Below are 56,130 nucleotides of genomic sequence, written 5' to 3'. Positions count from 1 at the left end.
CCGGGCGAAGGTGACCCTGGTCGAAGCCCACCAGATGGGCGGCGACTGCCTCAACACCGGCTGCGTTCCTTCCAAGGCGCTGATCCGCAGCGCGCGCGCCGCGCACGACGTGCGGCAGGCCGGCGACTATGGCATCACCGCCGCCGCGCCCGCGGTGGACTTTCCGGCGGTGATGAAGCGCGTGCGCGACGTCATCACCACCATCGAACCGGCCGACAGCGTCGAACGCTACACCGGCCTCGGGGTCGACGTCCGCCTCGGCCACGCGACCATCGTCGATCCCTGGACGGTGGAGATCGCGGGGCATGACGGCACGAAGGAACGGCTGACCTCCCGCGCGATCGTCATCGCCGCGGGCGGCGAACCGGTGGTTCCCGACCTCCCCGGCCTCAAGGAAGCCGGCGCCCTCACCAGCGACAGCCTGTGGGATGCAATGGCAAGGCGCGACACCGTGCCCGCGCGACTGGTGATCGTCGGCGGCGGGCCGATCGGCTGCGAACTGGCACAGGGCTTCGGCCGGCTGGGGGCAAAGGTCACCCTGGTCGAAGGCGGCGACCGTATCCTCCCCAAGGACGATTCCGAAGCTGCGCAACTGGTGCTGGGCGCGCTTCGCTCCGAAGGCGTCGACATGTTGCTCGGTCACAAGGCCCTGCGCTGCGAGGGAAAGGCCCTGATCGTCGCGGGCGAAGCGGGCGAGAAGTCGCTACCCTTCGACGAGATCATCGTCGCCGTCGGCCGCCGGGCGCGGCTCACCGGCTATGGGCTCGAAGCGCTCGGGATCGATACGGGCAAGCCGCTTGCCCTCAACGACAGGCTGCAGACCGTTTTCCCCAACATCTTCGCCTGCGGCGACGTCGCCGGTGGCTACCAGTTCACCCACTATGCCGCGCACCAGGCCTGGTATGCGGCGGTGAACGCGCTGTTCGGCACCTTCCGCAGTTTCCGGGTCGACAACCGGGTCATCCCCTGGACCACCTTCACCGATCCCGAAGTCGCGCATGTCGGGCTGAACGAGGCTTCGGCCACGGAAGCCGGGACAGCCTTCGAAGTCGTTCGCTACCCGCTCGGCCACCTCGACCGGGCGGTCACCGAAGGCGCGCGCCAGGGCTTCGTCAAACTGCTGGTCGCGCCGGGCAAGGACCGCATCCTCGGCGCCACCATCGTCGCTGAGGGCGCGGGCGAAATGCTCGCCGAATATGTGCTGGCGATGAAGCATGGCATCGGCCTCAACAAGATGCTCGGCACCATCCACGCCTATCCGACCATGACCGAAGCCAACAAATATGCCGCCGGCGAATGGAAGAAAGCGCACAAGCCCGAAGGCCTGCTGCGCCTGGTCGAACGCTTCCACGCGTGGCGGCGCTAGGCCGTCGTTCGGGGCTGTCCTACACGCCGGCAATCTGACAAGGGGGTGACGACATGCTCGGGCTTATTTCCTCGGCAATCATCGGTCCTCGGCGCTTCGGCCGCCGCTGCATGCGACCCCGCGCCAACACCGCCCGTCCGGCGAGGGCCGTACCGTGTCAACTTCGACAACTTCGCTCTCTCGGAGACTGCGCGTGAGCAGGATCGTCCTCCACGATTATTTCCGCTCCTCGGCCAGCTACCGGGTGCGGATCGCGCTCAACCTCAAGGGCCTCAGCTACGAGCAGCATCCCGTCAGCCTTGCCGCCAACGAACAGCAGTCGGCGGAATATAAGGCGCTCAATCCGCAGGGCTTCGTGCCGATGCTCGAATGGGACGGCGTCCGCGTCACGCAAAGCCTCGCCATCTTCGACTTCCTCGACGCCCATGTGAAGGAACCGCCGTTCGTCCCCTCCGATCCGGAAGGCCGCGCCCATGTGCTGGCCCTCGCGCTGACGGTCGCCTGTGACATCCACCCCCTCAATAATCTTCGCGTTCTCCGCTATTTGAAGGGGACGCTGGGTCACGAACAGGACGACGTGGACGCTTGGTACAGACATTGGGTCGCCGAAGGCCTCACCGCCCTCGAAGCGCTCGCCGCACCCCGGGCCGGCGCCTTCCTTTATGGCGACACAGTTTCGATGGCCGACATCTGCCTCGTTCCCCAGCTCTATAACGGGCGCCGCTTCGACGTGCCGATGGACGCCTATCCGACGCTGCTTCGGGCCGAAGCCTCGGCGCTCGCGCTGCCGGCCTTCGCCGCCGCCCATCCCGACCGACAGGAGAGTGCCCAGTGAACCGCGTCGACAATATCAGCGCCGGAATGGAAAAGGTTCGCGCACTCCAGGAAGTCGACATCCCGAGCCTGGAGGGCAAATGCTCGGACGAGGAGTGGAAGCTCCGCGTCGACCTCGCGGCCGCCTACCGGCTGATCGCCCATTATGGCTGGGACGACCTCATCTTCACCCACATGAGCGTGCGGGTGCCGGGGCCGGAACATCACTTCCTCCTCAATCCCTACAACCTCATGTTCGAGGAAGTGACCGCCTCGTCGCTGATTAAGGTCGATCTCAACGGCAATCCGGTCGACCCGACGCCGTTCATCACCAATCCGGCCGGCTTCACCATCCATTCGGCCGTGCACATGAGCCGCGAGGACGCCAATGCGGTGATCCATCTCCACACCCCGCACGGGCAGGCGGTGGCCGCCCATGGCGACGGCCTCCTGCCGCTGACCCAGACCGCCATGCTGGTGCGCGGCGACCTTGCCTTCCACGATTACGAAGGCGTCGCCACCGACCATGACGAGCGCGAACGGATCGTCGCCGACCTCGGCACCAGGAATGCGATGCTGCTGCGCAACCACGGCACGCTCGCGGTCGGGACCACCGTCGGCGAAGCGTTCATCCGCATCTACTTCCTTGAACGCGCCTGCCAGGCGCAGATCATGGCATTGAGCGCTGGCGACCGGATCAACAATCCGCCGCAGGGGACACCCGAAATCGCCGCCGAACAGGGCATGGCCGGGCTCAAGCTCGCCGCCCAGTTCCTCGCCTGGCCGGCGCTGCTTCGAAAGGCCTACCGGCTCGATCCCGGCTTCGCCTCCTAGGCGGCAAGCCGCGGCCGGGCCTCGGCTCTCGGGGCGGGGCTGCCGGGCAGGGTGAAGCGGGCGGATGCGGCGGACAGCTGCTCGGCCTGGCTCATCAGCTGGCCTGCCGCCGCGGCGCTTTCCTCGACCATCGCGGCGCTTTGCTGCGTGGCATTGCTCATCGCCTCGATCGCCTCGCGGATCTGGCCGATCACGCTGGCCTGGCGGTCGTTCGCCGAAGCGATCCCGGCGATCCGCCCGTTCACCGCCTCGACGTTGCCGGCAATCTGATCGAGCGCCTGGTCGACCGACCGCACTGCCTCCACCGCATCGCCGATGTCGGTCTGGGTGGCGGTCAGCTGCTCGCGGGCAAGCTTGGCCTCCTCCTCGGCCCGCATCGCGAGCGCGCTGACAAGGTCGGCGACCACCGCGAACCCGCGTCCCGCTTCCCCCGCCCGGCCCGCCTCGACCGCCGCGTTCATCGCCAGCACCCGCGTCTGGAAGGCGATCTTGTCGAGCCCCTCGATCACCGCGTCGATCCCCCGTGCGCTTTCGCTCACCCGGTTCATCGCCGACACCGCGCTGTCGGTCGTCGCGCGGCCGGCCGACAGCGCCGCCATCCCGCTGCTTGCCACGGCGACGGTCTCGGCTGCCGCGCCGGCGGTTTCCTTCACATGCTGGTCGATCTCGCCCAGCGCGGCCGTAGTCTCCTCGAGGCTCGCGGCATTGCGCTCAGTCCGCCGCGAGATCTCGCTGTTCGCCTCTGCAATCTCGGTAATCCCGCTGCGCAGCACCGCCGCCCCCGCGCCGACCTCGCCGACAATCGCGCCAAGGCTCTCCAGCGCCGAATTGAAGTCGGTCTTGAGCGTCGCGAACGGTGCCTGGAGGTCGGCTTCGACCGGCTTGTCGAGCGCACCGCGGGCAAGCGCCGCCAATCCCTGGCCGATGCTCCCGACGATCAGGGAGGATTGCGCGGCCCGGTCATCCTCCGCTGCCCTGAGGTCGTTGCGAAAGGCCTCGACGCCGCGGGCGAGCGTGCCCAGCTCATCGCTGCGCGCAGCCCCCGGCACTTCCTCGCCGCACTCGCCCGCCGCCATGCGCTTGATCGCGCCGGCAAGGGAAATGAGGGGACGGATCAGGCGGTCCTGCATCGCAGCGGCGACGCGGTGGGCGACCAGCAAGGCGCCCGCCATCGCCGCTAGGATCAGCAGCACCGCTCCCAAGCCAAGCCGGGCAGACCGCTCACTTCGGGCAAGGGTGTCGGCCTCGATCGCATCGCTGACCGCCGCCATCCCGCCCTCGAGCTGCTCGAAGCGGGCGAAGAAGGCGGGCAGGGCCCGGTCGGCGGCAATCGGATTGCGGACCGACAGATCGGAAATGGTGAGCGCCGCCGTTTCATAAGCGGCGAGCGGGGCGGCGACCGCGTCGAGCGCATCGGTCACCGCGACACTGTGCGGATAGCTGCGGCTTCGCGCCACGGAGGCCCGGAACTCGGATAGCCGCTCCTCGAGGTTGCGGCGAGCAAGCGACCCGTCGGCGCCCATCTGCGGGTCGCGGGAGAGGAGAATGGCGAGCACGTCGCCCCGCACCGCGTCGTGCATCATGTCGGCATTCATGTGACTGCGCAGCAGCGTGGCGGCCGATTCCTGTTCTTCGATCACGTCGCGAAGCAACCACGCCGACCCCGCGCCGATCCCGCCGCACAGGATCAAGAGGGCACTCATCAACAGGCGCACCCTGCGCGTCATATCCTGAAGGGACGTCGATGCGGTCATGCTTCCTCCACCGGGCCAGGGGGCCATTCCACTCCCTCATTATAGGGCGCGGCGCTCGAAGCGGTTGGCGCCCGTCTATGATTGCGAGGGAGATCGGAAAGCCGCTGGGTAACCTCCCGCCGGCATCGGTGGAGAAGCTGATGTCCCGCTATCTTGCCTTGATTGTCGTCGCCCTTTGCTCGCCCGCCGCGGCCGGCGAGGCGCTGCCGGTCGCGGTTCCTGCGGCGCCCGAGCCCAAGGCGCTCTCCCTCGGTGCGTCCTATGTCATCGACCTCAGCTTCGCCTCCAGCAGCAGGGGCGGAGCGCGGCGGCTCGACCGCTTCGATCTGACCGGGGAGGCCAATCTCGGACGCGTCGGCTGCGGCAGCTGCCGGGCTTTCGTGCGCCTGCTCGGCAACAGCGGCGGAAAACCCAACGACGGGGCAGGGACGCTCCAGGGCATCAACAATATCGAAGTGCCCAAGGACGGCCTGCGCCTGTTCGAAGCATGGGTGGAGCGTGACATCGGACGCGGGTCGGTGCGGGCGGGCGCCTATGACCTCAACAGCGAATTCTATGCGACGGAAGGATCGGCCCTACTGCTTGCACCGGCGTTCGGGATCGGGTCCGAACTGGCCGCGACCGGGCCGAACGGACCGTCAATCTTTCCCTATTCCGCGCTCGCCGTGCGGGGCGAGGCGAGGCTTGGCCGCACCGGCCTGATCCGCGCCGCGGTCGTCAATGCCGCTGCCGGGACACTGACCGACCGGGGTGGCGTGGATTTCAGTCTTCGCGACGGGGTCCTCGCGATCGTCGAGGGCGGGTCGGCCGGCAGCGGCGGCAAGCTGGTAGCGGGCCTCTGGTCCTATTCGCGGCGCCAGCCGGTGCGCGACGAAGCGACCGACGGTCGGCGCCGGGCGATGGGCGCCTACCTCCTCGGCGAAAGGAAGATCGGGGAATGGACCACGGCCTTCGTCAGGGCCGGGGTCTCGGACGGGCGGACGAGCAGCTTCAAGGGCGGCTGGCAGGCGGGCGTGCATCGCTCGCCGGCCTGGTTCGGAAGCAAGGACAGCGAAGTCGCCTTGGGCCTGAGCCAGGCCTTTCTGTCAGGCGGCGAGCGGCGCTCCATCGCCGCGGGCGGGGAACGGCCGGCAGTCTCGGAAGCCGGGGTGGAGCTGAGCTTCCGCGACCGCCTGTTCGGGCCCGTGACGGTGCAGCCGAGCCTGCAACTGGTCCGCCACCCCGGAGGGCTGGCCGACGCGCAACCCTTGCTGATCGGGACGGTGCGCTTCGGCTGGTCGCTCTGATCGGCTGCATGAGGCGCTTGAGCGCGGCATCACAGCCTGTTAGGGGCCGCATCGTTGCCGCTTTAGCTCAGTTGGTAGAGCACCTCATTCGTAATGAGGGGGTCACAGGTTCGAGTCCTGTAAGCGGCACCATCCTCACCTTGCGAGCGCTGTCGCTACCAGGTCGCGGACGTCGACCCGGGCCTTGAACCGCGCGCCGAGCAGCGCGGTGCCGCTGATCTTGCGCTGGACGAACAGAAGGTCGGCGGGAGGTAGGTGCCAGCTTGCCTTATCGGCCGCGATGCCGAGCCCTTCTTCGCGCAGGATGCCGAGGAAAGCGCGATCGCCGAAGTCGAACGGGCCTGGCTTGCGTAGCTCGCCAAGGACCACGTCGACCATCCGGTCCAACGCTGCCGCATGGCGATCGGCGACCGCCTGGCCAATGAATCCGGCCGCAATCGCCCCGCGCTTCACCGTCTCGCCATCTCCCGCGAGCGCTGCCGACAGGAGGGTGCGATAGCCGTTCCGGATGGCGCCGGGCACGTCCTGCGACGCGCCAAAGTCGAGCAGCGCGATGCGGCCGTCGTCCAGCAGCCGGTAATTGGCGTAATTGGGATCGGTCTGCATCACCCCGAATTCGAACAGTTCGCGCAGCACCAGCGTGACGATGCGGGTCATGGCTTCGTCGCGCTGCCACTGCGAGGCGGCATCCAGCGCTTCGATCGGCCGGCTGTCGATGAAGCTCATCGCCAGCGCGCGTGGAGTGGTGAAGTCGCTCTCCAGAGTGGGAATCACGAACTCCGGCGCGTCCGCCAGCAAAGCGCCATAGCGCTGGAGCTCACGGCCCTCGCGGACATAGTCGGCTTCGCGGGAAAGCTGAGCCTTGGCTTCGGCAAGCAGCGGGGCGATGTCTAGCTCGGGCGGGAGCAGCCCCGACACCTTCAGCAACGCGGCGACATTGTCGACATCGGCGTCTATGCTCTCGGCAACCCCGGGATATTGGACCTTGATCGCAAGCACGCGGCCATCATGCGTTTCGGCGCGGTGGACCTGGCCGATCGACGCGGCGGCGATCGGATGGGCCTGGAACCGCCTGAAGCGCCGCCGCCAATCCTTGCCCCATTCGGCTTCCAGCACCTTGGCCAGCTGCTGCGGCGGCATGTGGAAGGCATTGCTGCGCAGGCGGGCAAGGATTTCGCTCAGTTCAGGCGGAAGGAAGTCGCCGCTATCGAGACTGATCATCTGCCCCAGCTTCATCGCCGCGCCGCGAAGATGCGCCAGGCGGTCGGCGAGGCGGGTGAGGTTGGCGGGCGTCAGCAACAGGTCGCGGGCGCTGGGCCGTTCGCCGGCAGCAAGGCGGCGGGCGCCCTCTGCGAGCATGCCGCCGGCAACGCCCCCTGCCAGTCGGCCGAACTGACCGGCCCGCGCGATCCGTCCGCGCGGCACGGCGCGTCCTTCGTCACCACTCATCGGGCGAGGCGGCGCTGGAGGGCTGGCCGGACCTTGAGGAAAGCGATGTAGGCCCGCTCGAGCAGGGCGAGCAGCGGCGGAAAGCGTGCAGCTTCGCCCAGCGGGCGGAGCAGGGGGATGGCGCGCCACATCGCCGCAAAGGCGGCAGCGCCGCTAAGGAGGCGGCCGCCTTCACGCGCGTGGAAGCGCGCTAGCAAGGCCGAGCGATCAATCGGGCAGTCCGTTGTGTCACCGCCGGAAACATCGACGAATTCGATCCGCCCGCGCCGGTCGAGCCGCCGCATCAGCGCGATCTCGCGCCGGCAGAGCGGACAACCGCCATCGAACCAGACTGTCACCATCCAGCGCATATAGGGTCGGTGGAAGCGGCCAACACCCGGTCCTGAGGACGGGGTCGGCGCCGGCGTCGGTCAGGGCAGCAGTGTCGCAAGCACCCTTGCAAGCTGTTCGCGGCCATAGGGCTTGGCGATCACCGGGGCCTGGCCACTCCAGCCCACGCCCCCCTCGGCATAACCGGTAGCGAACACAAAGGGGATGCCCAGGCTTGCGAGCAGGTCGGCGACGGGAAAGCTCAATTGCTCGTTGAGGTTGACGTCGAGCACCGCCGCTTCGAACTGTTCGCGGCCGGCAAGCTCCAGCGCATCGGGCAAGCGGTAGGCGGGGCCAACCACTTCGTAGCCGAGCTCGATGACCATATCCTCGAGCGCGAAGGCGATCATCGGCTCGTCTTCCACCAACAGAACGCGGCGCGGTGCGTCAGTCATGGTGGGGGGTGGGGGCATCGACGCTGCAACGGACACCATCGCTGTCATAGTGGATGCGGACGTCCCCGCCGAGTTCGGCTGCCAGCCCGCGCTCGATCATCCGGGTGCCGAACCCGCGCCGGGTCGGGTTTGCGACGGGCGGCCCGCCACTTTCCTTCCATTCCAGCCTGAGGCGACCATCGTCGGTCCGCCAGCGAATGGCGACCTTGCCCGCATCATTGCTGAGGCTGCCATATTTGGTGGCATTGGTGGCAAGTTCGTGAATGGCCATGGCGATGCTGACTGCAACCTTGGGCGGCAGCAAAAGGTCCGGCCCGTCGAGGTCCACGCGCTCATCATCGGAGCAGACTGCGGTAAAGGTGTCGCAGATCAGCCGCCGCAGCGGCACCGCCTCCCAGCGTTCCTGGGTAAGAATGCCGTGCGCCGCCGAGAGCGCTCCGAGGCGGCCTTCGAACCGGGCGAGCTGTGCCGGCACCGGATCATCGCCGCGGAAGCTCTGCTGCGCGATGCTCTGGATGATCGCCAGCAGGTTCTTGGCGCGGTGGCTGAGCTCGTTGATGAGCAGCTGCTGATGCGCCTCGGCCTGCTTGCGGCCACTGATGTCCTGCAGCGCGACGACGGCGATATCGGCCTTGCCGTCGTCGCCGACAATCGGCGCGGACTGGCCGAGCAGGGTGATCAGCCTGCCGTCCTGGCGGCGGTAGAGCATCTCGTTGTCGGTGACGGTTTCGCCATAGGCCACCGAGCGGTACAGCGGATAAGCCTCGACCGCGAGCGGCTTGCCCTCTTCGTCGAGGCCGCCGTAGCGGTCGTATGTTTCCGCCGTGTCGGACAGGACCTGATGCCCGAGCATCTCCTCGAGGGCCTGGTTGTAGAGGAAGATTTGCCCCGAAGGCACGCGCGCGATGGCGACGCCGACCGGCATCTGGTCGATCACCGCGCGAAGCTGCTCCTCGCTGCGGCGCACCTGCTCGATCGCTTCGCGGCGTTCATCGACGTCGATCACCGATCCGACATATCCAAGGAAGCGGCCCGACCCGTCGAAGCGCGGTGCGGCGGCATCGATGCACCAGCGGTAGACGCCATCGGAGCGGCGCACCCGGAAGTCGGCTTCGTAGCGGCGCTGCTCTTCGTTGGCCTTGAGGAAGGCGCGTTCGGCTTCGGGCCGGTCATCGTCATGGACCGCCTTCAGCCAGCCAAAGCCTTCGCCCTCGCCCTTCCGCTGGCCGGTGAAGCTGTACCAGGTCTTGTTGAGATAGGTGCAGTAACCGCTCTCGTCGGTCACCCACAGCATGACGGGGGTTTCATCGGCGATATTGCGGAAGCGATCCTCGCTTTCACGCAAGGTGGCTTCGGAGCGGACCCGGACGATGTGCGCCCAGCTGCGCTCGGTCGCCTCAGTGACGAGACCCTTCTCCTCTGCGGTCCAGGTGCGGGGCTGGTCCTGATGCACTGCCATCATCGCCGCCAGCTTGCCCGCGCGCATGAATGGCATGCAGATGGTGGCCTGAATGCCGATCGCCAGGAAGGTGGCGCCTCCCTCCTTCCCCAGCTCCGCGATGACATCGTTGATCACCAGGACGCGCCCGCCACGGAGGGCCGAAGCCGCGGTGTCGCCGAACGCGTCGAGGCTGTAGCGACCGACGATGCTGTCCGATCCCTGCGCTGCCCAGTCGCCGCGGATGGTGAAGGCATCCTCATTCTCGTCAAGGTCGGCATAAGCGACGATCGAAGCAGACAGATGTTCGCCCAGCAGGCGCGCGGTGACGCCCATGATCGCGATCGGATCGGAGAGCGTGCGAATGCTCTCGGACAGGTGGTCGAAGAAGGCGAGCCGTTCCGTCCGCGCCTTGAGCGCGCGTTCGGCGGCGAGGCGGGAGGTCGTCTCGATCACCACCGCAAGCACCCCGGCCGGGCGGCCGTTGTCGCCCAGCACCGGCGAATAATCGAGGTTCATCGCGACCAGCTCGGGCTGGCCGTGACGGTGGAGAACCAGCTCCTGGTCCTCGAAGGACAGCGTGCCCCCTGCGAGACCGACCTTCATCACGTGATCGTTGAAGTCGGCCACTTCGGGCCAGCCTTCGCGCACCTTGCTGCCGAGCAGCTCGGGATGACGGCCGCCTGCGAATTCGGAATAGGGATCGTTGTAGAGCATGATCCCGTCGTCGCCCCATAGCATGACCATGGGCACGGGCGAACGCAGCAGTAGGCCGGTCGCGGCCTTCAGGCTTTGCGACCAGTTTTCAACCGGTCCAAGCGTCGCGGACCAATCACGCGATCGGATCAGGGCGCCACACTTGCCGCCGCCATCTAGAAACGCAGGCATCGCCAAGGGCGCTAGCGGAGCAAATGCCCCAGGAGAAGAGCGACTTTTGCGATTGCGGATTAATTCGCTAGCCTGCGCTGATGCCGCTGTACTGTCTTAAAAATGCCTGTCCGCAACTCGCGCCGGGAAGCTGGGTCAGCCCCAGTGCCGACCTGATCGGCGATGTCCGCCTTGGGCCGCGCGCAAGCGTATGGTTCGGAGCGGTGATCCGCGCCGACAACACGCCGATCATCGTCGGGGAGAACAGCAACATCCAGGATGGCGCCGTCTGCCATAGCGATCCGCATGCGCCGCTGACCATCGGCCGCGGGGTCACGGTCGGGCACCAGGCGATCCTGCACGGCTGCACCGTCGGCGACGGGGCGCTGATCGGAATGGGCGCCCGTGTGCTTAACGGAGCCGTGATCGGCGCGCGCTGCATCGTCGGCGCGGGCGCGCTGGTGCCTGAAGGCAAGGCGTTCGCAGAAGGGCAACTACTGGTCGGCGCGCCGGCCCGGGTGGTGCGAGCGCTTACCGAATCCGAATTGCAGATGCTGGAGGCGAGCGCGCTTCATTATGCGCAGAAAGCCGCCGAATATGCGACCGAATTGCGGTTACAGGCCTGACACTTGAGGGCGGCATTCAGTAACGCCACCTTGGCTGCATGATAGACATCCGCCCCTTCGCTTCGCTCGGCCACGCCGATCATGGCTGGCTCGATGCCCGCCACCACTTCTCGTTCGCCAACTATCATGATCCCGCCCGGATGGGCTGGGGCAAGATCAGGGTGTGGAACGACGATAAGATCGCCGGCAAGTCCGGCTTTCCGCCGCATCCCCACCGCGACATGGAGATCGTGACCTATGTCCGGACGGGCGCGATCACCCACCAGGACAGCCTCGGCAACATGGGCCGCACCGGTGCCGGCGACGTGCAGGTGATGAGCGCCGGGACCGGAGTGGTCCACGCCGAATATAATCTCGAGGACGAGGACACGACGCTGTTCCAGATCTGGATCGAGACCGACCGGCCCAATGCACCGCCGAGCTGGGGGGCCATGCCCTTTCCCAAGGATGCCCGCGACGGCGCTTTCCAGCTGCTCGCCAGTGGCAACAAGGAAGGCGGCGCGCTGACCATCAATGCCGATGCGCGGATCCTTGGCGCGACACTGCAGGGCGGGAGCCGGATCACGCTCGAGGCCGATCCGGCGCGCCACCTGTATCTGGTCTCTTCGGCCCCGGTCCGGGTTAACGGCGTCCAGGCGAAGGCCCGCGACGGGATCGCGATCACGGACGAGAAAAGCCTCGTGATCGAGGGGGATGCAGACGCCGAACTGGTGCTAGTCGACGCCCGCTGACCCCTTCGGCGCTTGCCGCGGCGCCGGGTCTGAGCCAAAGGGCGGGCAATCCCTCCTTCAGCTTTGACCCGGTAGCGGCCTGACCGTGACGCGAACCCATTTCCTTATCCTTGCCGCCGCGATGCTGGGCGTTCCCGGCGCCGCGCTGGCGCAGACCAGCACGGCGCCCGCCAACGTCGTCGCCCCAGCGCCGCCACCGCGCGAAGGGACGGTCGGTCCCGAGCAATTGCGCGATTTCTCGCTGCCGGGCACGCGCACGGCGCCGGCACCGGCGGCAGAAACCCCGCGTGCCTCGCCCGCACCACCGCCCGTGGCGAGGACGGTTCCGACGGTCACCGCGCCGACGCGGGCGACGACCCCGCGACCGGCCGAACCGCGCACCGATGCCACACCCCCGACCGAGCGCCGCGCAAGAACCGAGGCGCAACCTGCGCCAACGATTTCGACCAGCCCATTGCCGCTGCCCCCGCCGACCGCGTCGAGTGAGCGACAGCCGGCTGTCACTGAGCCGACTGCCCAGATTCAACTTCCGCCGGTGTCAGTGACCCAGGCGGGAAGCGAAGATTCGTCCTCGCTCCTCCCGGCCTGGTGGCCGTGGGCACTGGTGGCCGGGCTGGCCGGTGTCGGTCTTGCCCTGCTGCTTCGGCAGCGCCGCCGGGCCGAGACCGTCGGTGGGGTGGGCGAATTCGAGCGCGTGACGGCCGCGCCTGCAGCGCCGCTGCCGCTGCCGCCAGAGCCGGCTGCGCCTCCGCCGCCCCCTGCCGCGCGGCCCGCACCGGCTCGCCAGCCACAACCCGCCCCTCCGAACCTGCCGACCGGCATGGTCACCACGCGCCTTCGGTCGGCCGCGCCGATGCTTGCAGCGCCGCCGCCCGTCCCGGCCCCGGCCGTCACGGGCGGCGTAGTCAGCCGCCGCCTGCGGGCATGGATCGAACTCGACCTCGTGGTCCGGGAAATCCTGTACGATGCCGACCAGGCGCTGTTCCGGGTCGACCTGATCGTCGGCAACGGCGGAACGGCGCCGGCCGGTGACATCACGCTTGAAGCGGTCGCGGTGAATGCCGGCGAACAGCAGGGTGCCGAGCTTTCGGCCTTCTTCGAGCGGCCGTGCGCCGCCGCCGCCGCGATGGCCGAGCTTTCGCCGCTGGCCGAGACCCGGATCAGCCATGAGCTGCGTTTCCCGCGCGCCGCGATCCAGGCTTATGAATCGCAGGGGCGGCCGCTGTTCGTCCCCGTGGTCGCCTTTACCGCCGTCTATCGCACCGCTGCGGGGGAGGGGCGCACCGGCGCTGCCTTCCTGGTCGGCCGCGACGTTCCCGGATCGGACAGGCTGGCGCCGCTGCTGCTTCCGGACGGCGAGGGACGCGCGCTCGGGCTTGCCGTCCGCCGGCTCGACGAAGCGGTGCGGCGCTGACGACTATTGATTGACAGGCACTCGCCCGGGCGGCATTGGCGCCCGGCCTGACCTCGTGGAGAGGTGGCCGAGTGGTTAAAGGCAGCAGACTGTAAATCTGCCCGCGCAAGCGTACGCTGGTTCGAATCCAGCCCTCTCCACCATTTTTTTGCCCAGCCGCGCCCCACTGGTCGCCAGGCACCAGCGCACAGCCGAATCGCTAATCCGCACCAAAGTGGGCTTACGTTCGCGTTAACGATTTTCAGTCCAACGAATCGTCAAAATATCCCGCTTTTGCATTGCAATTGGCCGGAAGTGTCTGTTCTTTGACACTAACGTTTATGAACGATTCCTGCTATTCGGAGCCAATGATCTCGACTTCGCAAGCAAGTCGCGGGTCGGCGGGTAAAGAGGAGTCGGTCGGGGGACCGAGCTTCTCGGGCGTTGGCAGTGCATCTGCCCATGATCGCTTCGCTCAGTTGAGCCGCGGTCAGCTCGAGGTGCTCTGCCTGGTCAACCGCCACCTCAGTTCGAAGGAGATCGCTGCCGAGCTCGGCATCTCCAGCCATACCGTCGATCAGCGCGTTCGTGGTGCCATTCGCACGCTCGGCGTCTCCCGCCGCAGCGAGGCGGCACGCCTCATCGCCGAACATGAAGCCGCTCATGCCGGTGACGATGCCGGCCAAGTGCCTGGCAAGACTGCATATCAGCGATTGATACATCAATTGCCGCACATCGACGCCGCGCCGGACCAACCGCAATCAGAGGGGGCGGTCAGTTCTCAGATTCGGCACGCTGATCGCACAGGGGGGACCGGGACGGGTCGGCTCGAAACCGAGCAGAGTTCGCTCCGCTCCCGGCCCCCTCTGTTACCATGGTCGACACCACAACAGGCGCGCAACGTCTGGAGCGTGGGGCAGAGGCTGGCGGCGGTCGTGGGTGTTGCGATCATGTCCAGTTTCTCGGTCGGGATGCTGCTTGCGGGACTGGAAAGCCTGTCCCGGCTTGTGCGGTCCTGACCGGCCTCTTCCCAACCTCACGGCGAGCGTCGGAACCAGACTCCGGAAGCGATAGTGCTTCACGGCAAGGGAGAGGTCATGCGCAGGCAGGTAATCGAACAGACGGCAATGGATGTGGCCCACCAGGTGCGGGCGGTCGAGGACAGCATCGAGGCGGCCCTGATCGAACTCGCGGAGCTTCAGAACCGCATGATCCGGGCGCGCAGCGTCGCGGGCGTCGGCATCGCCACCGGTCATGACGCGCTCGAGCAGGTAGTGGTCTCGCTGCAAGGCCTGATCCACGCACGTGGTGGAATGGCGCAGTGCCATGCGGCCCTGGTCACCGCCAAGGAGCAGGTGCCTGGGCTTCGCACCGTCTCGTTCGGCGACGGCCTGGAGTGTCCCGACAAGGTCGCACAACTGCGGGTCGTCTCCTGACGGCCCGAACACTTATTCACAAGGGGGCGCTGCCGGCACATCAGCCGGCGGCGCCCTGATCTTTGGAGCCGCTTAGACCGGTGCTGCGCGTCACCTTCTACTTCACCTTCCTGATCGGGGTCGCGGCTCTCGCCTTCTGGCGCGGGCGCAGGGAAGAGCGCCTCGCCGCGCTGGTCTGCGTGGTGGGAACGGCGTTGACGGTGGTGACCGCGGACCCGCGCGCCGTTCGCTTCGCAAGCTTCGGGACCATCGCCTTCGTGATCGACCTCGGCGTGTTTCTGGCCTTTCTCGCCATCGCCCTTCGCTCCGAGCGGTTCTGGCCTTTATGGGTCGCGGGACTGCAGCTGACCGCGGCGACCATCCACCCGATGATGCTGATCTCCCCGGTGCTTGCCGGAAGGGTGTTCGGGGCCGCGCTGGCCTTCTGGTCCTACCCGATCCTCCTGCTGATCGCGATCGGCACCCTGCGCACCCAGACGGTCGAGCGCTGGCGGGCCGAAGCCGACATTGCCTCGGGACGGGTGATCTCCTAGCCAGCGGGCGGCATGTCCGTCCCGTCACTCGTCCTGGCGCTTCTCGACGCCCTCGAGGAGCCCGCGCTTCTGGTCGCGCGCCAACGGACGGTCGCCGCCAATCGCGCCGCCTTCGCCTTGCTCGGGCCGCGGCTGGTCGGCCAGGACATCCGCTTCGCGATCCGCCAACCACAGGCGCTCGACGCCATCCTCGGCGGCCGTGCCGGTCGCTTCGAGGTCACCGGCATCGGCGGGGTCGACCGCAGTTTCGAGGTTACGCTGACGGCCCTCGAGGACGAGCTGCTGCTAGTTCGCCTGGTCGATCGCTCGGCGCGCCGGGCAGCCGAAAAGGCGCAGGTCGATTTCGTCGCCAACGCCAGCCACGAACTGCGCACGCCGCTGGCCGCGGTGCTCGGTTTCTCGGAAACGCTGGCCGACGAGGCTCCGCTGCCCGAGGGGCTGCGACGGCGTTTTGGTGCGCAGATCCACGACCAGGCCAAGAGGATGATGGTCATCATCCGCGACCTGATGAGCCTGTCGCGCATCGAGGCCGACCGATTCAGCGTGCCGCGGGGCAAGGTCGCGCTGGGAGACCTCGTCCGCGAGGCCGTTACCGCCGCGGGACCGCTTGCCGAGAGCCGATCCTGCGCTATCGAAACGGCGATCGAGGAGGAGGCGGGGAATGTCAGCGGCGATCATGCCCAGCTCAGGCAGTTGCTCGACAATCTGATCGGCAACGCGGTCCGCTATGGCTGCAAAGGTGAGGACGGCCGGGTCCTTGTCACGGTGGCGAGCGACGGGGAGTGGTGCCGGCTGACGGTGCGCGACTGGGGGGACGGGGTCGATGCCAGACACCTGCCCAGGCTGACCGAGCGATTCTACCGCGTCGATGCCGCGCGCAGCCGGGACAGCGGCGGCACCGGTCTTGGCCTCGCCATCGTCGCGCAAATCGTCGAGCGCCACCGTGGGCTGCTCGCCATTCGCAGCCAGCCGGGCGAGGGCACCGAGGTCGAAGTCCGGATTCCGCGCGCCTGATCCGAAGGCCGTGTCATCAGCTTGTAACCTCGCGGTCACATGGGCGGCGTGACGGCGGGGCAAAGGCGCCGGGCAAAGGGCGGATCAGCCCGCGGGAGACATGAGACGATGAGCAAGTTCTGGCTGGCACTGCCGCTGGTGGCGGCGGTGAGCGCATGTGGCGGGGGTTCGAGCAACTCGGCCTCGCAATTGAAGATTGTCGGTTCGTCGACGGTCTATCCCTTTACCACCGCCGTTGCCGAAGCCTTTCAGAAGGCCAATGCGGGCACCAGCGTGATCGTCGAATCGACCGGCACGGGTTCGGGCATCAAGCTGTTCTGCGAAGGCGTCGGACAGAAATTCCCGGACATGGTCAACGCGTCGCGCCAGATGAAGAAAAGCGAATATGACGCCTGCGCCGCGGCTGGCGCGAAGCAGGTGATCGAAGTGCCGATCGGCATCGATGGCCTGACGCTCATCGAATCGAACAAGGCCGAACCGCTCAAGGTCACGCTGGCCGACATTTATGCCGCAGTCGCCGCCAATCCCTACGGCAAGGGCCCGAACAAGGCGCAGACCTGGAAGGACGTCAATCCGGCGCTTCCCGCCATCAAGATCCGCGTCCTCGGGCCGCCGCCGACCAGCGGAACCCGCGACAGCTTTGCCGAGCTGATGCTGACCAAGGGCTGCGAAAGCGACCCGGCGATGAAGGAGCTCAAGCAGAGCGACGAGGCCAAGCACAAGGACCTGTGCACCAAGGTCCGCGAAGACGGCGTGTTCGTCGAAGCCGGCGAAAATGACAATCTGCTGGTGCAGAAGGTCGAAGCCGATCCCGGCACCGTTGGCGTTCTCGGCTACAGCTACCTCGAACAGAATGCCGACAAGATCCGCCCGGTCGAGATCAACGGCGTTCTCCCCACCGAAGCCACCATCCAGGGCCTAAGCTATCCGGGCGCGCGCAAGCTCTACATCTACGTGAAGGGCGAGCATGCGGCGGTGAAGCCGGCGATCAAGGGCTTCCTTGCCGAATATGCCAAGGCATGGAGCAAGGGCGGACTGCTCGAGAAGCGCGGCCTGGTGCCGTTCGTCGGTGCGGATATCGAGAAGGCCAATGCGGTTGCGACCGGCCTGACCCCGCTCGACGCTTCGACGCTCAAGTAAACGCAAGCGGGCGATCACAAGCTCATGAGCCTCGCTCTTGGCCTTCTCCTCGTGCTCGGCGTGGCCGCCGCCGCCTTCGTGCTTGCGCGCGGGCGGGCGGCTGCGCTGCGCACGGCCGGAGAGGGCCGGCAGCGGCTCAACAGCCTGCCCGTCTACCATGGCGCCTATGCCCTGCTGTGGGCGGCCATTCCGGCCCTGCTGTTCCTCGCCTGCTGGGCGCCGATCCAGCAGGGGCTGATCAACGAGGCGGTGCTGGCGAGCCCGGCGGGGCAGCAGCTTCCCGACTTCGACCTCGCGCGCGATTCGATTCTCGAGGAAGCACGTGCGGTCGCGAGCGGGTCCTCCGACATCGCCTTCAATCCGGCGGCGCAGGCGCTGGTTCCGATCTACCGGGACGCGAGCGCGCGCTATGGCCTGATCGGGACCGGTGCAGCGCTTCTCCTCGCGCTGGCGGGCGCCGGCTGGGCCTGGTCGCGGATCGGAGTGCAACTGCGGGCGAGGGCAGGTGTCGAGAAATGGCTGATGGGCCTCCTCGTCGCGGCCTCGCTGATCGCGATCCTGACCACCTTCGGGATCGTTCTGTCGCTGTTGTTCGAGACGGTCCGCTTCTTCCAGATGGTGCCGGCAAGCGACTTCCTGTTCGGCACCAGCTGGTCGCCGCAGGTGGCGATCCGCGCAGATCAGGCGGGTTCGTCGGGGGCGTTCGGATCGATCCCCTTGTTCTGGGGGACCATCTTCATCGGCGCGGTGATCGCGATGATCGTCGCCATTCCGCTTGGGCTGATGAGCGCGATTTTCCTGACGCAATATGCGCCCGGCAAGTTGCGCAAGGTGCTGAAGCCATTGCTCGAGATTCTCGCCGGTGTGCCGACGGTGGTATACGGCTATTTCGCTGCGCTGACCGTCGCGCCGCTCGTCCGTGACCTCGGGCTCGGCCTGGGGATCAGCTCGGCCTCGAGCGAGAGCGCGCTTGCCGCCGGTCTGGTGATGGGCGTGATGATCATTCCGTTCGTCAGTTCGATGGCGGACGACAGCATCGCGGCGGTGCCGCAAGCGATGCGCGACGGAAGCCTGGCGATGGGCGCCACCCGGTCCGAAACCATCCGCAAGGTGATCCTTCCCGCCGCGCTTCCGGGCGTGGTCGGCGGCGTCCTACTAGCGGTCAGCCGCGCGATCGGCGAAACCATGATCGTGGTGATGGCCGCTGGCCTTTCCGCCAACCTTACCGCCAACCCGTTCAACAGCGTGACCACCGTCACCACCCAGATCGTCCAGCTGCTGACCGGCGACCAGGAGTTCAACAGCCCCAAGACACTGGCCGCCTTCGCGCTCGGCCTGGTGCTGTTCCTGGTGACGCTCGCCCTCAACCTCATCGCGCTGCGAGTCGTCCGCAGGTACCGGGAAGCCTATGAATAACGAAGCGCGCAGCCATGCCGGGGGCATGGGGAGCACTGCAGTGGCGAGCCGCTGGGCAAGCGAGGCGATGACCCGGCGGGTCAAGCGCCGCTACGCCGCCGAGCGCCGGTTCAAGGCGCTGGGCCTTGCCGCGATCCTGGTCAGCCTTGCCTTCCTCGCCTTCCTGCTGATCACCATGACGCTGCGCGGCCTCGGCGGGTTCAGCGCGACGTTCCTGACCGCGAGCGATGCGACCGACCCTTCGCAGGTCGGCGTGTGGGGCGCACTCAAGGGGTCGTTCCTGACCATCCTCGTGACGATGGCGCTGGCGTTTCCAGTCGGCGTGCTGGCGGCGGTCTACCTCGAGGAGTTCGCCAAGCGGAACCGCTGGAACGACTTCATCGAGGTCAGCATCAACAATCTCGCCGCGGTGCCCTCGATCATCTTCGGCCTGCTCGGCCTTGCCGTCTTCCTCAACACCATGCAGCTGCCGCGTTCGGCGGCGCTGGTCGGCGGGCTGACGCTGGCGCTGATGACCATGCCCGTCATCGTCATCGCCGGTCGCAACGCGATCAAGGCGGTGCCGCCGTCGATCCGTGACGCGGCGCTGGGCGTCGGCGCGTCCAAGATGCAGGTGGTGTTCCACCACGTCCTGCCGCTGGCGCTGCCCGGCATTCTCACCGGCACGATCATCGGCATGGCCCGCGCGCTGGGCGAGACCGCGCCGCTGCTGATGATCGGCATGCGCGCCTTCATCGCCACGCCGCCGGGCAGCCTGGTCGATCCGGCGACGGTGCTGCCGGTGCAGATCTTCCTGTGGTCGGACGAGGTCGACCGCGCCTTCGTCGAGAAGACCAGCGCGGCGATCATTGTCCTCCTGCTGTTCATGCTGTTGATGAACGGCCTCGCCATCTATCTTCGCAACCGCTTCGAGCGCCGCTGGTAAGGCCGCCTGACCATGAACGACGAGAAAGAACCCATCCTCACCAATTCGGCGGTGCCCTTCCCGTCGACCGCGATCGCGCGGGAGGCGGAGGAGAAGGACGTCCTCACGCCCGACCTCAGGCCCGAAGTCCAGGCGCCGATGCCGGTACCGGCCGAGCCGGCGCGGACGATCGTCCCGGGCGAGGCCGATGTCGCGACCACGCCCAAGATGCGGGCCGAGGACGTGCGCGTCTATTACGGCGAAAAGGAAGCGCTGAAGGGCGTCTCGATCGAGGTGCACGACGACAAGGTCACCGCCTTCATCGGCCCGTCGGGCTGCGGCAAGTCGACCTTCCTGCGCTGCCTCAACCGGATGAACGACACCATCGCGGGGGCGCGGGTGACCGGGATTATCACGCTCGACGGCGAAGACATCACCTCGCCCGACATGGACGTGGTGCAGCTCCGCGCCCGGGTCGGGATGGTGTTCCAGAAGCCCAATCCTTTCCCGAAGTCGATCTTCGAGAATGTCGCCTACGGGCCGCGCATCCACGGGCTGGCGGATGGCAAGGACGAACTTGCCGGGATCGTCGAGAAGAGCCTGCGCCGTGCGGGCCTGTGGGACGAGGTCAAGGACCGGCTCGACGAGAGCGGCACCGCGCTGTCGGGCGGGCAGCAGCAGCGCCTGTGCATCGCCCGCGCCATCGCGGTCGATCCCGAAGTCATCCTGATGGACGAGCCCTGCTCGGCGCTCGACCCGATCGCGACCGCCAAGATCGAAGAACTGATCCACGAGCTGCGCGGCCGTTATGCGATCGCCATCGTCACCCACAACATGCAGCAGGCGGCGCGAGTCAGCCAGCGGACCGCCTTTTTCCACCTCGGTGAACTGATCGAATACGGCAAGACCAAGGAGATCTTCACCAACCCGCGCGAGCAGCGCACCCAGGACTACATCACCGGCCGGTACGGCTGAGGGAGACTGACATCGTGGCTTCCCAGGGACATACGCTCAAAGCGTTCGACGAGGATCTCGACCGGCTGCGCGCGCTCATCACCGAGATGGGCGGGCGGGCCGAGCATGCGATCATCGAGGCGATGCGCTGCCTTTCCGAGCGCGACGGCGACGCCGCGCTGCGGGTGATCGAGGACGACAAGCGCATCGACGCGCTGGAAGTCGAGACCGAACGGCGCGTCATCCAGCTGATCGCGCTTCGTGCGCCGATGGCGGGTGATCTGCGCGACGTGGTCGCGGCGCTCAAGATTTCCGGCGTGGTCGAGCGGATCGGCGATTATGCCAAGAACATCGCCAAGCGCGTGCCCCTCTTGGAGGACGCCGGGAAGATCGAGCCGCTGTCACTGCTGCCCGAAATGGCGCGGATCGCGGTCGGCATGGTTCACGACGTGCTGAACGCCTTTGTCCAGCGCGATGCCGACGCCGCGGTGCGGGTATGCCAGCGGGACAAGGCGGTGGACGATTTCTACGACAGCATCTTTCGCACCCTGCTGACGCACATGATGGAAAACCCCCATATCATCGGCCAGTCGGCGCACCTCCTGTTCGTCGCCAAGAACCTGGAGCGCGTGGGCGACCATGCGACCAACATCGCCGAGATGGTCTATTACGCCGCGACCGGGCAGCACATGGCCGACCGGGTCAAGGGCGCGGAAGGGTTGAGCCGCTGATGGCCCGGCAGGCGCAGCTGCTGCTGGTCGAGGACGACCGTTCGCTGGCCGAACTCATCACCTTCCACTTCGAGCGGGAGGGCTATCGGGTCACCCGTACCGGGGATGGAGAGGAAGCGCTGATCCTTGCCGACGAGGTCAGTCCCGATCTGATGATCCTCGACTGGATGATCGAAGGCATCAGCGGCATTGAGGTATGCCGGCGGCTGCGGCGGCGGCAGACCACCGCCAACCTGCCGATCCTGATGCTGACCGCGCGCGGCGAGGAGGACGATCGCGTCCGCGGGCTGGAAACCGGCGCCGACGACTACATCACCAAGCCGTTCAGCCCCAAGGAACTGGTCGCACGGGCAGCCGCGGTCCTTCGCCGCGTGCGCCCGGCGCTGGCGGCGCAGACGCTCGACTATGCCGGCCTCGAGATGGACCTTGTCGCGCACCGGGTCCGCCGCGACGGCAAGACCATTTCGCTCGGCCCGACCGAATATCGCCTGCTCCGCCACTTCCTGGAGAACCCCGGAAGGGTCTTCTCGCGCCAGCAATTGCTGGAAACGGTCTGGCCGCACAGCGAGGACATCGAACTGCGCACCGTCGACGTGCATATCCGCCGTCTGCGCATGGCGATCGGCGAGCCTGACCTGGTCCGGACGGTTCGCAGCGCGGGCTATGCGCTGGACGCGGAAGCCATCGCCTAGCTGCTGACGTTGATCGCCCAGAGGCTTGCGCCGAGGCTGATCAGGAAGGCGAGCAGGATCAGGAAGAAGCGTCCCACAGCCGCCTGGGCCCGGACGACATGCTCTTCGTCGAGCCAGTATGGTCCGCCACCAGCGTCACGAACATAGCCCTGCTTGACCAGCGAGCGCAGGGTCGCTGCCGCACCGCTGGCCGAGAGGTCGATCGATGCCGCCGTTCGGACGCTGGTCGCCCCTTTTGCGCGCAGCTGCTTGGTCAGGTCGTCACTGTCATGCTGCTGTTGCGAGGCGACTGCGATCAGGGCGGCGTTGATCCCGGCGTTGGCCATGACGGCATCCTAACGGAACCGTGCCGCTCCCCCAAGCGATTCACGCCTGTAACGATCTTCAGGAGCCTTGTGACATGGCCGCTCGTCCCAGCTGGCGCGGACAGATCCGCCTCGCCCTTGTCTCCATCCCGGTGGAGATCTTCCCCGCGTCCAAATCGGGCGCGAGCATTTCCTTTCACCAGATCCACGAGCCGACCGGCAAGCGGATCAAATATGAAAAGGTCGCGCCCGGTGTCGGACCGGTGAACGCTGACGACATCGTCAAGGGCTTCGAGGTGTCGAAGGGCGAATATGTCCTGCTCGAACCCGAGGAGATCGAGAGCGTGAAGCTCGAAAGCCGCAAGACGCTGGAACTGGCACAATTCGTCGATGCGGATGAGATCGACGCGCTCTACTACGACAAGCCCTATTTCGTGGTGCCGGCCGACGACCTTGCCGAAGAAGCGTTCATCGTGCTGCGCGAGGCATTGCGCCGGGCCCGCAAGGTGGGGATTGGGCAACTGGCGATGCGCGGCCAGGAATATGTCGTTGCGCTGAAGCCCTGCGGGCGCGGGATCCTGATGGAAACGCTGCGCTATGCGGACGAGCTCAACAAGGCGTCGAGCTATTTCCGCGAGATCGACGATGTCGAACCGGATGCCGACCTGCTCGAACTGGCGACGACGCTGATCGACAAGAAGAGCGGCAAGTTCGACGCCAGCGAGTTTCACAATCGCTACGTCGATGCACTGCGCGGCCTGATCGAGGAGAAGCGCAAGAAGAAGGGCGGCGGGCTGGTCATTCAGGATGCCAGCACCGAACTGCCCAAGAAGAGCAATGTCGTCGACCTGATGGCGGCGCTGAAGAAGAGCTTGGGCGAGAGCAACGACAATCCCGCGGCCAAGGCTCCGGTCAAAAAAGCAGCGGCCAAGAAGGCTGCTGCGCCGCGCAAGCCCGCCACCCCGCGCAAGGCTGCCGGGGCCAAGAGGTAGGCCGCCATGGCCCGTGCCGCCCGCCGCGCTTCCGGAATTCGGGGCCTCGATATCGAGACCTACAACGCCAAGCGCGACTTTGCGAAGACCAAAGAGCCCAAGGGCCGCAAGCTGAAAGGCAAGGGCGACAGCTTCGTCGTCCAGAAACACGACGCCACCCGGCTGCACTGGGACTTCCGGCTGGAGCTTGATGGCGTGCTCAAAAGCTGGGCGGTGCCGAAGGGGCCGAGCCTGGATCCGGCGGTCAATCGGCTGGCGATGCGGACCGAAGACCACCCGCTCGATTATGGCACCTTCGAGGGCATCATCCCCGCCGGCGAATATGGCGGCGGCACGGTGATGCTGTGGGACCGCGGCCGCTGGATCCCGCACCCCGACAAGGACCCGCGCAAGACGCTGGAAGAAGGCCATCTGCACTTCACGCTCGAAGGCGAGCGGATGAAGGGCGAGTGGGTCATGTTCCGGATGAAGGCCAAACCGGGGGAAAAAGGCGAGGCGTGGATGCTTAAGAAGGTAACCGACGAGGCCGCCGCGCCGGACGAAGGCGACGCACTGGTCGACCAGTGCCTGACCAGCGTCGAGACTGGCCGGAGCATGGCCGAGATTGCCGCAGGCGAAGATGTCTGGGAATCGAACCGCGGCGGCAAGAAGGGAGGCCGGACCAAGCGCAAGGTCGCTCCGCCGCCCGCTTTCCTCGAGCCGCAGCTGGCGACCCTTGCCGACCACCCGCCGACGGGCAGCGGGTGGATCCACGAATATAAATATGACGGCTACCGGCTGCTGCTCAGCGTGGGCGAGGGCGGGGCGGTGGCGTGGACCCGCAACGGCAAGGACTGGTCGGACTATTTCCCCGAATTGGCGGCGGCAGCGGCGGCGAGCCTGCCGGGCGGATGCCTGCTCGACGGCGAAGCGGTGGCGCTCGATGCCGACGGCAAGCCGAACTTCTCCCTGCTGCAATCGACGATCAAGGGCGGCAAGGGGCAGGACCGGCCTGACCTTGCCTTCTACGCCTTCGACCTGCTGGTCGACCGTGGCGAGGATATCCGCAAGCTCACCAATCTCGAACGCAAGCAACGGCTCGCGGCCTTGATGAAGGGGGTGTCCGCGCCGCTCATCTATGGCGACCATGTGGTTGGCAAGGGCGAGCAACTGTTCGACAGGATCTGCGCCGACGGGGGCGAGGGCATCATCAGCAAGAAGGCCGACGCTCCCTACCGCGGTGTTCGGACCAAATGCTGGCTCAAGGTCAAATGCATCGCGCGGCAGGAATTCGTGATCGTCGGCTGGCAGGCGAGCGACAAGAGGCGGGGCTTTCGATCGCTTCACCTCGGCGTCAACGAGAACGGCGCGCTGCATTACGTCGGCAAGGTCGGGACCGGGTTCGACACGGCGACGCTGGAGAGCCTGTCCGAGCGGATGGCGCCGCTCAAACTGGACAAGCCGGCGCTCGACGTGCCGCGGACGGCGCTTCGGGGATCGACCTGGATCACGCCCGAACTGGTGGCCGAGATTGCCTATACCGAATTCACCAGCGACGGCGTGCTGCGGCACCCGAGCTTCCTTGGCCTTCGTGAGGACAAGGGCGCGAAGCAGGTAGTGCTCGAAACGCCGACCCACGTGCCCGAGGCGAAGGCGAAGAAGGGCGCGAAGGCCGCGCCGCTGCGCACCGCCGCCGACTTCAAGCTTCGGTTGACGAGCCCGGACAAGGTGATCTTCCCCGAGGACGGACTGACCAAGGGCGAATTGGCCGATTATTATGCGGCGGTCGGCGACCTCATGATGATCGACCTCGCGCGGCGGCCCATGACCCTGATCCGCTGTCCGTCGGGGAGGGCCAAGAAATGCTTCTTCCAGAAGCATGATACCGGGTCGATGGGCGCGCATGTGCTCCACATTCCGGTGACCGAAGGCGCCGGCACGACCGAGGAGGATTATCTCTACGTCGAGGAGATCGCCGGGATGCTCGAATGCGTCCAGATGAACACCATCGAGTTTCATGGCTGGGGGAGCCGGATCGATCCGCTGGAAAAGCCCGACCGGCTCGTGTTCGACCTCGACCCCGACGAGGGGCTGGGGTTCGACAAGGTCAAGGTCGCGGCGGTGCGGCTGCGCGAACTGCTGGCGGACCTCGGCCTCGAGACCTTTCCGCTGCTGTCAGGGGGCAAGGGCATCCACGTCATCGCGCCGTTGGACCAGAGCCGCGAATGGCCGGCGGTGAAGAGCTTTGCCGAACGCTTCAGCCGCGCGATCGCCGAGGCGGAGCCGGAGACCTTCACCGCCAATATCCGCAAGAACCAGCGCACCGGCCGCATCTTCCTCGACTGGCTGCGCAACCAGCGTGGGAGCACCGCGGTGATGCCCTATTCGGCGCGCGCCCGCGAAGGCGCACCGGTCGCGGCACCGGTATCGTGGGAGGAACTGGACGGGCTCGAGGCGGCCAATGCCTTCACCATTCGTGATGCGGCAAAGTTGCTGGAGCGGGCGGCGGGCCGGGGTCTGAAGGGCTGGGGACAGGCCAAGCAGGCGTTGCCTGAAGCCTAACGGCAGCCGGCGCGCCATTGCAGGCGAACGGGCTTCAGCTACCTTTGGCGACCAGGCCGGACGGATCGGCAATCGGTGGCCGGTGGAGGGCGCAGGAATGGATCGCTTGAAGCGCAAGGATTATGAGGAGCTTGCAGCACCGCTGCAGGTCGAGCTGGTCGCCATGGCGCAATGGGCGGCGAGCACCGGGCAGCGCATCCTCGTCATCTTCGAAGGGCGCGACACGGCCGGCAAGGGCGGGGCGATCAAGGCCGTCGCCGAGAACCTCAATCCGCGCCAGTGCCGGATCGTTGCGCTTCCCAAGCCGACCGAGGCGGAAGCCGGACAATGGTATTTCCAGCGTTATGTCGCTCATCTTCCCGGCAAGGGCGAGATCGCGCTGTTCGACCGCAGCTGGTACAATCGCGCGGGCGTCGAGAAGGTGATGGGCTTCGCCACCGCCGAGCAGGTCGATGCCTTCCTCGACGCGGTCCCCCGGTTCGAGAAGATGCTTGTCGAGGACGGCATCCTGCTCTTCAAATATTGGCTGACGTGCGACCAGGCCGAACAGGAAAAGCGCTTCGGCGAGCGGCTGGTCGATCCCCTGAAACAGTGGAAGCTGTCGCCGATCGACGAGGCGGCGCGCAAGCATTACGCCGCCTATACCGAAGCGCGCGACGCGATGCTGAAGGCATCCCACAGCAAGCATGCGCCTTGGACGCTGGTCGACTTCAACGATCAGCGCCGGGGCCGCCTGACCCTGATCCGCGATCTCCTCGACCGGCTTCCCGATATCGCGGCGGAGCAGCATCCGGCAGCGCTGAGCCCGCTCGGCCACGAGCCGCTGGAGGAGAAGTTTGACGACTTGAACCCGATTAGGTCGTTCACGCAGGCCTGACCGAAGCGGTCATGCGCCGATCGGGGCAGCCAATTTCGGCTACGATCCCAGTGCGAGCAGGTTCCAGCTAAATTGTGGCTCGATAGCGCCCACGACGAACAGCGCCGGCGTCGACGTTGCGGCAGATTCGATCCGAGACGCTTCCTCGCTGGCACCGAGGGAAGCATTCGAGAACGCCGTCGCCATAGCTGCAGCAGGCGGCAACCCTTGCGGATCGTATCCGCCGAAATTCTCCTTGGTGAAGGAGGCCTTTGCGTCGCCTTCGAAGACGAGCAGATCCTTGAAGCCGTAGGCCGAGGACGATCCGTCGCGATCCACTTGGAGAACCGTGGCCGAGCCTCGGTCGATCAGCTTCAAATGCCCCGACACGAACGGGTTGGTGATCTGGTCCCAGTTGGTTAGGTAGCTAGACAAGGCGTAGACGAAATCGATCCGGTCGCCGATCGGGCCGACTTCGAAATCTTTAACGGTGATGACGCCGAATGTCCCCGTCCCGAGGGCGTTTTCAGGGAGGACCAGGTCGTCGGAACCCGAGCCGAGGGACAGCGAGATTGCCAGGCCCTGGGTCGACATCATTACCCGATCGGTGCCCGTGCCGGCGTCGATCGTTGCCGAGCCTGACATTCCAAAAGCGACCCCGATGTAATCGTCACCGTCGCCGCCGGAGATACGGAAGTCCGTACCCGCGAAGTTGACGACCACGATGTTATCGGTGTCGGCTCCGCCATCGAGAAGGGCGCTGTTCCCGTCGTAATCGCTGAGCCGGTCAGCCCCCGGTCCACCGTAAATCTCGTCGTTGCCAAGCGATCCGGTCAGTGTGTCATTCCCGAGACCACCGCGGATGATGTCGTTCCCGGCACCGCCATCGATGGAGTCGTTCCCGCCAAGGCCATCAATGATGTCGTTTCCGACCGATCCTTTAATCGTATCGGGACCCTCGGTGCCGAAGATATTGGTGGAAGGAGGCTGCGACCCTTGCGGATCGTAGCCGCCGAAATTTTCCTTGGTGAAGGAGGCTTTGGTGTCGCTTTCGAAGACGAGCAGGTCCTTGAAGCCGTAGGCCGAGGACGATCCGTCGCGATCCACCTGAAGCACGGCGGCCGAGCCTCGGTCGATCAGCTTCAAATGTCCCGACACGAAGGGGTTGGTGATCTGGTCCCAGTTGGTGAGATAGCTCGACAAGGCATAGACGAAATCGATCCGGTCGCCGGCGGTGCCGACATCGAAATCCTTGACGGTGATGACGCCGAAATTTCCCGTTCCGAGGGCGTTCTCAGGAAGGACCAATTCGTCGGAACCGGAACCGAGGGACAGCGAGATCGCCAGGCCCTGAGTTGACATCATGACCCGGTCTGCGCCGGGACCAGCGTCGATCATCGCCGAGCCGGAGGCTCCAAAGGCGACGCCGATGTAGTCGTTTCCGTCTCCGCTGAAGATGCGGAAGTCGGTGCCCGCGAAATTGACGGCTACGATGTTGTCGTTGTCGGCGCCGCCGTCGAGAAACGCACTGTCGCCTTCGGAATCGCTGATCCGGTCGGCGCCCGGCCCGCCGTAAATCTCGTCGTTGCCGAGCGACCCGGTTAGCGTGTCGTCGCCAAGGCCGCCTCGGATGATGTCGTTTCCGGCACCGCCGTCGATGGAATCGTTGCCGCCAAGGCCGTAGATGACATCGTTTCCGACCGTACCCTTTATCGTATTGGCAACTTCGGTGCCGACGATCGTTGGGGGCGGGCCCGCGGGCTCAACCGCATCGGCCACCGACGTAATGGTCTGGTAGCCCAGCTTCACTAGGCCCGAGGAAGAATCGACCGACAGGATCCTCACGGCGTCGTTGAACGATATGTCCGTCCCGACAGAACCCGCGGGAAGGGAGACCTTTAGGCCCGCCCCTTCGAAGGTGACTTGGGCACCCGATCTCCTGACGGAGATGTCGGCCGCATTGAACGGCAATCGGATGGTGTCGCCACCCGTGTTGAAGGAAGGATCGAGAACGACATTGCCGTACAATATCGTGATGACCTCACCGCCGGATGTCGTCCCGACGACCACGACGTCGCCGCCGATCGTCACATCCTCGCCAGGTGTGGTGAGAGTTAAACGCGCCACTATACTGCCCCCTACACGCCGCCGGTGAGGCGACCGGCGCAAGAAAGCACACGGCAAATCCCGGTTCAATCGCGATTTATTCCGTAAAAGTTTAACGCACTTTAATGGCGAAGCTAGTTCCGCTGTCCTAGCATCGGTCAGCGCCGCCGGGGCGGTGGACGATTATGCGATTTAAAGGCATGTTTCCGTCCTTCTCGGGAGACCTTGCGATTGCTGCAGGAGAAGGTTCGGGCAAGTGGCGGGGGGCAGGGCCACCGCTTCGAGGTGGGGACGCTCGCCCGGTTCTGCCTGCGCGCGCCTGACGGGGCGGTCATCCCCGTCCGCGGCCGCAAGACCCGCGCCTTGCTGTTGTTCCTCACCGCGTCGGGCGCGCGCGTGTCGCGCGAAAGCGTTGCCGCCTTGCTGTGGAGCGACCGCGGCGGCGACCAGGCGCGGGCCAGCCTGCGGCAGTGCCTGCATGAGCTGAGGCAGCTCGACTGGGGCGGCCATGGCTGTCCGATCGGCGCCGACGGGGAATTCATCGTGGTCGAGCCGGGGCGGCTGGCGCTCGACCTGCTGCTGATCCGCGAGAAGGCCGAGAGCGGCGACCTCGAGGGACTGACCGCCGCGCTTGGTGCCGACCGGTTTGCGGGGCGCCTGGTCGATGATCTCGACGGCCTCGACAATGAGTTCGACCAGTGGCTGCGGCAATTGCGCAGCCGTGAGCCGGGGGAGACCATCGACCTGCTCCTCTCCGCCTACGAGCGGCGGGGCTGGGCGGCTGACGTCGGGGCGGCGCGGGAGCTGCTGGCGGCGATCGAGGCGCTGGACCCGTGCCGCGAGGACGTCGCGCGGCTTCAGCTCAGGCTCGAGCAGCAGGCGGGCGAGCGCGAGGCGTTCGACCGACGCTGGGCGCGGCTGGTGCTGGCGTTGCAGACCGAGCTTGGCGCTTCGCCCTCGGCGGCGACGGGCAGGGCGCATGCCGACCTGCAGGCAAACTGGCCGGCCGGTGCCGGGACCCGCGTACCTGAATTGGCCAAGGAAGTCGCTGCGTCGCGGCGACGGCGGCCGTGGCTGGTTCCCGGCCTTGCGCTACTCGCGGGGGCGGCAGCGGTCGGGGCGATAAGCTGGGCCCCGTCGGCCCCATCGGCCGAGACGGCGATTTCCGCCCCGCCCGTCGTCGCGGTGCTGCGCTTCGAAGGCGGCGCTACCGATCAGCCGTTCCTGGGCACGGGGCTGTGGAGCGACGTGCGCACCGCGCTTTCGCGCAACACGGGGCTGCGGCTGCTTGGCCAGGTCACGACCGACGCCGGCGCGAAGGCGGGCTTCTCAGCGGGGGAATGGAAGAGCCGGGCGGGGGCAGATTACGTGCTGGCCGGCACGGTCGCGCGCGAGGGCGGAACGGTCAGGCTGACAGTGGACCTGACGCGGACCAGCGACGGGCTTCTGTTGTGGCGGGAATCCTTTGCGGCGCCGCTCGACCGGCAGAGCGTCATTTCGGCGGGGATCGAAGGGCAGCTGCGCAGCCGGCTGGCGCCTGACGGCGGGCGGCGCGCGATCGACATCACGACCACGTCGGCGGTGCTTGCGCTGTACAGCGAAGCACGGGGGCTGCTTGGCAGCGGCAAGGACGAGGACCAGCTCCGCGCGCGGCGCCTGCTGCAGAAGGCGGTCGCCAGCGACCCCAATTACGCGCCGGGTTGGGCTGCGCTGGCCGAGGCCGATTACCGGGTCAATTCGGGCGTGATCGACGATACGGCGCTGCGCGAGGAAGCCCGCCGGGCAAGCCAGCGCGCGCTGACGCTGGCGCCCGAACTTGCTGATGCGCATGTCGCAGCGGCGCTTACCGAGGGGCTCGGCACGGCGGCCGCTCTGCAGCGGCTGCGGACCGCGGTCCGGCTCGACCCGAGCCACGTCCAGGCGTGGAAGTGGCTTGGCGACGCGCTGGCCCGGCAGAACGATCGGACTGCAGCGCTGACGGCCTATGAAGCGGCGGTGCGGCTCGACCCCCTGTACTGGCCGGCGATGACCGGGATGGCGGAGATCGCGGCCGATACGCGAAAGCCGGCAATCGTCGACGGCCTAATCGGCACGGCCGCGAGGGCCGGGGCGGGAGCGGACGTGATGGCGGCGCTGCGCGGGTATCGCGCGCTCGCGGGCGGAGACCTGTCGGGGGCGGTGGTGCAGCTGTCGCGCGGCGGTCTCGACAATGCGGGTCGGACGCAGCCCGCGGCGCTCTTGGCGTGGGTGCAGGCGCTCGGCCGGCTCGACCTGGTCGAGCGGCTGCACAAGGTGGTCGAGTGCCCGCCCTGGTATCCGGCACTGCTGCGGGGAAAGATCGGGCCGCCCGCGAGTGTCGACGGCAAGGCGATTTCCCCCGCCGAATTCTGGATGTCCTTCTATTTCTCCCACGCGGCGAGCAGGGCGCTGTTCAACGCTGGCGAAACCCGGCGGCTGGTCGACATTTACCGCGCCGGATTCGGCGACGCCGACCGTTTCATCGAGGAAACGCGGCGGACGCAGCAGTTGACCGGCCTCGCCCCGACGCTGGCGATGGCGCTCACGGCCGAGGGGTCGGACGGCGAAGCACGCTACATCCTGCGGGCGGCCGAGCGCGAGATCGGCGACCCCCGGGGCGAGCTGAGCGGCGAGGACCTGGCCGATCTTGCAAGCATCAAGGCAGCGCAGGGCGAGCGCGGTCAGGCGCTGAAGATACTGGGGAGGGCTGTTCATTCCGGCTGGCTCCCGGGAGCGAGGACCAAGCCGACCGATCTTGCCGAAGAGCCGGCGTTCAAGGACCTCCGGTCCGTGCCGGCCTTCGAGTCGATCCGCCGGCAGGTTCGAACGACGATCATGCGCGAACGCGCGAAGCTACAGGCAATCGCCCCGGCATAACTAGCCCAGCGCATTTGCTGCGCCTTCCAAAGCTGAAATCCTGTTTCAAATCGCGTCCAGCTCTGGGGCAAAGTGCGTATTTAACGCTCCGCTAACGCTGAAATCACGCCCGTATCACGACCCCGGTGCGAGGACTTCCCTCACGAATCGGGTGATCCAGCTTCGAGCGGTTGCCCGGTGGTCCTCCGAAGGAAGGAGAATCAAACGGTGCACCGGTCCAGTTTCAAGAAGGTTGTAACAAGGATTGCCCCGGCGCGCCGGGGCAAGCGCGATAGGCTGGCCATGCGCGCAAGCCTTGCTCTCGTATGCGCCGCATTTCTTGCGGCGCCGGCGCAGGCCGGCTTGCTGGTCAACGGAAGCTTCGATGACGTCCCCTTTTTCACGGGTTGGACGCCGTTCGGCCCCACGACATCGCTGCAGCTCCAAGTGGGTAACAATACCGATGGGTTGAGCCGCGCCGCCGTTTATACAGGTTCGTCGCTGGGCGGCCTCTTCCAAACCGTCAGCACGACCCCGGGCGCGAGCTATACCGTCCAGTTCGACCTCTACACCGCAGGCTTCAGTTTCGATCGCACCTGGGAAGTCAGCTTCGGAGATCAACAACTGCTGACTGGCGGGTTTTTCGGCAGTTTATGGACGCGTTACACCTATGACGTCGTGGCGTCCGGCCCGTCTTCCGAGCTCAGGTTCAGCTTCCTGACCTTGAACAGCGACATCTACATCGATCGGGTTTCCGTCACCGGCCCGAGCGCCCCCGCCGTGCCCGAGCCGGCGACCTGGGCGCTGATGCTGTGCGGGCTCGGGACGATCGGTTGGTCGCTGCGGCGGACACGGCGGACGAGCTTGCGCCGTCAGCAGTGCTGCAAGCGAAGGAGTGTGGCCGAGGCAGGCGGAAGCATCTGAACCGGAGGAAGCTGACATGGCATCTGATTTCACCGTCATCCAAGCCGTTCGACAGCGTTTCGGCGCCCCGAGTGACGCAACGAGGGAATTTTCGGTCGACTGGAACGCCCCCTTCGTCGGTCAATCCAAGCAATTTCCCTTTACCTGTCCCAACGTCGTTTCCACCGAATGGGCCATATTGCAATTCGAAACGGTCGGGGTCGATTCAGGAAGGTTGGGGCGGGACGATCCGTTGCGGCAGAACCCCTCAACCGCGATCCTTCGGATAAACGGCGTCGATATCCCCGGGGGGATCAAGGCGGGCCCGACCTATAAATTCGATAACCAGCACTACCCTATCTGGAAGAGCCACGCGCTGCTCGTCCCGCAGAATACGCTGAAAGAGCAGAACGTCCTCCACATCGAGGCCGTGACCATCGGCTTTGGCGCGATTGACGAGTTCGTGCTGGATAACGTCTTTGTCCAGTTCAAGACGGCAAGCGGCCTTCGCGTGATCGATCCCCGCTAGTCGGCGACCGCAGCGGGCCTGCCTCAGCTGTTGTTGCGCCGGTCCAGCGCGATGCCGGCCAGATTCTGGTGGCGCGGGAGCCAGCGAAGGCGGCGGGGCGGGACTGACGCGGCGGCTGCGGTGAAGCGGGCGAGGTGAGCGCGGGCGGCCGGGGTCCGGCACGCCGCTGCCCCACTGGCCTGGGCGATGATATTGCGGCTGTCGCCGAGGAGGTCGAAGGCGGGAACGCCGAGCGCCTGCGCGACCTGCAACGCGCACTGCAGCGCAAGCCATTCGGCATCGCTGCTGCAGCCTTCGCCAAGATCATCGAAGAAATGAACCGTGCCCCGAGCGACGACTGCGACCTCGATCCGCCCGGGGTTCGGCCGCGCGCCGCCGTCGAAGAAGACCTTGACGGGCGACGCGGGCAGGTGACCGGCAAGATAAGGCATGCCCCTTTGTATAAAAAGCAAGCAGATGGGCGAACCCTCGTTAGCCAATCTTGACAAAACGAACCAAAAAGGATAACTGCCTTCGTGCTTTTTCCAAGGGACGTCGGGGTGATCAGAAACACCAAAGGCCATCAGGTTCAGTTTCAGGAAGATCAGCGAGAAGCGTTCACGCAGGAGCGGCAAGACCGATTTCTCACCCTCTTTTCAGCGACCAGCAATATCCGTTACTGCTCCCGGGAGATCGGGATCGCCACCTCCACAATCCACCACCGTCGGCGCCATGATCCGGTCTTCCGTGCGGCCTTCGCGGCGGCCCAGGAGCAGGCAGTTGTTTCGCTTCGTGCCGAAATGGTTAGTCGTGGCCTTGCCTTGCTGCAGGCCGCCAGCCCCGACGAAGCGGCTGACGCAGCCCTGTCGGGGATGGACGCCAAGCTGATCCTGTCGCTGATCGAGCAATATGAACGCTCGCACGGCAAGGAGCCGGGCGACATTAAGCCGCAGAAGTCGGACGCCGGCGAGGCGACGGCGCGGCTGCAGGCGCTGCTGATCCGGATGCGGCTCGAGCGGCAGCGCGAGATGGAGGAACGACGCAAGGAGCGGGCCGAGCGGAAGCGCTGAGCGATGGACGGGAAAATGTCCCCGCGCGAGACGCTGCGCTACCTTGCCAACGGGCCGCGGTGGCTGCGCGACAGGATGCCGCTCGACTATCTGTCGAAGGCCGACCGCCGCGCGCTCGGCTGGTCGTGGACGGTGTTCGAACGCGAAGGCCAAGAGCCGCCAGAGGGTGACTGGTCGATCTGGCTGCTGCAGGCCGGGCGCGGCTTCGGCAAGACCCGGGTCGGGTCGGAGTGGGTGCTGTCACAGGCGCGGACTTATCCCGGCTGCCGCATCGCGCTGGCCGGCGCGACGATCGAGGAAGCGCGGCGGATCATGGTGGAGGGCGAAAGCGGAATTCTCGCCTGCGCTCCGCCCGGCGAGGAGCCGCGCTGTATTGCCAGCCGGAACGAGCTGTTGTTCAAATCGGGGGCGATTGCGACGCTTTACAGCGGGGCAAGCGGCGAAGCGTTGCGCGGGCCGCAACATCAGTTCGCCTGGGCCGACGAGCTGGGGAAATGGGCCGATGGGCCCAATGCCTGGAGCAACCTCCAGCTCGGGCTGCGGCTGGGCGAGGCGCCGCGCAGCGTGGTGACGACGACGCCCGGAAACAACGACCCGCTGCTGGTCGCGATCGCCGCGCAGGCGGGAACAGTGACGACCGGCGGCAGGAGCAGGGACAACCTCGACCTGCCGCAAGCGTGGCATCAACGGATGGAAGCGCTCTACCGGGGGACGCGGCTCGGCCGGCGCGAGCTCGATGGGGAACTGACCAGCGAGGCGGAAGGTGCGTTGTGGTCACGCGACCTGATCGAGAAGAGCCGTATCGGTTCGCAGGACTGGGGCGCGGTGGTGCGCGTGGTGATTGGGGTCGATCCGCCGGCCACCAGTACCGGCGACGCGTGCGGGATCGTGGTGTGCGGGCGGACCGACGAGAAGCGGCTGATGGTGCTAGCCGACCTTAGCTGCCGCGGACAGTCGCCGGCGGGGTGGGCGGCGAAGGTCGCCGAAGCCGCGGCGGCGTGGGCGGCGGATCTGGTGGTGGTCGAGGCAAATAATGGCGGCGACATGGTGCTTCAGGTGCTGACGCAGGCGGACGTCAATTTGCCGATGCGCAAGGCCAATGCCTCGACCGGCAAGGGCGCGCGGGCCGAGCCGATCGCGGTATTGTTTGAAAACGGCCGAGCGGGGCTGGCCGGAATGTTTCCCGAGCTGGAGGACGAATTGTGTCAGCTGACGGCCGCGGGGTTCGTCGGCAAGGGATCACCCGACCGGGCCGACGCCATGGTCTGGGCGCTGCACGAACTCAGCGGACGGCCGAAGGCGAAGCCGGGACTACGGGGATTCTAGGCCGCCCGGATCAGAAGCTCAGTTCGTCGTAGACCTTGGTCACGTCCCCCTGCCAGTCGCCGTTGTACCAGGCGAGCAGGCGGTCCGCGGGAGTGACGCCAGTGGCGATGACTTCACGCAGGGGGTCAAGGAAACCAACCTCGTTGGTTCCGCCAGTGTCGAGCTCGGCGCGCGCCGAAAGGCCCGCGCTGGCGATCTCGAGAACGCGGGCGCCAAGGTCTCGAACGGTGCCGCCGCCGGGAACCGGAGCCTCGAGCGCCTGGGCCGGGACGGCGGAGCGGAGCGCCTCGCGCTCCTCGATCGTCCAATGCTTGACGAGGTCCCAGGCGGCGTCGAGCGCCCCCTGGTCGTAGAGCAGTCCGACCCACAGGGCGGGAAGCGCGCAGATCCGGCCCCAGCGCCCGCCGTCGGCACCGCGCATCTCTAGGAAGCTCTTGAGCCGGACCTCGGGAAAGGCGGTGGAAAGGTGGTCGGTCCAGTCGGCGCGGGTGGGTCTTTCGCCCGGCAGCTGCGGGAGCTTGCCGTCGAGGAAAGCGCGGAAGCTTTCGCCGGCGCAGTCGATGTACCTGCCGTCGCGCATCACGAAATACATCGGCACGTCGAGCGCGTAGTCGCAATAGCGTTCGTAGCCGAAGCCTTCCTCGAACACGAACGGCAGCATGCCCGTGCGGTGGCGATCGGTGTCGGTCCAGATATGGCTGCGGAAGGACTTGAAGCCGTTGGGCTTGCCCTCGGTCAGCGGCGAGTTGGCGAACAAGGCGGTGGCAAGCGGCTGGAGGGCCAGGCCAACGCGAAACTTCTTCACCATGTCGGCTTCTGAACTGTAATCCAGATTGACCTGGATGGTACAGGTGCGAAGCATCATGTCGAGCCCGAGACCGCCCACCCGCGGCATGTGCCGGAGCATGATCGCATAGCGCCCCTTGGGCATGATCGGCAGTTCGGCGCGGGCTTTGTCTGGCCACATGCCGAGCCCGAGGAAGCCGAGGCCGAGCTTGTCTCCGACGGCCTTGACCTGCTCGAGATGACGGCCGGCCTCGGCGCAAGTCTCGTGCAGGGTCGCCAGCGGCGCGCCCGACAGTTCGAGCTGGCCGGCGGGTTCGAGGCTGATGGTGCCGTCGCTGCCGGTCAGGGCGATGATCTTTCCGTCTTCCTCGACTGGGCGCCAGCCATAGTCGGTCAGGCCGGTGAGGAGGTCCCGGATCCCGCCCGGTTCGTCCCACGAGGGGGCGCGGTGGTCGGCGAGCCGGTAGACGAACTTCTCGTGCTCGGTGCCGATGCGCCAGTTAGCCTTGGGTTTTTCGCCCTTCGAGAACTCCGCCAGAAGGTCGGCGCGGCCCTCGATCAAGGGGCTGTCGCTAAGGTCTGTGCGGGTCGTCATGAAGCCGCGTTAGCGCCAATCTCCGGCCGCCGCCATATAGAGGGCGATCGCGGCGAGCGCGGCGGTTTCGGCACGCAGGATGCGCGGCCCGAGCCCGATGCCGGTCGCCTCGGCGGCAAGGATCCGGCTCCGCTCCTCGGGCGTGAACCCGCCCTCGGGACCGGTGAGGATCGTGGTCGGCCCGGGGACGGCCGCAGCGGTCAGCGGCGCGCCGCCGGTTTCGTCCGCGAACAGGAGGTGGCCGTGATCGCTGGCCAGAAGCGCATCGAGCTTCATCGGCGCGGCAAGGGCCGGAAGCCGGGTCCGTCCGCATTGCTCCGCGGCCTCGATCGCGATCGCCATGAGGCGGTCCGGGTTGAGGCGCTCGACGATGGTGCGCTGGGTGATGACCGGCTGGAGATTTGCGACGCCAAGCTCGGTTGCCTTCTCGATAAGCCATTCGAGCGGCGCGCGCTTGACTGGCGCAAAGGCGAGGGTGAGCGGCGGGAGCGCCTCGGCCGGTTGGACCTGCGCGAGGGCGCGGAGGACGAGTTTCTTCTTGTGCGCGGCCTCGATTGTGGCGCGCCATTCGCCATTATCGCCATTGAAGAGGAGGACCTCGTCGCCCTCAGAGAGACGAAGGACATTGGCAAGATAATGCGCCGGCTTGTCCTCGACGAGGATCGCGATCGCCTCGGCCAGCGGCTGATCGACGAACAGGCGAGGAAGGCTGCGCGGCGGCCAGGCTGGGGTGGCGGGCATGACCGCGGACTAGCTCGCGACTACAGGCATGTGAAGACGGTGTTCGGACTTGAAAGATGAATCAGATCTCAAGTCGCTCGTGGCGGAGCGGGTGGGGATCGGTGCTGCGACGAAAAGACGCGTGGCAGTGCATTCTGCGCCGAACGTCGCCGCCGCTAGCGTATGACCCCGGCAAACGGTTGACCGCGGCGGGCGGGGCGTGGCAGGGCTTGGCGCGCCTTGGACATGGGCGGGTGTAGCTCAATGGTAGAGCAGAAGCCTTCCAAGCTTACGACGAGGGTTCGATTCCCTTCACCCGCTCCAGCGCTGCGATTCCAACCATTTTGCCTGACGGGCGCTCCAGCTGGAGAACTAGCTCCAGCCTTTGGCGCGACCTTCGCTCAAAGCAGCAGCCGCAGTTGCCGCTCGATGTCCTCGCCGGTGAAGGGTTTGCTGAGGATGGTGACGTCCGCAAGGTCGTCGGGGAGGACGGTCGAGCCGTCATAGCCGGTGGTGAAGACGAAGGGGATTTTGCGCTCGCGCAGGATGCGGGCGATGTCCCAGCTCATCTCGCCGTCGAGATTGACGTCCAGCAGCGCGGCGTCGACATCTTCGCTGGCGGCCAGCTCAAGCGCCCGGTCGACGCGGGTGGCCGGGCCGACCATCTCCCAGCCAAGGTCCTCCATCACGCCTTCCATGGTCATGATGACCAGCGAGCTGTCCTCGACGACGAGGATCCGCCGCGCGAGTTCGGGCTGCGGTGGGGCAGGCGGGGGCGCCTTCTCGGCGACCGGCTCGACGGGATAGCCCGAAGCACGGGCAATGGCCGCGGGCGGGAGGAAAATGTCGCAGGCGACACCGCCGGGTTCGAACCGGACTTCCGAGCGTCCTCCCGTTTCCATGCTGAGCGCGCGTTGGATGAGCGTGGTGCCGAAGCCCCTTCGCTTTGGCTCCTGGACGGCAGGGCCGCCGGTTTCGCGCCATTCGAGGGCGAGCCCGCCTTCCGCGGTCAGCTGCCAGCGCAGCGAGAGCCGGCCGCTGTGGACCGAGAGGGCGCCATATTTCGCGGCATTGGTGGTGAGTTCGTGAAGCGCGAGCGACAGCGAAAGGGCCGCCTTGGGGGCGAGGAGGACGTCGGGGCCGCCAACCATGGTCATGCCGGCATCGCCTGAATTGAAGTGGTCGATCTCCTCCCGGATGAGGTTGAGGAGGTTGACGCCTTCCCACCGGCTCTTGGTCAGCAGGCTGTGCGCCTTGGCCATCGACTGGATGCGGCGGTTGAGGCCGGTGGCGAAGTCGGTCAGGCTGTGGGCGCTGCGGCTGGTCTGGCTGATCAGCGCGGAGATGTTGGCGAGCGTGTTCTTCACCCGGTGGTCCAGTTCGGCCATCAGCAGGCGTTCCTGCTGGTAGGCGCGCTCGCGCTCGCGGTTGGCGACCTCGATCCGCCGCAGCACCACGTCGAGGAGCGAAACGCGAAGGTCGAAGGCGGCGTCCTTGTCCGCAAGGTTCCAGGGCGTGGCCCGGCCACGAACGGTCTCGGTCCACACCTCGAACGACTTGCGCGGGGTCAGGCGAATGCCGTTGGGGCCGACTTCGACCGGCTTGGTGGGATTGCCGCCCCAATTCACGTTCTCGACGACTTCGGGCCGGAACCAGAGGATGAAGTCACGCGGATCACGCGACACCGACACCGCGAGCAGGCCCGAGGCGACGTCCTCATAGGCCTTGGCTTCCGGCCACTCCTCGCCGAGCCGGTCGGTGACGAAAATGCCATCGCCGCTATCCTCGATCTTCTGCGTCAGCCAGTCGGTCAGCGCGGCGATCTGATCGTCGGTCGGGGTCCGCCCGAGCGAGGTAATGGCATTGTTGACGCGGACGGCCACGCCGCCCGGGTCGGTTTCGCGCAAGGACCGCCCGCCCGCCTGGATGTAGTCGAGCAGATTGGGCGTGTTGCGGATGAGACCCTGGCCGTAATCCTCGTCGTCCGCGAGGTTGTGCATGAGCTGCTGCAGGACCTTGCGGCTGGCGAGCCGCGCTTCGAACTGCTCCGCGCGCTCGCGTGCCTCTAGCTGGAGCGAGAACATCGAGCCGAACAATTCGCACACCGCGCGCAAGTGCCGCGGCAGGCGGCGCGGGCTGTAATGATGGCATGCGAACAGGCCCCACAGCTTGCCTTCGCGGATAATCGAGATCGACATGGACGCGTCGACGCCCATGTTGCGCAGATATTCGCGGTGGATCGGCGAGACGTCGCGGAGCAGTGCCTGGCTCATGTCGAGCGGCTTGCCGGTCACGGGATTGTCGGTCGGAACCAGCCGTGCGGGCTCGTAGTCGACCTGGGTGATCAACCGCAGCCAGTTCTGAAGATAGAGCGCGCGCGCCTGCTTGGGGATGTCGGACGCGGGATAATGGAGGTCGAGGAAGGGCTCCAGCCGCTCTTCCCGGCTTTCGGCAAAGACCCAGCCGGCCCCGTCCTCGAGGAAGCGATAGACCATCACCCGGTCATAGCCGGTGATCTGCTTCACGCGCTGGGCGGCGGCCTGGCAGAAACCGTCGAGGGTAGGGATCGCGTCGAGGCCGTGCAGCATCTCCTGCACGCAGCCGAGCGGGTTTTGCGCATGGACGTCGGCCGGGTCGGCCTGTTCGACTTCGATGACCAGCAGCCCGTCGGTCTTGTGGACGCTGGCATCGAGGGGACGATCGTCGCTCACCCGCAGAAAGGGATTGAGGAGGTGGCGCGGCTTGATGAGGTCATTGTCGGCGATGAGGGCGCGCAGCTTGTCCATCTGCTCGGCGCTGAAAAGGTTGTCGGCCTGCGCGCCGACCAGGGTGTCGAGCGGCCGGCCGAGAAGGCCAACGCTGTCGCCTGCGGCCTGCACGATGTTCCAGGTCGCAAGATCGATTACCAGCATCGCGCCATGCGGGAGGATCGCACCGGGAATGTGGATCGGTTCGCGGTCGCAGTTGGTCAGGTCAACGGCCGCAGGATCGGCGACAGCGGCGGGAGTGATCGTCATCGGTTATCCTCGGGAAATCTCGCCGCCACGTCCCGTGCGGCAGTCTCGAACAGGGAAAAGGTGTGGCGGGCGGCCGCGATGACCTCCGGCAAGGAGTGGCGCACGACGTCCGACGCGTTGAAGTAGCTGACGAAGCTCGGCCACAGCCGCTCGCCTTCTCCGTGGAGAAGGTAGCGAGTGGCGGTCCGGCAGCGGGGATCGGCGGCCGCGCCGACGTGGCGGGCAAGGATCGCGCCGCCGAGGCGCGAGCCTTCAAGCACGTAGAGCGCGCCCATCACCTCGGCCGGGGAGAAAGCGGCGACAGGCGCCTCCCCGCCATCAGCACTAGCGTCAATGCCGAGATCGCGAAGATCCGCGGCGAGCGCCTCCGACCGGCAGCGGCTGGGCCAGTCGGCGAGATGATCCTCGACCGACGACGCGGCGAGAGACCGTTCAAGCGGGGGAAGGACCGCCTGATGCGCGCTCAGGAATCGACGGTATCCCTCGGCAGTCGCCATGTCGAAGGCACCGAACGCCGCATCGACGCGGTCGTGCGCGCTGCGCGTCGCCGCCCGGAGCAGGTGACGGGGAGCAGCCGTGTCGCGGTCCGGATGCGGGGCAAGGCGAACGGCGTCGGTCACAGTGCGTCGTCGGTCCTGCAACAAGGGTAAGCCAATGTCCGAGTCGCTCCTGCGCCGTAACGATTCATCCGTGCTAGCGGCCTGCTGACGGGCATGACAGGCATTTGCGTCGGGATAGTGCCGTCCGATCGCCAGCGGGGGCGCCGTGACCGTCTTTATAGGTGCGGTCAACCAGACCCGCAGGCCGGTAGTGCCCGTTTAGAGCACCTTGGTATTGTAGCTGTGCCAGGCGAGGACTGCCGCCGCGCCGCGGTAGGGGGCCCAGCCGGCCGCGCGTTCGCGCAGCCACTTTTCGGCCGGGCGTTCTCCGGTCCCGAGCAGGCGGCCGAGTTCGATCTGGACGGCCAGGTCACCGGCCGGAAAGACGTCGGGCCGGCCTTCGGCGAACAAAAGGTAGATTTCCGCCGACCAGCGGCCGATGCCCTTGACGCGGGTCAGCAGCGCGATTGCTTCCTCATCGTCTTGCGGCAGGTTGACGAGGTCGAGTTCGCCCGAGAGGGTGAGGGTGGCGAGGCTGCGCAGGTAGCCGGCCTTTTGCCGCGACTGGCCGAGCGCGCGCAGTTCCTCGTCGCTGGCGGCGGCGAGACGTTCAAGGTCGGGCGGGTCGCCATAGGCTTCGGTCAGCTTGCGCCACATCGACTGGGCTGCGGCGACACTCACCTGTTGGCCGACGATGGTGCGCAGCAGGGCGGCGGTGCCGCGTTCCGAACTGCGCGGGTCGGGCGGGCCGTGACGGTCGATGGCTGCGACGAAGGCAGGCTCGGTCGCCATCAGGTGCGCGAGCGCTTCCGCCATGCTGTCTGGGGTGTGGACCATGGCTCAGCCTATCGTTCGTGCTGAGCGAAGTCGAAGCACGGCAGCGCCATGCCCTTCGACTTCGCTCAGGGCGAACGAATTTGGGCGCGGGTCTTTCACTTGCCCGCCTCGGCTGCCGCGTAGAGGGCGATGGCGGCGGCGTTGGAGACGTTGAGGCTTTCGACCGCGTCGGTAATCGGCAGCCGGGCAAGCGCGTCGCAATGCTCGCGGATGTTCTGGCGCATTCCGGGGCCTTCGGCGCCGAGCACCATCGCCACCCGCTGCGGGCCGAGCGCTTCGCCGAGGGTCGACTGCGCGTCGCCGGCAAGGCCGATCCGCCAGAAGCCGGCTTCCGCCATCTCGTCGAGGGCGCGGGCAAGATTGACGACGCGGACCCACGGCACCCGCTCGAGCGCGCCCGACGCGGCCTTGGCGAGCGCACCGCCTTCGGGAGGCGAGTGGCGGTCCTGGGTGACGATCCCGATCGCCCCGAAGGCAGCTGCCGACCGCAGGATGGCGCCGACATTGTGCGGGTCGGTAACCTGGTCGAGGACCAGCAGGGTCGCCTTCTCGTCGGCCTCGGCGAGGAGATCGCCGAGCCATATGTCCTCGAGCGGCTCGACCTCGATCACCACGCCCTGGTGCGGCGCGTCATTGGGGACGAGGCGGGCCAGGTCGGTGACCTCGGCGCGGGTCAGGACCACTTCGGGCGGGAAGTTCATCAGGGTCGTCGCTTCCTGCGTCGCCCAGGCCTTGAGCACCCGGCGGTCAGGATTGTCGAGCGCGGCGGCGACGGCGTGGCGGCCCCAAAAGCGCGGACGATTGGCGCTTCCGTGGGAGGATTGGTGCGATTTCTTGCGGCGGGTCATGGAAGGCGGATTAGCCGCAGACGATCGTCATTGCGAGCATGGCGAAGCAATCCACGGGTCAGCGCAGCAGGATTGCCTCGGCTTCGGCCCGCAATGACGCGACAAGTGGTTGCCCCTCGGTGAACCCGCGTTAAAGCCGGGGCCATGTGGCAGCTCCTGCAATTTCCCCTGTGCCCCTTTTCCCGCAAGGTCCGCCTGGTCATGGCCGAGAAGGGGATTCCGGCCGAACTGGTGCGCGAGAATCCGTGGGAGCGGCGGGACGAATTTATCGACCTCAATCCCGCGGGCGAGACCCCGGTGCTGGTCGAGACCGAGCGCGGAATCACCCTCATCGGCAGCCAGCCGATCGCCGAATATTTCGAGGAGACGGTCGACAAGGTGCCGATGATCCACGGCGACGCGGCGCAGCGGGCCGAGATCCGGCGGCTGACCGAATGGTTCGACGAGAAGCTGTTCCGCGAAGTGGTCGAGCCGCTGATGGTGGAGCGGATGCGGAAGCGCCTGGTCAGCAAGGAAAGCCCCGATACGCGGGTGCTTCGCGAGGCGATGAAGACCGGCAACAACCACCTCGACTATCTCGATTATCTGCTCGACCATCGGCGCTGGCTGGCCGGCCCGGCGCTGAGCCTGGCGGATTTTACCGCGGCGGCGCACCTCAGCGTGATCGACTATCTTGGCGCGGTCGACTGGCGCGGGCACAAGCAGACCAAGGACTGGTACAGCGTGATGAAGTCGCGTCCTGCCTTCCGGCCGCTGCTGGGCGAGCGGATGGAAGTGATCGTACCGCCGCAGCATTACGACAAGGTCGACTTCTAGGCGCGCGCGTCCCCGCGCCCCAGGTGATAAGCGGCCGCTAACCATGCTGCGCAAGCGCCGGTTGATGGCTTCTGCCCCATGATCGCGTCGATTGTCAGGGGAGGCGATGCATGTTCATGGATAAGGCGTTCCGCGCTGCCGGGGAGGCCGACGAGGCCGAACTGACGAGCGCCGAGCAGCGACGCTTCGAACGTCATGAGGTGCGCTGCCCAGTGCGGGTCCGGATCGGCAACCGGCAATATGCCGCCTGGCTCGACAATGCGTCGGACGGCGGGGTGAAGCTCAGCACCGCCTGCGCGATCAAGCCGGCCGAGCGAGTGATCCTCCAAATTCCGGACATGCCGCCGCTGAAAGGCGAGTTGCGCTGGGTCGCCGAGCGGGAGGCTGGTGTCGCCTTCCCATTGCTCGACGGCTACGCGCCGATCGGCGACTGGCTGAAGCGGCGGTCGACCGGCTCGTAAGTCCGGCCGGGGCCTATTCCGCGGCAGTCAGCCCCATGCGCACCAGCAGGAGCTCGAACACGGCTTCGTAGATCGGCTGGACGAATTCGACGCCCGCCTCGCGACCGTCGGCCCAGCGCACACGGCCCTCGACCGGGGCGAGCCCGGGAAGCGCGACCCACACGCATTCGCCTTCGAACGGCCGGTCTTCGAACGATAGCGAGCAGCCGAAGCGCGACAGGTCGCTGATCGCCAGCGCACGGGCGCGGCGCCCGGTCTGCCTGACCATCACCTCGGCCTTGAGCGGAAGTCGGTCGCCGCGGCGCGGAACCTCGGTGCGGTCGGGCACTTCGGGGGTGAACGACACGCCGATCCCATAGGCGTTGTGCCAACGCACCGTGCCCGGAATGACCCCTCGGCGGTGAACGGTGAGATTGACCTGGTCGCCCCGCGCCAGCCGCGCCGCCGACTGGATCCGGCATCCGCCGTAGGACAGATTGTCGATGAAGAAGTCGTGCGCCTGTTCCTGGTCCCGGCGGGTCAGCCAGCCGTGAAGCGCCACCGGCCGGCGATCTTCACGTACGGGCAGGGAAGTTGTTGCCTTTTCGGCCAGCGACACGTTCACGAGCGACTCTCCGGTTCTTTTAAATCTGCTGCTTTTTACTAACCTCAATCAGTAGCAGAAAGGTCGGAGTCCGGGCTGTATCAGTCTGGATCAATCGCGGGCGGCGGCGACGAGATAGTTGAGGCTAAGGTCGTCGCTGAGCTGCAGCCCACGCGCGGGCGAGAAAGCGATGCCACGGGTGGCGGTAACCGTCAGGCCGGCCGCGCCAAGCAGGGCGGAGAGCTGTTCGGCGCTCAGGAATTGATCGTAATCGTGGGTGCCGCGCGGGATTCGGCCGGTTCCTTCGGCAAGCGTGATCGTCAGAAGCCGCGACCACGCGGTGCGCGCGGGCGTGCTCATGACGAGCAGGCCGCCCGGCGCAAGGCGGTCGGCGAGCGTGCGGACGAAAGCGGCGGGGTCCGCCACATGTTCGATCACTTCGAGCGCCGTGACGAGGTCGAACTGACCGTCCAGCGCCGCCACTTCGCCGGCGACGTAGCGGATCGCAAGGACCGACTGTCCGGCGTGGGTACGGGCGGCCTCGATCAGCTCGGGCGCGGCGTCGATGCCGGTGACGTGGGCGCCGAGGCGGGCAAGCGGTTCGGCAAGCAGTCCCGCGCCGCAGCCGACGTCGAGCACGGTGCGGCCCTCGAGCGGGCGGAGCGCGCGGGGGTCGAGGCTGAAATGCTGGTCGAGGCATTCGCGGACGAAGGCGAGGCGAACTGGGTTGAGCTTGTGCAGCATGGCCGAGCTGCCCTTTGGGTCCCACCATTCGGCGGCCATCGCGCCGAAGTGCGCGGCTTCGTTGGGGCGGATGCTTGTGCTTGTTTCGGCCATAGCGCGTCTCTAACAGGGCGGCGCGATGCAGGCCACAATCCCACTTCACGTTCGTGCTGAGCGAAGTCGAAGCACGCTTGCGCCAGCGCCCTTCGACTTCGCTCAGGGCGAACGAGCGGGGGAGCGAAAGAACTGATGGCCCGCATCGTAATGAAGTTCGGCGGGACGTCGATGGCCGGGATGGAGCGCATTCGCAGCGTCGCCGAACGGGTGCGGCGCGAGGTCGATGCCGGCCACGAGGTCGCGGTGGTGGTCAGCGCCATGGCGGGTGAGACCGACCGGCTGGTGCAGATGTGCCGCGAGGCAGCCCCGCTTTACGACCCGCGCGAATATGACGTGGTGGTGGCTTCGGGCGAGCAGGTGACCAGCGGGCTGCTGGCGATCACCTTGCAGGGCATGGGGGTCAAGGCGCGCTCCTACATGGGCTGGCAGCTGCCGATCCGCGCGTCGGGCCATGTCAGCGCGCTGATCGAGACGATCGACGTCGACGTCCTGAACCGTGCGTTTGCGGCTGGCGGGGTGGCGGTGATCCCAGGCTTCCAGGGCGTAACCGGCGACAATGAGGTGGCGACGCTGGGGCGCGGTGGATCGGACACTTCGGCCGTCGCGCTGGCGATCGCGATGAAGGCCGACCGCTGCGATATCTATACGGACGTCGATGGCGTCTACACCACCGACCCGCGCATCGTCCCGCGGGCGGCCAAGCTGGCGATGGTCACCTACGAGGAGATGCTCGAACTGGCGTCGGTCGGGGCCAAGGTGCTCCAGACCCGCTCGGTCGGGCTCGCCATGCGCTTCAACATGCCGCTGCAGGTCCTGTCCTCGTTCGAGGACAAGCCGGGCACGCTAATCGCCGGGGAAGAGGCGGTCGAAGGATCGGGAATGGAACGCAACATCATCACGGGCATCGCCCACGACCTTAACGAAGCGCGGATCACGCTGGCGGGCCTGCCCGACCGGCCGGGCGCGGTGGCCGGGATCTTCCGTCCGCTGGCGGCGGCGAACATCAACGTCGACATGATCGTCCAGTCGGTCGTCCGGCCCGGATCGCCGAGCGACCTCACCTTCACGGTGCCGACCGCGAGCCTGCCCGAGACGGTGGCCGAGCTGGAAAAGATCAAGGGCAGCGTCGGCTTCACCGACATCGTCACCGACACCGACGTGGTGAAGATCAGCGCGGTGGGCGTCGGGATGCGGTCGAACGCGGGGATCGCGGCCAAGATGTTCGACACGCTGGCCGAACGGGGGATCAACCTCATCGCCATCACCACCTCGGAGATCAAGGTGAGCGTGCTGATCCCCGAGGCTTACACCGAACTGGCGGTGCGCGTGCTGCACACCGCGTTCGGCCTCGATGCGGAGCGGGTCGCTTGAGCCGCCTCGACCAGCTGATGGCGCGCGGCGCCGATTTCCTCGGCACGCGCTACGCCATCCTCGGCGGGGCGATGAGCTGGGTGTCCGAGCGCAATCTCGTCGCGGCGATCAGCAATGCCGGCGGATTTGGCGTGATCGCCTGCGGGGCGATGAACCCCGAACTGCTCGACACCGAGATCGCCGAGACGAGGAAGCGGACCGACAAGCCGTTCGGCGTCAACCTCATCACCATGCACCCGCAGCTGACCGACCTGATCGAGGTGTGCGGGCGGCATCAGGTCGGGCACATCGTCCTGGCGGGCGGGCTGCCGCCGAGCGGGGCGATCGACCGGATCAAGGCGACCGGCGCCAAGCTGATCGCCTTTGCCCCGGCGCTCAGCCTCGCGAAAAAGCTGATCCGCTCGGGCGCGGACGCGATCGTCATCGAGGGGATGGAGGCCGGTGGCCACATCGGCCCGGTCTCGACCAGCGTGCTGGCGCAGGAAATCCTGCCCCATGTCGCGGGCGACATCCCGGTGTTCGTCGCCGGCGGGATCGGCCGTGGCGAAGCGATCGCAGCTTACCTCGAAATGGGTGCGGCGGGCGTGCAGCTTGGCACCCGCTTCGTCTGCGCGACCGAGAGCATCGCCCACGCCAATTTCAAGAAGGCGTTCATCCGCGCCTCGGCACGCGACGCGATACCGAGCGTGCAGATCGATCCGCGCCTGCCGGTGATCCCCGTCCGCGCGCTCAAGAACAAGGAAACCGAGCGTTTCGCCGCCAAGCAGCGCGAAATCGCCGCGCAGCTCGACGGCAAGGCGCTGGAGATGGCCGAAGCGCAGCTGCAGATCGAACATTATTGGGCGGGCGCGCTGCGCCGCGCGGTGATCGATGGCGATGTCGAAACCGGCAGCGTCATGGCCGGCCAGTCGGTCGGCATGGTGACGAAGGAACAGCCAACCGCGGAGATCATCGCCGAACTGATGGGCGAGGCCGAGGCGGCGCTCGAAAGGCGGTCGTAAGAGCAGGTGCGGGGGCAGCCGCTTTGCCCTATGAGGCGGACTGACGGGACCGGCGAAGGGGCGTTGGCGCGGCGGCCATGACCAATCATTATCGCACTTTGGGGGTCGACCCGAATGCCGACCCGGCGTCGATCCGCTCCGCCTATCTTGCGCTTATCCGCCGCTATCATCCCGATACTGGCGGGGACGCCGATGCGGCGCGCGCACAGTCGGTGACGGCGGCCTGGGACGTGCTGCGCGATCCCGCAAGGCGCGCCGCCTATGACGAAACGCAGCAGGCGCGGTTCACGCCCGGCGGCGCGGTAATTCCGGCCTCCCGCGCCCGCGGCGGCGTTGCGGCGCGCAACACCTTCCTGTTGCTTGCGGCGGCGACTCTCGGCCTTGGCTGGTGGGCGCTGCAACAGCCGCATGAGGCGCCTCCAACGGCTGTGGCCGCCACCGCTCCCCGGGCAAATGCCACCCCGATCGAACCACCGGCCATCCGCCCGGTCGAGGATGCGATCGCTGCCCATCGCCAAGCCCGGGTCGAGGTGGAACCACCGCCGGTGAGGCCAGACGAACGGCTCGCCATCGATCTTCCGCTAAAGCCGCCGCTGCCGACGGCCGAACCGCTTCCGCTGCCGATCGAGACGGCTACTCGCTCCGCCGCAGCGCCCCATCGGTCCCCGGCAAATGCGGCGACCCGGGTCCCGGCACAGCCCCCGGTGCAGCCAGCCCGGGAGGAACCCAGGTCCGCGCTCGCTGCTGCCCCGCTCGCCCGCATCGACCTCGCCCCGCTCGAGCGGCACCTTCAACTGCTGACCGACCAGAGCCTGCGCTTCGGGACCGAGGCCAAGCGCAGTCGGCTGCTCGCCACCCGCGAAACCTTTGCAAAGCGGCTGCAGGACTGCCGTGACGACGGCTGCCGCCGCGACACCTATCTGAAGCGCAACATGGAAGTCGCGGAAATCATGCGAAACTGAGCGCTTGCCCAAGTCGCGGGCAAGGCGCCTACTCACCCCACCGGTCCCGCGAGTCGCGTCAAACTGCGATCTGACCGGACAGGGGCATATCACATGAAGAAATTGCTGATCGCAGCCGCCTTGTCGGCTGCCACCTTCGCGCTTGCGCCGACGGCGGCCTCGGCGCAGGCGTCATCCTATGCACCGGGCAATTTCTGGTCGGTACAGGGCATCTATATCGAGCCCGGCCAGTTCGAGAATTACATGGATTTCGTTGCCGACCGCTATCGGCGCAACCAGGATTTCGCCAAGTCGCAGGGGTGGATCAGCGGCTATCGCATCCTCGTCAACGTCAACAAGCGGATGGACGAGCCGGACCTCTACCTCATCACCGAATTCGCCCGCATTCCCGATGCCAAGGAGCAGATGGACCGCGATGCGGCGATGGAGAAGAACCTGCGCGAAACCACTCGCCAGGCCGAACAGGCGAGCGGACAGCGGGTCAGCATGCGCAAGCTGGGCAGCAACATCCTGATGCAGGAACTGACGCTCAGGGCCAAGTAAGGGGCATAGGACCGGGCGGCGAAGGAAGTCCCGCCGCCCGGTTCGTTGCGCAGCTGCAAGGGCATTGCATCCGGGCGGCCACCTGCAGATATCGACGCTCATGACCGCCGCGCTCCTCGCCCTCGACCTGCTGATCATCGTCGCGGCGACCGCGTCCGGGATCCTCTGGTTCAAGGCCAGCCGGGGGCAGATGCGGCGGGTCAGCGCGACCGAGCATCTCGATCACCAGGACCTGAACCGGCTTGTGGTCGCCTTCAACCGCACCCAGATCCTCAACCGCAGGGCGGCGCTGGCGACGGCGCTGGCGGCCTTTGCGGGAGCACTAAGGACCGGCCTCGGAATGGTGGCCTGACAATCCATCGGGTGCCGCCGCTTGGCCCGCCTTCGCGTTGATGTTAGCGCGTTACCCATGCCGCTGACCGCCGCCAACGCCGCTCGCGAGATCCTGACCGGGCTCCACCAGCTGATGGCCCGGCGGGTGTCGGCTCAGGCCAAGCTCGACCTGACGGTCGATCTCATCGCGTCCGCGATGCAGAGCGAGGTCTGCTCGATCTATCTGCTTCGCGACGCTTCACTTGAGCTGTTCGCGACCCACGGCCTCAACAAGGAAGCGGTGCACGTCACCCGCCTGTCGCCCGGCCAGGGCCTGGTCGGTACCATCGCCGCCGAGGGCCGGATCCTTAATCTCGCCGAGGCGACCAAGCATCCCGCCTTCGCCTACCGGCCCGAAACGGGCGAGGACCGCTTTCACAGCTTTGCCGGCGTTCCGATCATCTTCCGCGAGCGCGGGGTGGGGGTGCTGGCGGTCCAGCACGCCGATCCGCGCGCTTATGCCGAGGTCGAGATCGAAGCCCTGCAGACCGTGGCGATGGTGCTGTCCGAACTGATCGCGGGCGCGCGGCTGATCGACGGGTTCGACCGGCGCGGCGGAGGCGGCCAGCGCGAAGGAATGGTCCGGTTGGCCGGGCTCAAGCTCGTCGCCGGCATGGCGCGGGGCCAGGCGGTCTTCCACCAGCCGCGCGTGGTGGTCGAACATACGGTCGCCGACGATCCCGAGCTCGAGCGCAGCCGCGTCATTTCCGCCTTTTCCAAGATGCGGACCCAGATCGAGCATATGACCCGCGAGGCCGAGTTCGGAACCGCGGGCGAGCATCAGGAGATCCTCGAGACCTACAAGATGTTCGCTTATGACGAGGGCTGGGTCCGCCGGATCAACCTCGCCATCGACAGCGGGCTGACTGCCGAAGCGGCAATCGAGCGGGTGCAGCAGCGGACCCGTGCACGGATGCTGGAGATCGACGATCCCCTGCTGAAGGAGCGGATGCACGACCTCGAAGACCTGTCCAACCGGCTGATGCGGATCGTCAGCGGGCGGATGGGAACGGCCGCGCAGACGGGCTTGCCGGCGGATTCGGTGCTGATCGCCCGCAACCTCGGCCCCGCCGAACTGCTCGAATATGATCGGCGCCGGCTGAAGGCCGTGGTGCTGGAAGAAGGCTCGCTGACCGCCCACGTCACCATCGTCGCCCGCGCGATGGGGGTGCCGGTGATCGGCCGGGTCAAGGACATCGGCCATATCGCCGCCGAGGGCGACAGCGTGCTGGTCGACGGCAACCAGGGCAGCCTGGTGGTGCGGCCGACCCGCGCCGTCGCGACCGCGTTCGATAACCGCGCGGCGATGGGGATCAAGCGCCGGGCCGAGTTTGCCGCCATCCGCTCGCAGCCGCCGATCACCAGGGACGGGCTGCGCGCGACGCTGATGGTCAATGCCGGCCTGGCCGAAGATGCGGGCTCGCTCGACGCGGCGGGCGCCGACGGCATCGGACTGTTCCGGACCGAGTTTCAGTTCCTCGTTTCCGCCGCCCTCCCCGGGCGCGACGCGCAATATCGCCTCTACCGCCAGGTGCTGGACGCGGCGGGCGATCGGCCGGTGGTGTTCCGCACCGTCGACATCGGCGGGGACAAGGCGCTGCCCTACCTGACCGACATTCGCGACGAAGCGGAAAATCCGGCGATGGGCTGGCGCGCGCTGCGCCTCAGCCTCGACCGTTCGACGCTGATGAAGGCGCAGGCCCGCGCGCTCATCGAGGCGGCAGAGGGGCGCGTGCTTCGGGTGATGTTCCCGATGATTTCCGAGCCGTGGGAATATGAGGAAGCCCGCGCGCTGTTCGAAGCGCAGGTCGAATGGGTGAAGGCGCGCAAGGCCGGCCCGGCGCGGATCGAATTCGGCGCGATGCTGGAAGTGCCGAGCCTTGCCGAGATGCTCGACCAGTTGCTGCCGCGGATCGACTTCCTGTCGGTCGGGACCAACGACCTGACGCAATTCCTGTTCGCTGCCGACCGCGCTGACCCGCGCCTCGCGGAACGCTACGACTGGCTGAGCCCGGCGATCCTGCGTTTCCTCCGCCGGGTCGCCCGCCAGGCCGCCGCGGCAGGGGTGCCGGTGCGCGTGTGCGGGGAAATGGGCGGCCGGCCGCTGGAAGCGATGGCGCTGATGGGGATCGGCATCAACAACTTCTCGATCACCCCGGCGGCGGTCGGCCCGGTCAAGGCGATGATCCGCTCACTGGACGCGGGAGCGGCGCGCAGCAAGGTCGAAGCCCTGCTCGCAAAACCGCCCCGCGACATGCGCAAGGCGCTGACTGACTGGGCAAAGCGGCACTCCGTCGCACTCGACTAAGTCCTTCAAGTTGACGGGACCTTCGTTGACCGCAACAAGAGCCGCCAAAGCCTCGGGAGGGTGAGCGCGCGTAATGGAAGAAGGTACAGGCGGAGCCGTGACGGTCGGCGAGCAGCTGCGCACCGCGCGCGAGGCGCAGGGCATCACCCTGGAAGACGTCGCGGCCCGCACCCGGATCCCGACGCGCCACCTCCAGAGCCTGGAGGAAAGCGAGTGGGGCAAGCTTCCCGCGCCGACCTACACCATCGGTTTCGCCAAGAGCTACGCGAGCATCGTCGGACTTGATCGCGTCGAGGTCGGCGACGCGCTGCGGGCCGAGATGGGCGGCGGCGCGCTTGCGGCCCGCCCCGAGGCGCAGGTGTTCGAACCGGCCGATCCCGCTCGGGTGATGCCGCGCTGGCTGGTGCTGCTGGCGCTGGTCGCGCTGGTGGTGGTGGCCGGGCTGTTCCTGTGGAACCGCAACCGTACGCTGTCCGCCCCCGACGAAGTGGCCGCCGAGGCCGAAGCGCCGGTCTCCGCTCCCGCCGCCGGCACTCCTGCCGCGCAGCCGGCGCCCGCCGCCGCAGCCGCCGGTCCGGTGGTCATCACCGCCAACGAGCCGGTGTGGATCCAGATTTCCGAACGCGGTGGCAAGGCCCTGTTCCAGTCCGAGCTCGCCTCGGGCCAGAGCTACGAAGTGCCGGCGACAGCGACCGCGCCGGTGCTCCGGACCGGGCGCCCGCAGGCGATCCGCATCTCGGTCGGAACGGCCGATGCGCCGCCGGTCGGCGCGCCGGACCGGACGGTCAGCAACGTCTCGCTGCTGCCCGCCGACCTGATGCGTGGCCCGTCGGCAACGCCAGCCGCCCCAGCCGCGCCGCAAGCCCGCTAGTTCATTGACCGCTAAGCTGGTCGGCATCACGGACATGACGTCATGACGCGCAAATTCCTGCTGGGCCTCGTTGCCCTCACGCTCACCGTTCCCGCCGCCGCGCAGAAGCAGCAGCCGACCGCGGAGGATCGCCTCTACCGCCTCGAACGGCAGACCAGGCAGCTCCAGCGGCAGGTCTTCCCCAAGGGTCAGCCCGCCGACACCGCCGGATTCGACGATGCGCCCGCCGCCAGCCAGACCGTGGTCGTCGCGCTGTCGGGCCGCATCGACGCGCTCGAGCGGCAACTTGCGGAAATGACCCGGCTGTCCGAGGAGAATGGCAACCGCGTCGCCACGCTCGAGACCGAGGTGGCGCGGCTCAAGACCGACATGGACACGCGCCTGCGCGCGCTCGAAACCGGTGGCGGCGCTGCTGCTCCCGGAGCCACCGCGGGCGACCCTGCCGCGGTCGCCGAAACTCAACCCGCGCCCGTCGTCACGACCCCGGCCCGGCCGCCGACCCAGCCGCCGCGGGTCACGCCAACCGGTGATGCGAATGCCGATGCGGAGGCCGCGTACGATGCCGGCTACCAGCTTTGGCTCCAGAAGCGCTATCCGCAGGCGGTCACCGCGCTGAAGCTCGTGCCCGCGAACTTCCCAGGGCACCGCCGCGTCAGCTGGGCCAACAACCTGATCGGCCGCGCCCTCCTCGACAGCGGCCAGCCGCGCGCCGCAGCCGAAGCGCTGCTGGCTAATTATCGCGGCAACCCGAAGGGCGAGCGGGCGCCCGACAGCCTGTTCTATCTCGGCCAGTCGCTGATGGCGCTCAAGCAGCCGCAGCAGGCGTGCAAGGCCTATGCCGAACTCGAGGAAGTCTATGGTGCCTCGATCCGCGCCGACCTGCAGAAGCTGCTAGCGCCGGCCAAGACCAAAGCCGGCTGCTGATTTCGTCATTGCGAGGAGCGTAGCAGCGACGCAATCCTTGCTTCTGCACGCGCAGAAGGGGTGCCGGATTGCTTCGCTTGGCTCGCATTGACGACTTCCTGGCGGCGATCGACCGGCTCGCTCCCGGCGGCGCGCTTGGCGTCGCCGTGTCCGGAGGTCCCGACAGCCTTGCCCTCCTGATGCTCGCCGCCCAGGCGCGGCCGGGCCGGGTGCGCGCGGCGACAGTTGATCATGGCCTGAGGGCGGGAAGCGCGGCGGAAGCGGTGATGGTCGCGAGCTATTGCGCCGATCTCGGCGTTCTCCATGACCTGTTGCCGGTCGAGGTTGCAACGGGAGCAAGCGTGCAGGCACAGGCGCGCGAGGCGCGTTATGCCGCGCTCGGGTCTTGGGCGCGGGAGCATCAGCTGGCGGCGGTCGCCACCGCCCACCATGCCGACGACCAGGCCGAAACCCTCTTGATGCGCTTGGCGCGCGGGAGCGGGGTCGATGGGCTGGCCGGGGTGCGCGAGCAGCGGGAACTGGTACCGGGCGTGGCGCTGATCCGGCCACTCCTGAATTGGCGAAAGTCGGAACTGGCCGCCATCTGCGACGAGGCCGGCTGGCACGCGGCCGACGATCCCACCAATCACGACGCACGGCACGACCGGACGCGGGTTCGGGCGCTGCTCGCGGCGACCCCCTTGCTCGATGCCGAGCGGCTGGCGCGGTCCGCATCGGCGCTGGCCGAGGCGTCCGAGGCGCTGGAGGCGATGGCGCGGCGCGAGCGGGTGGAAGCGGTCAGCCAGGACGGCGACGCCCTGATCTACCGGCCGTCGCCGCTGCGTGAGGTGAGGCGGCGGATCGCTGCGCTGCTGATCGGCGAACTGATGCCCGACGCACGGCCCCGCGGGCCCGAACTGGACCGGTTGCTGGCGATGCTGGAAATCGGTGGCAGCGCGACGCTGGCCGGCGTGCTCGTCAGGGTAGAAGGCGGGCGCTGGACCTTCCGGCTCGCCCCGCCGCGCCGTTCCTAGTTGGCGGTGCTGATCGCCCGGCTCATGCTGTCGGAGAAGGCGATGCTGCGGACCCAGCCGGTGAAGCCGTCGTAGATGGTCCGCGCGGCCTGCGCGATCGTGGTCGGCCGGTCGGTCCCGCCCCGCGCGAAGAAGGCGACCGCGAGACGGCGCCCGTCGGGCAGGGTGAGGTAACCGACATCGCTGGTGTAGTTGTTGAGCGTTCCCGTCTTGTGGGCGATCGGAACGCCGTCGAGCATGCCGCGGATGCGGTTCTTGCCGGTCGCGCACCGGCTCATCACGTCAAGCAGATAAGCGCGGCTGGATGCGGTCAGGATGTTGCCCTTGTCGAGCGAGCGCAGCATCTGGACCATCGCCACCGGGCTGGCGCTGTCGCGCAGGTCCCACAGGTCGCGCTTGTCGGCCAGCAGGCGGGCGATGTTGCGGTCGACCCTGATGCCGCGGATGTTGTTGTGGTCGAGCCAGTCCTGGATCGCGCGCGGACCGCCAAGGTTGCCGATCAGGGCGTCGGTCGCATTGTTGTTGGAATGGATCATCATCGCCTCGAGCAGGGCCCGGGCGCTCTGCGTGCCGATGCGCGTGTCGAGGGTGCGGCGGCCCGCCTCGACCTGGTCGAGATAGGCGGCGGCAACCGCGACCTTCATGGTCGACGCCATCGGATAGGCCTTGTCGCCGTTGATCGCGATCGTCTCGCCCGTCGCAAGGTCGAGCGCGGCGACGCCGACGTCGCCCGAGCGGGCGGCGAGCAAGGAGGAGAGCTGCTGTTCGAGGCTTTGCAGGTGCGGGCTGCTGGCCGCCAGCGCGGGGCTCGCGACGGCGATGCTGAGAATCCAGGCGAGTAAGGCGATAACGCGCATCTGGGCTCCGTCCACAAGGCTTGAGAGATCCGAAGTCCCGCGCTTTATCGCGGCGTTCGGATCAACACTTGCTTAACGCTATGATGAAGTTCCGTTGCCCGACAAGCAGTTGAGGGACTCGCGCGGTGAACTGTTGCGATGCTGCGGCGAGTCGAGTCTTAGGCCTAGCCCTTTCGTCATTGCG

The 56,130-nt window shown here is 67.1% G+C and carries 53 protein-coding genes and 3 tRNA genes (1 of these 56 cut by a window edge); 39 read left to right on the top strand and 17 right to left on the bottom strand.

Annotated features, from left to right (window positions below; genetic code table 11):
- The 3 genes from ABD729_RS01280 to ABD729_RS01270 form a co-directional block, all read left to right on the top strand.
- Nucleotides 1-1,366: the 3' portion of an FAD-dependent oxidoreductase gene (locus tag ABD729_RS01280; protein WP_344708346.1), read on the top strand. It extends 785 nt beyond the left edge of the window; 1,366 of the gene's 2,151 nt are visible here — the last part of the coding sequence; the start codon falls outside the window, past its left edge; its stop codon occupies nt 1,364-1,366.
- Nucleotides 1,367-1,559: 193 nt separating this feature from the next.
- Nucleotides 1,560-2,201, top strand: coding sequence for a maleylacetoacetate isomerase (gene maiA / locus ABD729_RS01275; RefSeq protein WP_344708345.1), 642 nt, complete (start codon nt 1,560-1,562; stop codon nt 2,199-2,201).
- A gap of 26 nt (nt 2,202-2,227) precedes the next feature.
- Nucleotides 2,228-3,013 (top strand): class II aldolase/adducin family protein, encoded by a 786-nt coding sequence (locus ABD729_RS01270; RefSeq protein ID WP_344709610.1) that lies wholly within the window; start codon nt 2,228-2,230, stop codon nt 3,011-3,013.
- Here ABD729_RS01270 and ABD729_RS01265 read toward each other — a convergent pair.
- Entirely contained in the window at nt 3,010-4,716 is a 1,707-nt protein-coding gene (locus ABD729_RS01265) for a methyl-accepting chemotaxis protein (protein ID WP_344708344.1), read from the bottom strand. The two genes, ABD729_RS01270 and ABD729_RS01265, sit on opposite strands and share 4 nt — an antisense overlap.
- Before the next feature lie 191 nt (nt 4,717-4,907).
- Here ABD729_RS01265 and ABD729_RS01260 point away from each other — a divergent pair, with 191 nt between their 5' ends.
- Both ABD729_RS01260 and ABD729_RS01255 read left to right on the top strand, forming a co-directional pair.
- Nucleotides 4,908-6,053 carry a carbohydrate porin gene (locus ABD729_RS01260; protein ID WP_344708343.1) on the top strand — a complete coding sequence of 382 codons (1,146 nt, stop codon included), beginning with the start codon at nt 4,908-4,910 and terminating at the stop codon, nt 6,051-6,053.
- A gap of 56 nt (nt 6,054-6,109) precedes the next feature.
- A tRNA-Thr gene (locus ABD729_RS01255) sits at nt 6,110-6,185 on the top strand.
- 3 nt (nt 6,186-6,188) lie between these two features.
- Here ABD729_RS01255 and ABD729_RS01250 read toward each other — a convergent pair.
- The 4 genes from ABD729_RS01250 to ABD729_RS01235 form a co-directional block, all read right to left on the bottom strand.
- Nucleotides 6,189-7,502 carry an ABC1 kinase family protein gene (locus tag ABD729_RS01250; protein ID WP_344708342.1) on the bottom strand — a complete coding sequence of 438 codons (1,314 nt, stop codon included), beginning with the start codon at nt 7,500-7,502 and terminating at the stop codon, nt 6,189-6,191.
- Nucleotides 7,499-7,843, bottom strand: coding sequence for a thiol-disulfide oxidoreductase DCC family protein (locus ABD729_RS01245; protein ID WP_425564863.1), 345 nt, complete (start codon nt 7,841-7,843; stop codon nt 7,499-7,501). Before ABD729_RS01245 ends, ABD729_RS01250 begins: the two co-directional genes overlap by 4 nt.
- 69 nt (nt 7,844-7,912) lie before the next feature.
- A complete protein-coding gene (locus tag ABD729_RS01240; RefSeq protein ID WP_344708340.1) occupies nt 7,913-8,266 on the bottom strand; it encodes a response regulator in 354 nt (117 codons plus the stop codon).
- Complete coding sequence (locus tag ABD729_RS01235; RefSeq protein WP_344708339.1) at nt 8,259-10,592, bottom strand: PAS domain S-box protein; 2,334 nt, start codon at nt 10,590-10,592, stop codon at nt 8,259-8,261. Before ABD729_RS01235 ends, ABD729_RS01240 begins: the two co-directional genes overlap by 8 nt.
- Before the next feature lie 80 nt (nt 10,593-10,672).
- Here ABD729_RS01235 and ABD729_RS01230 point away from each other — a divergent pair, with 80 nt between their 5' ends.
- The 14 genes from ABD729_RS01230 (at nt 10,673) to phoB (ending at nt 22,141) form a co-directional block, all read left to right on the top strand.
- Nucleotides 10,673-11,197: a gamma carbonic anhydrase family protein gene (locus ABD729_RS01230; RefSeq protein WP_344708338.1), complete on the top strand. Its 525-nt coding sequence runs from the start codon at nt 10,673-10,675 to the stop codon at nt 11,195-11,197.
- 38 nt (nt 11,198-11,235) lie between these two features.
- A complete protein-coding gene (locus ABD729_RS01225) occupies nt 11,236-11,928 on the top strand; it encodes a pirin family protein (protein WP_344708337.1) in 693 nt (230 codons plus the stop codon).
- 85 nt (nt 11,929-12,013) lie between these two features.
- Nucleotides 12,014-13,342 carry a hypothetical protein gene (locus ABD729_RS01220; RefSeq protein WP_344708336.1) on the top strand — a complete coding sequence of 443 codons (1,329 nt, stop codon included), beginning with the start codon at nt 12,014-12,016 and terminating at the stop codon, nt 13,340-13,342.
- Between the two features lie 57 nt (nt 13,343-13,399).
- A tRNA-Tyr gene (locus ABD729_RS01215) sits at nt 13,400-13,485 on the top strand.
- A 177-nt stretch (nt 13,486-13,662) separates the two neighbouring features.
- A complete protein-coding gene (locus tag ABD729_RS01210; RefSeq protein WP_344708335.1) occupies nt 13,663-14,340 on the top strand; it encodes a response regulator transcription factor in 678 nt (225 codons plus the stop codon).
- 78 nt (nt 14,341-14,418) lie between these two features.
- Nucleotides 14,419-14,757, top strand: a complete 339-nt coding sequence (locus ABD729_RS01205; protein WP_344708334.1) for a hypothetical protein — start codon at nt 14,419-14,421, stop codon at nt 14,755-14,757.
- Between the two features lie 80 nt (nt 14,758-14,837).
- Nucleotides 14,838-15,290, top strand: a complete 453-nt coding sequence (locus ABD729_RS01200; RefSeq protein ID WP_344708333.1) for a hypothetical protein — start codon at nt 14,838-14,840, stop codon at nt 15,288-15,290.
- A 12-nt stretch (nt 15,291-15,302) separates the two neighbouring features.
- Complete coding sequence (locus ABD729_RS01195; protein ID WP_344708332.1) at nt 15,303-16,304, top strand: sensor histidine kinase; 1,002 nt, start codon at nt 15,303-15,305, stop codon at nt 16,302-16,304.
- 108 nt (nt 16,305-16,412) lie between these two features.
- Nucleotides 16,413-17,444, top strand: a complete 1,032-nt coding sequence (locus tag ABD729_RS01190) for a substrate-binding domain-containing protein (RefSeq protein WP_344708331.1) — start codon at nt 16,413-16,415, stop codon at nt 17,442-17,444.
- A gap of 24 nt (nt 17,445-17,468) precedes the next feature.
- Nucleotides 17,469-18,860 carry a phosphate ABC transporter permease subunit PstC gene (gene pstC, locus ABD729_RS01185; RefSeq protein ID WP_344708330.1) on the top strand — a complete coding sequence of 464 codons (1,392 nt, stop codon included), beginning with the start codon at nt 17,469-17,471 and terminating at the stop codon, nt 18,858-18,860.
- A 25-nt stretch (nt 18,861-18,885) separates the two neighbouring features.
- On the top strand, nt 18,886-19,785 hold the full coding sequence (gene pstA, locus ABD729_RS01180) for a phosphate ABC transporter permease PstA (RefSeq protein WP_344709609.1): 900 nt from the start codon (nt 18,886-18,888) through the stop codon (nt 19,783-19,785).
- Between the two features lie 207 nt (nt 19,786-19,992).
- Entirely contained in the window at nt 19,993-20,739 is a 747-nt protein-coding gene (gene pstB / locus ABD729_RS01175; protein ID WP_344709608.1) for a phosphate ABC transporter ATP-binding protein PstB, read from the top strand.
- A gap of 14 nt (nt 20,740-20,753) precedes the next feature.
- Nucleotides 20,754-21,449: a phosphate signaling complex protein PhoU gene (gene phoU, locus ABD729_RS01170; RefSeq protein ID WP_344708329.1), complete on the top strand. Its 696-nt coding sequence runs from the start codon at nt 20,754-20,756 to the stop codon at nt 21,447-21,449.
- Nucleotides 21,449-22,141 carry a phosphate regulon transcriptional regulator PhoB gene (gene phoB, locus ABD729_RS01165; protein ID WP_344708328.1) on the top strand — a complete coding sequence of 231 codons (693 nt, stop codon included), beginning with the start codon at nt 21,449-21,451 and terminating at the stop codon, nt 22,139-22,141. The genes phoU and phoB overlap by 1 nt, the downstream gene beginning before the upstream one ends.
- Here phoB and ABD729_RS01160 read toward each other — a convergent pair.
- A complete protein-coding gene (locus tag ABD729_RS01160; protein ID WP_344708327.1) occupies nt 22,138-22,467 on the bottom strand; it encodes a hypothetical protein in 330 nt (109 codons plus the stop codon). The genes phoB and ABD729_RS01160 overlap by 4 nt on opposite strands.
- 74 nt (nt 22,468-22,541) lie before the next feature.
- Between ABD729_RS01160 and ku the strand changes: the two genes are divergently transcribed.
- From ku to ppk2, 3 genes are all read left to right on the top strand, one after another.
- Entirely contained in the window at nt 22,542-23,438 is an 897-nt protein-coding gene (ku, locus tag ABD729_RS01155) for a non-homologous end joining protein Ku (protein ID WP_344708326.1), read from the top strand.
- A 6-nt stretch (nt 23,439-23,444) separates the two neighbouring features.
- The gene (ligD, locus tag ABD729_RS01150) at nt 23,445-25,979 is read left to right on the top strand and encodes a DNA ligase D (RefSeq protein ID WP_344708325.1); all 2,535 of its coding nucleotides are present in this window, start codon (nt 23,445-23,447) and stop codon (nt 25,977-25,979) included.
- Nucleotides 25,980-26,076: 97 nt separating this feature from the next.
- Nucleotides 26,077-26,856, top strand: coding sequence for a polyphosphate kinase 2 (gene ppk2 / locus ABD729_RS01145; RefSeq protein WP_344708324.1), 780 nt, complete (start codon nt 26,077-26,079; stop codon nt 26,854-26,856).
- A gap of 39 nt (nt 26,857-26,895) precedes the next feature.
- On the opposite strand, the gene ABD729_RS01140 is transcribed toward ppk2, so the two are convergent.
- On the bottom strand, nt 26,896-28,926 hold the full coding sequence (locus tag ABD729_RS01140) for a calcium-binding protein (RefSeq protein ID WP_344708323.1): 2,031 nt from the start codon (nt 28,924-28,926) through the stop codon (nt 26,896-26,898).
- Nucleotides 28,927-29,172: 246 nt separating this feature from the next.
- Between ABD729_RS01140 and ABD729_RS01135 the strand changes: the two genes are divergently transcribed.
- The 3 genes from ABD729_RS01135 (at nt 29,173) to ABD729_RS01125 (ending at nt 33,247) form a co-directional block, all read left to right on the top strand.
- Nucleotides 29,173-31,836, top strand: coding sequence for a tetratricopeptide repeat protein (locus tag ABD729_RS01135; RefSeq protein WP_344708322.1), 2,664 nt, complete (start codon nt 29,173-29,175; stop codon nt 31,834-31,836).
- Nucleotides 31,837-32,118: 282 nt separating this feature from the next.
- On the top strand, nt 32,119-32,739 hold the full coding sequence (locus ABD729_RS01130; protein WP_344708321.1) for a PEPxxWA-CTERM sorting domain-containing protein: 621 nt from the start codon (nt 32,119-32,121) through the stop codon (nt 32,737-32,739).
- Nucleotides 32,740-32,755: 16 nt separating this feature from the next.
- Nucleotides 32,756-33,247, top strand: coding sequence for a hypothetical protein (locus ABD729_RS01125; RefSeq protein ID WP_344708320.1), 492 nt, complete (start codon nt 32,756-32,758; stop codon nt 33,245-33,247).
- Between the two features lie 23 nt (nt 33,248-33,270).
- Here the strand turns inward: ABD729_RS01125 and ABD729_RS01120 are convergent, their stop codons facing one another.
- Complete coding sequence (locus tag ABD729_RS01120; RefSeq protein WP_344708319.1) at nt 33,271-33,678, bottom strand: reverse transcriptase-like protein; 408 nt, start codon at nt 33,676-33,678, stop codon at nt 33,271-33,273.
- A 369-nt stretch (nt 33,679-34,047) separates the two neighbouring features.
- Between ABD729_RS01120 and ABD729_RS01115 the strand changes: the two genes are divergently transcribed.
- Both ABD729_RS01115 and ABD729_RS01110 read left to right on the top strand, forming a co-directional pair.
- On the top strand, nt 34,048-34,296 hold the full coding sequence (locus tag ABD729_RS01115; protein WP_344708318.1) for a hypothetical protein: 249 nt from the start codon (nt 34,048-34,050) through the stop codon (nt 34,294-34,296).
- A 15-nt stretch (nt 34,297-34,311) separates the two neighbouring features.
- Nucleotides 34,312-35,622, top strand: coding sequence for a phage terminase large subunit family protein (locus tag ABD729_RS01110; protein WP_344708317.1), 1,311 nt, complete (start codon nt 34,312-34,314; stop codon nt 35,620-35,622).
- A gap of 10 nt (nt 35,623-35,632) precedes the next feature.
- Here ABD729_RS01110 and ABD729_RS01105 read toward each other — a convergent pair whose 3' ends face one another.
- Together ABD729_RS01105 and ABD729_RS01100 are read right to left on the bottom strand one after the other, a co-directional pair.
- On the bottom strand, nt 35,633-37,003 hold the full coding sequence (locus tag ABD729_RS01105; protein ID WP_344708316.1) for a glutamate--cysteine ligase: 1,371 nt from the start codon (nt 37,001-37,003) through the stop codon (nt 35,633-35,635).
- Nucleotides 37,004-37,012: 9 nt separating this feature from the next.
- The gene (locus ABD729_RS01100) at nt 37,013-37,744 is read right to left on the bottom strand and encodes a 16S rRNA (uracil(1498)-N(3))-methyltransferase (RefSeq protein ID WP_344708315.1); all 732 of its coding nucleotides are present in this window, start codon (nt 37,742-37,744) and stop codon (nt 37,013-37,015) included.
- A gap of 229 nt (nt 37,745-37,973) precedes the next feature.
- Between ABD729_RS01100 and ABD729_RS01095 the strand changes: the two genes are divergently transcribed.
- Nucleotides 37,974-38,047: transfer RNA gene (locus tag ABD729_RS01095), tRNA-Gly, on the top strand.
- A 77-nt stretch (nt 38,048-38,124) separates the two neighbouring features.
- Here the strand turns inward: ABD729_RS01095 and ABD729_RS01090 are convergent.
- The 4 genes from ABD729_RS01090 to rlmB form a co-directional block, all read right to left on the bottom strand.
- Nucleotides 38,125-40,740 (bottom strand): HWE histidine kinase domain-containing protein, encoded by a 2,616-nt coding sequence (locus ABD729_RS01090; RefSeq protein WP_344708314.1) that lies wholly within the window; start codon nt 40,738-40,740, stop codon nt 38,125-38,127.
- Nucleotides 40,737-41,360 (bottom strand): biliverdin-producing heme oxygenase, encoded by a 624-nt coding sequence (locus ABD729_RS01085; RefSeq protein ID WP_344708313.1) that lies wholly within the window; start codon nt 41,358-41,360, stop codon nt 40,737-40,739. The genes ABD729_RS01090 and ABD729_RS01085 overlap by 4 nt, the downstream gene beginning before the upstream one ends.
- Nucleotides 41,361-41,558: 198 nt before the next feature.
- Nucleotides 41,559-42,176: a DNA-3-methyladenine glycosylase family protein gene (locus ABD729_RS01080; protein WP_344708312.1), complete on the bottom strand. Its 618-nt coding sequence runs from the start codon at nt 42,174-42,176 to the stop codon at nt 41,559-41,561.
- A gap of 95 nt (nt 42,177-42,271) precedes the next feature.
- Complete coding sequence (gene rlmB / locus ABD729_RS01075) at nt 42,272-43,024, bottom strand: 23S rRNA (guanosine(2251)-2'-O)-methyltransferase RlmB (RefSeq protein WP_344708311.1); 753 nt, start codon at nt 43,022-43,024, stop codon at nt 42,272-42,274.
- Between the two features lie 144 nt (nt 43,025-43,168).
- Between rlmB and ABD729_RS01070 the strand changes: the two genes are divergently transcribed.
- Nucleotides 43,169-43,840 carry a glutathione S-transferase family protein gene (locus tag ABD729_RS01070; protein ID WP_344708310.1) on the top strand — a complete coding sequence of 224 codons (672 nt, stop codon included), beginning with the start codon at nt 43,169-43,171 and terminating at the stop codon, nt 43,838-43,840.
- A 116-nt stretch (nt 43,841-43,956) separates the two neighbouring features.
- The gene (locus tag ABD729_RS01065; protein WP_344708309.1) at nt 43,957-44,301 is read left to right on the top strand and encodes a PilZ domain-containing protein; all 345 of its coding nucleotides are present in this window, start codon (nt 43,957-43,959) and stop codon (nt 44,299-44,301) included.
- 13 nt (nt 44,302-44,314) lie between these two features.
- Here the strand turns inward: ABD729_RS01065 and ABD729_RS01060 are convergent, their stop codons facing one another.
- Nucleotides 44,315-44,905 carry a PilZ domain-containing protein gene (locus tag ABD729_RS01060; protein WP_344708308.1) on the bottom strand — a complete coding sequence of 197 codons (591 nt, stop codon included), beginning with the start codon at nt 44,903-44,905 and terminating at the stop codon, nt 44,315-44,317.
- 90 nt (nt 44,906-44,995) lie between these two features.
- The gene (gene ubiG / locus ABD729_RS01055; RefSeq protein ID WP_344708307.1) at nt 44,996-45,721 is read right to left on the bottom strand and encodes a bifunctional 2-polyprenyl-6-hydroxyphenol methylase/3-demethylubiquinol 3-O-methyltransferase UbiG; all 726 of its coding nucleotides are present in this window, start codon (nt 45,719-45,721) and stop codon (nt 44,996-44,998) included.
- Nucleotides 45,722-45,856: 135 nt separating this feature from the next.
- Here ubiG and ABD729_RS01050 point away from each other — a divergent pair, with 135 nt between their 5' ends.
- The 9 genes from ABD729_RS01050 to tilS all read left to right on the top strand — a co-directional run bounded on the left by ABD729_RS01050 (nt 45,857) and on the right by tilS (nt 55,089).
- Entirely contained in the window at nt 45,857-47,095 is a 1,239-nt protein-coding gene (locus ABD729_RS01050; RefSeq protein WP_344708306.1) for an aspartate kinase, read from the top strand.
- 17 nt (nt 47,096-47,112) lie between these two features.
- A complete protein-coding gene (locus ABD729_RS01045) occupies nt 47,113-48,096 on the top strand; it encodes an NAD(P)H-dependent flavin oxidoreductase (RefSeq protein ID WP_344709607.1) in 984 nt (327 codons plus the stop codon).
- Nucleotides 48,097-48,173: 77 nt separating this feature from the next.
- Nucleotides 48,174-49,058, top strand: coding sequence for a J domain-containing protein (locus tag ABD729_RS01040; protein WP_344708305.1), 885 nt, complete (start codon nt 48,174-48,176; stop codon nt 49,056-49,058).
- A gap of 93 nt (nt 49,059-49,151) precedes the next feature.
- Nucleotides 49,152-49,601 carry a hypothetical protein gene (locus tag ABD729_RS01035; protein WP_344708304.1) on the top strand — a complete coding sequence of 150 codons (450 nt, stop codon included), beginning with the start codon at nt 49,152-49,154 and terminating at the stop codon, nt 49,599-49,601.
- A gap of 100 nt (nt 49,602-49,701) precedes the next feature.
- On the top strand, nt 49,702-49,953 hold the full coding sequence (locus ABD729_RS01030; protein WP_344708303.1) for a hypothetical protein: 252 nt from the start codon (nt 49,702-49,704) through the stop codon (nt 49,951-49,953).
- A gap of 57 nt (nt 49,954-50,010) precedes the next feature.
- Nucleotides 50,011-52,281 (top strand): phosphoenolpyruvate--protein phosphotransferase, encoded by a 2,271-nt coding sequence (gene ptsP, locus ABD729_RS01025; protein WP_344708302.1) that lies wholly within the window; start codon nt 50,011-50,013, stop codon nt 52,279-52,281.
- Nucleotides 52,282-52,354: 73 nt separating this feature from the next.
- On the top strand, nt 52,355-53,152 hold the full coding sequence (locus ABD729_RS01020) for a helix-turn-helix domain-containing protein (RefSeq protein ID WP_344708301.1): 798 nt from the start codon (nt 52,355-52,357) through the stop codon (nt 53,150-53,152).
- A 42-nt stretch (nt 53,153-53,194) separates the two neighbouring features.
- Nucleotides 53,195-54,076, top strand: coding sequence for a tetratricopeptide repeat protein (locus ABD729_RS01015; protein ID WP_344708299.1), 882 nt, complete (start codon nt 53,195-53,197; stop codon nt 54,074-54,076).
- 77 nt (nt 54,077-54,153) lie between these two features.
- Nucleotides 54,154-55,089: a tRNA lysidine(34) synthetase TilS gene (gene tilS / locus ABD729_RS01010; RefSeq protein ID WP_344708298.1), complete on the top strand. Its 936-nt coding sequence runs from the start codon at nt 54,154-54,156 to the stop codon at nt 55,087-55,089.
- On the opposite strand, the gene ABD729_RS01005 is transcribed toward tilS, so the two are convergent.
- On the bottom strand, nt 55,086-55,946 hold the full coding sequence (locus tag ABD729_RS01005; protein ID WP_344708297.1) for a serine hydrolase: 861 nt from the start codon (nt 55,944-55,946) through the stop codon (nt 55,086-55,088). The genes tilS and ABD729_RS01005 overlap by 4 nt on opposite strands.
- Nucleotides 55,947-56,130 lie beyond the last annotated feature (184 nt).

The organism is Sphingomonas humi (assembly GCF_039536725.1).
Classification (GTDB): Bacteria; Pseudomonadota; Alphaproteobacteria; order Sphingomonadales; family Sphingomonadaceae; genus Sphingomicrobium; species Sphingomicrobium humi.
The sequence above is the reverse complement of the archived record's forward strand: the minus strand, read 5'-3'. Positions and strand labels throughout refer to the sequence as shown.

Bases quoted from the DNA above. Each gene is read 5' to 3' on its own strand.
- ABD729_RS01125 (WP_344708320.1), top strand. From the start codon at position 32,756: ATGGCATCTGATTTCACCGTCATCCAAGCCGTTCGACAGCGTTTCGGC.
- ABD729_RS01040 (WP_344708305.1), top strand. From the start codon at position 48,174: ATGACCAATCATTATCGCACTTTGGGGGTCGACCCGAATGCCGACCCG.
- ABD729_RS01230 (WP_344708338.1), top strand. From the start codon at position 10,673: ATGCCGCTGTACTGTCTTAAAAATGCCTGTCCGCAACTCGCGCCGGGA.
- ABD729_RS01100 (WP_344708315.1), bottom strand. From the start codon at position 37,744: ATGCCCGCCACCCCAGCCTGGCCGCCGCGCAGCCTTCCTCGCCTGTTC.
- pstB (WP_344709608.1), top strand. From the start codon at position 19,993: ATGCGGGCCGAGGACGTGCGCGTCTATTACGGCGAAAAGGAAGCGCTG.
- ABD729_RS01080 (WP_344708312.1), bottom strand. From the start codon at position 42,176: ATGGTCCACACCCCAGACAGCATGGCGGAAGCGCTCGCGCACCTGATG.
- ABD729_RS01070 (WP_344708310.1), top strand. From the start codon at position 43,169: ATGTGGCAGCTCCTGCAATTTCCCCTGTGCCCCTTTTCCCGCAAGGTC.
- ABD729_RS01260 (WP_344708343.1), top strand. From the start codon at position 4,908: ATGTCCCGCTATCTTGCCTTGATTGTCGTCGCCCTTTGCTCGCCCGCC.
- ABD729_RS01250 (WP_344708342.1), bottom strand. From the start codon at position 7,502: ATGAGTGGTGACGAAGGACGCGCCGTGCCGCGCGGACGGATCGCGCGG.
- ABD729_RS01030 (WP_344708303.1), top strand. From the start codon at position 49,702: ATGACCGCCGCGCTCCTCGCCCTCGACCTGCTGATCATCGTCGCGGCG.
- pstC (WP_344708330.1), top strand. From the start codon at position 17,469: ATGAGCCTCGCTCTTGGCCTTCTCCTCGTGCTCGGCGTGGCCGCCGCC.
- ABD729_RS01205 (WP_344708334.1), top strand. From the start codon at position 14,419: ATGCGCAGGCAGGTAATCGAACAGACGGCAATGGATGTGGCCCACCAG.
- ABD729_RS01090 (WP_344708314.1), bottom strand. From the start codon at position 40,740: ATGACGATCACTCCCGCCGCTGTCGCCGATCCTGCGGCCGTTGACCTG.
- ku (WP_344708326.1), top strand. From the start codon at position 22,542: ATGGCCGCTCGTCCCAGCTGGCGCGGACAGATCCGCCTCGCCCTTGTC.
- ABD729_RS01160 (WP_344708327.1), bottom strand. From the start codon at position 22,467: ATGGCCAACGCCGGGATCAACGCCGCCCTGATCGCAGTCGCCTCGCAA.
- ABD729_RS01035 (WP_344708304.1), top strand. From the start codon at position 49,152: ATGAAGAAATTGCTGATCGCAGCCGCCTTGTCGGCTGCCACCTTCGCG.
- ABD729_RS01020 (WP_344708301.1), top strand. From the start codon at position 52,355: ATGGAAGAAGGTACAGGCGGAGCCGTGACGGTCGGCGAGCAGCTGCGC.
- ABD729_RS01270 (WP_344709610.1), top strand. From the start codon at position 2,228: ATGGAAAAGGTTCGCGCACTCCAGGAAGTCGACATCCCGAGCCTGGAG.
- ubiG (WP_344708307.1), bottom strand. From the start codon at position 45,721: ATGGCCGAAACAAGCACAAGCATCCGCCCCAACGAAGCCGCGCACTTC.
- ABD729_RS01190 (WP_344708331.1), top strand. From the start codon at position 16,413: ATGAGCAAGTTCTGGCTGGCACTGCCGCTGGTGGCGGCGGTGAGCGCA.
- ABD729_RS01195 (WP_344708332.1), top strand. From the start codon at position 15,303: ATGTCCGTCCCGTCACTCGTCCTGGCGCTTCTCGACGCCCTCGAGGAG.
- ptsP (WP_344708302.1), top strand. From the start codon at position 50,011: ATGCCGCTGACCGCCGCCAACGCCGCTCGCGAGATCCTGACCGGGCTC.
- ABD729_RS01245 (WP_425564863.1), bottom strand. From the start codon at position 7,843: ATGGTGACAGTCTGGTTCGATGGCGGTTGTCCGCTCTGCCGGCGCGAG.
- ABD729_RS01235 (WP_344708339.1), bottom strand. From the start codon at position 10,592: ATGCCTGCGTTTCTAGATGGCGGCGGCAAGTGTGGCGCCCTGATCCGA.
- ABD729_RS01110 (WP_344708317.1), top strand. From the start codon at position 34,312: ATGTCCCCGCGCGAGACGCTGCGCTACCTTGCCAACGGGCCGCGGTGG.
- ABD729_RS01210 (WP_344708335.1), top strand. From the start codon at position 13,663: ATGAACGATTCCTGCTATTCGGAGCCAATGATCTCGACTTCGCAAGCA.
- ABD729_RS01120 (WP_344708319.1), bottom strand. From the start codon at position 33,678: ATGCCTTATCTTGCCGGTCACCTGCCCGCGTCGCCCGTCAAGGTCTTC.
- ligD (WP_344708325.1), top strand. From the start codon at position 23,445: ATGGCCCGTGCCGCCCGCCGCGCTTCCGGAATTCGGGGCCTCGATATC.
- ABD729_RS01265 (WP_344708344.1), bottom strand. From the start codon at position 4,716: ATGAGTGCCCTCTTGATCCTGTGCGGCGGGATCGGCGCGGGGTCGGCG.
- ABD729_RS01225 (WP_344708337.1), top strand. From the start codon at position 11,236: ATGATAGACATCCGCCCCTTCGCTTCGCTCGGCCACGCCGATCATGGC.
- phoB (WP_344708328.1), top strand. From the start codon at position 21,449: ATGGCCCGGCAGGCGCAGCTGCTGCTGGTCGAGGACGACCGTTCGCTG.
- ABD729_RS01105 (WP_344708316.1), bottom strand. From the start codon at position 37,003: ATGACGACCCGCACAGACCTTAGCGACAGCCCCTTGATCGAGGGCCGC.
- ABD729_RS01050 (WP_344708306.1), top strand. From the start codon at position 45,857: ATGGCCCGCATCGTAATGAAGTTCGGCGGGACGTCGATGGCCGGGATG.
- ABD729_RS01045 (WP_344709607.1), top strand. From the start codon at position 47,113: ATGGCGCGCGGCGCCGATTTCCTCGGCACGCGCTACGCCATCCTCGGC.
- ppk2 (WP_344708324.1), top strand. From the start codon at position 26,077: ATGGATCGCTTGAAGCGCAAGGATTATGAGGAGCTTGCAGCACCGCTG.
- ABD729_RS01005 (WP_344708297.1), bottom strand. From the start codon at position 55,946: ATGCGCGTTATCGCCTTACTCGCCTGGATTCTCAGCATCGCCGTCGCG.
- rlmB (WP_344708311.1), bottom strand. From the start codon at position 43,024: ATGACCCGCCGCAAGAAATCGCACCAATCCTCCCACGGAAGCGCCAAT.
- pstA (WP_344709609.1), top strand. From the start codon at position 18,886: ATGGGGAGCACTGCAGTGGCGAGCCGCTGGGCAAGCGAGGCGATGACC.
- ABD729_RS01015 (WP_344708299.1), top strand. From the start codon at position 53,195: ATGACGCGCAAATTCCTGCTGGGCCTCGTTGCCCTCACGCTCACCGTT.
- ABD729_RS01065 (WP_344708309.1), top strand. From the start codon at position 43,957: ATGGATAAGGCGTTCCGCGCTGCCGGGGAGGCCGACGAGGCCGAACTG.
- ABD729_RS01240 (WP_344708340.1), bottom strand. From the start codon at position 8,266: ATGACTGACGCACCGCGCCGCGTTCTGTTGGTGGAAGACGAGCCGATG.
- ABD729_RS01130 (WP_344708321.1), top strand. From the start codon at position 32,119: ATGCGCGCAAGCCTTGCTCTCGTATGCGCCGCATTTCTTGCGGCGCCG.